The 57671-nt window shown below is 43.6% G+C and carries 40 protein-coding genes and 1 pseudogene (1 of these 41 cut by a window edge); 24 read left to right on the top strand and 17 right to left on the bottom strand.

Annotation, left to right across the window (positions count from 1 at the left end; genetic code table 11):
* A protein-coding gene (locus CDO33_RS02330) for a transposase (protein ID WP_103083335.1) crosses the window boundary here: on the top strand, nucleotides 1-83 show its end. It extends 1156 nt beyond the left edge of the window; 83 of the gene's 1239 nt are visible here — the last part of the coding sequence; its start codon lies off the left edge, out of view; its stop codon occupies nucleotides 81-83.
* A gap of 107 nt (nucleotides 84-190) precedes the next feature.
* Nucleotides 191-613, top strand: a complete 423-nt coding sequence (locus CDO33_RS02335; RefSeq protein WP_103082583.1) for an Hsp20/alpha crystallin family protein — start codon at nucleotides 191-193, stop codon at nucleotides 611-613.
* A 64-nt stretch (nucleotides 614-677) separates the two neighbouring features.
* Here the strand turns inward: CDO33_RS02335 and CDO33_RS02340 are convergent, their stop codons facing one another.
* The 4 genes from CDO33_RS02340 to CDO33_RS02355 all read right to left on the bottom strand — a co-directional run bounded on the left by CDO33_RS02340 (nucleotide 678) and on the right by CDO33_RS02355 (nucleotide 5521).
* A complete protein-coding gene (locus CDO33_RS02340; RefSeq protein ID WP_202849529.1) occupies nucleotides 678-1709 on the bottom strand; it encodes a LacI family DNA-binding transcriptional regulator in 1032 nt (343 codons plus the stop codon).
* A 122-nt stretch (nucleotides 1710-1831) separates the two neighbouring features.
* Entirely contained in the window at nucleotides 1832-3433 is a 1602-nt protein-coding gene (locus CDO33_RS02345; protein ID WP_103082582.1) for an extracellular solute-binding protein, read from the bottom strand.
* A 124-nt stretch (nucleotides 3434-3557) separates the two neighbouring features.
* Entirely contained in the window at nucleotides 3558-4469 is a 912-nt protein-coding gene (locus CDO33_RS02350) for a carbohydrate ABC transporter permease (RefSeq protein ID WP_103082581.1), read from the bottom strand.
* A gap of 116 nt (nucleotides 4470-4585) precedes the next feature.
* Nucleotides 4586-5521, bottom strand: coding sequence for an ABC transporter permease (locus CDO33_RS02355; RefSeq protein WP_242973508.1), 936 nt, complete (start codon nucleotides 5519-5521; stop codon nucleotides 4586-4588).
* Between the two features lie 449 nt (nucleotides 5522-5970).
* On the opposite strand from CDO33_RS02355, the gene CDO33_RS02360 reads away from it, so the two are divergent.
* The 4 genes from CDO33_RS02360 to bglX all read left to right on the top strand — a co-directional run bounded on the left by CDO33_RS02360 (nucleotide 5971) and on the right by bglX (nucleotide 15529).
* The gene (locus tag CDO33_RS02360) at nucleotides 5971-7434 is read left to right on the top strand and encodes a sulfatase family protein (RefSeq protein WP_103082580.1); all 1464 of its coding nucleotides are present in this window, start codon (nucleotides 5971-5973) and stop codon (nucleotides 7432-7434) included.
* Nucleotides 7421-9835 (top strand): beta-galactosidase, encoded by a 2415-nt coding sequence (locus tag CDO33_RS02365; RefSeq protein ID WP_103082579.1) that lies wholly within the window; start codon nucleotides 7421-7423, stop codon nucleotides 9833-9835. The genes CDO33_RS02360 and CDO33_RS02365 overlap by 14 nt, the downstream gene beginning before the upstream one ends.
* A 57-nt stretch (nucleotides 9836-9892) precedes the next feature.
* Nucleotides 9893-13243, top strand: a complete 3351-nt coding sequence (locus CDO33_RS02370) for a GH36-type glycosyl hydrolase domain-containing protein (RefSeq protein WP_103082578.1) — start codon at nucleotides 9893-9895, stop codon at nucleotides 13241-13243.
* Between the two features lie 135 nt (nucleotides 13244-13378).
* Nucleotides 13379-15529, top strand: a complete 2151-nt coding sequence (bglX, locus tag CDO33_RS02375) for a beta-glucosidase BglX (protein ID WP_103082577.1) — start codon at nucleotides 13379-13381, stop codon at nucleotides 15527-15529.
* 219 nt (nucleotides 15530-15748) lie between these two features.
* On the opposite strand, the gene CDO33_RS20690 is transcribed toward bglX, so the two are convergent.
* Entirely contained in the window at nucleotides 15749-15925 is a 177-nt protein-coding gene (locus CDO33_RS20690) for a hypothetical protein (protein WP_161496676.1), read from the bottom strand.
* Nucleotides 15926-16185: 260 nt separating this feature from the next.
* On the opposite strand from CDO33_RS20690, the gene CDO33_RS02380 reads away from it, so the two are divergent.
* From CDO33_RS02380 to CDO33_RS02390, 3 genes are all read left to right on the top strand, one after another.
* Nucleotides 16186-18225 carry a glycoside hydrolase family protein gene (locus tag CDO33_RS02380; protein ID WP_202849528.1) on the top strand — a complete coding sequence of 680 codons (2040 nt, stop codon included), beginning with the start codon at nucleotides 16186-16188 and terminating at the stop codon, nucleotides 18223-18225.
* Nucleotides 18226-18445: 220 nt separating this feature from the next.
* Nucleotides 18446-19129 carry a RadC family protein gene (gene radC / locus CDO33_RS02385; RefSeq protein ID WP_103082575.1) on the top strand — a complete coding sequence of 228 codons (684 nt, stop codon included), beginning with the start codon at nucleotides 18446-18448 and terminating at the stop codon, nucleotides 19127-19129.
* Between the two features lie 272 nt (nucleotides 19130-19401).
* Complete coding sequence (locus CDO33_RS02390) at nucleotides 19402-19584, top strand: DUF6472 family protein (protein WP_103082574.1); 183 nt, start codon at nucleotides 19402-19404, stop codon at nucleotides 19582-19584.
* A gap of 203 nt (nucleotides 19585-19787) precedes the next feature.
* Here the strand turns inward: CDO33_RS02390 and CDO33_RS02395 are convergent, their stop codons facing one another.
* Nucleotides 19788-20735 carry an ArsR/SmtB family transcription factor gene (locus CDO33_RS02395; RefSeq protein WP_242973944.1) on the bottom strand — a complete coding sequence of 316 codons (948 nt, stop codon included), beginning with the start codon at nucleotides 20733-20735 and terminating at the stop codon, nucleotides 19788-19790.
* A gap of 421 nt (nucleotides 20736-21156) precedes the next feature.
* On the opposite strand from CDO33_RS02395, the gene CDO33_RS02400 reads away from it, so the two are divergent.
* The 6 genes from CDO33_RS02400 to CDO33_RS02425 are packed head-to-tail and all read left to right on the top strand — an operon-like array spanning nucleotide 21157 to nucleotide 31276.
* The gene (locus tag CDO33_RS02400) at nucleotides 21157-24090 is read left to right on the top strand and encodes an extracellular solute-binding protein (protein WP_103082572.1); all 2934 of its coding nucleotides are present in this window, start codon (nucleotides 21157-21159) and stop codon (nucleotides 24088-24090) included.
* A gap of 1 nt (nucleotide 24091) precedes the next feature.
* Nucleotides 24092-25036, top strand: coding sequence for a carbohydrate ABC transporter permease (locus CDO33_RS02405; RefSeq protein WP_242973506.1), 945 nt, complete (start codon nucleotides 24092-24094; stop codon nucleotides 25034-25036).
* Nucleotides 25037-25041: 5 nt separating this feature from the next.
* Entirely contained in the window at nucleotides 25042-27087 is a 2046-nt protein-coding gene (locus CDO33_RS02410) for a YIP1 family protein (protein WP_103082571.1), read from the top strand.
* A 19-nt stretch (nucleotides 27088-27106) separates the two neighbouring features.
* A complete protein-coding gene (locus CDO33_RS02415; RefSeq protein ID WP_103082570.1) occupies nucleotides 27107-29329 on the top strand; it encodes a DUF5696 domain-containing protein in 2223 nt (740 codons plus the stop codon).
* 1 nt (nucleotide 29330) lies between these two features.
* Nucleotides 29331-30272 carry a carbohydrate ABC transporter permease gene (locus CDO33_RS02420; protein WP_103082569.1) on the top strand — a complete coding sequence of 314 codons (942 nt, stop codon included), beginning with the start codon at nucleotides 29331-29333 and terminating at the stop codon, nucleotides 30270-30272.
* Nucleotides 30272-31276: a carbohydrate ABC transporter permease gene (locus CDO33_RS02425; protein ID WP_103091222.1), complete on the top strand. Its 1005-nt coding sequence runs from the start codon at nucleotides 30272-30274 to the stop codon at nucleotides 31274-31276. The genes CDO33_RS02420 and CDO33_RS02425 overlap by 1 nt, the downstream gene beginning before the upstream one ends.
* 80 nt (nucleotides 31277-31356) lie before the next feature.
* Here CDO33_RS02425 and CDO33_RS20695 read toward each other — a convergent pair whose 3' ends face one another.
* Nucleotides 31357-31506, bottom strand: coding sequence for a hypothetical protein (locus CDO33_RS20695; RefSeq protein ID WP_161496677.1), 150 nt, complete (start codon nucleotides 31504-31506; stop codon nucleotides 31357-31359).
* Between the two features lie 15 nt (nucleotides 31507-31521).
* Complete coding sequence (locus tag CDO33_RS02430) at nucleotides 31522-32811, bottom strand: IS110 family RNA-guided transposase (protein ID WP_027621409.1); 1290 nt, start codon at nucleotides 32809-32811, stop codon at nucleotides 31522-31524.
* Nucleotides 32812-33227: 416 nt separating this feature from the next.
* On the opposite strand from CDO33_RS02430, the gene CDO33_RS02435 reads away from it, so the two are divergent.
* The 7 genes from CDO33_RS02435 to CDO33_RS02465 all read left to right on the top strand — a co-directional run bounded on the left by CDO33_RS02435 (nucleotide 33228) and on the right by CDO33_RS02465 (nucleotide 45580).
* Nucleotides 33228-34670, top strand: coding sequence for an extracellular solute-binding protein (locus CDO33_RS02435; RefSeq protein WP_103083030.1), 1443 nt, complete (start codon nucleotides 33228-33230; stop codon nucleotides 34668-34670).
* A gap of 75 nt (nucleotides 34671-34745) precedes the next feature.
* Nucleotides 34746-35618: a carbohydrate ABC transporter permease gene (locus CDO33_RS02440; protein WP_103083031.1), complete on the top strand. Its 873-nt coding sequence runs from the start codon at nucleotides 34746-34748 to the stop codon at nucleotides 35616-35618.
* A gap of 129 nt (nucleotides 35619-35747) precedes the next feature.
* Entirely contained in the window at nucleotides 35748-38270 is a 2523-nt protein-coding gene (locus tag CDO33_RS02445) for a family 43 glycosylhydrolase (RefSeq protein ID WP_103083032.1), read from the top strand.
* A 70-nt stretch (nucleotides 38271-38340) separates the two neighbouring features.
* A complete protein-coding gene (locus tag CDO33_RS02450; protein ID WP_103083033.1) occupies nucleotides 38341-40107 on the top strand; it encodes a glycoside hydrolase family 2 protein in 1767 nt (588 codons plus the stop codon).
* 37 nt (nucleotides 40108-40144) lie between these two features.
* Nucleotides 40145-42628, top strand: a complete 2484-nt coding sequence (locus CDO33_RS02455) for a family 43 glycosylhydrolase (RefSeq protein ID WP_103083034.1) — start codon at nucleotides 40145-40147, stop codon at nucleotides 42626-42628.
* A gap of 185 nt (nucleotides 42629-42813) precedes the next feature.
* Complete coding sequence (locus CDO33_RS02460; protein WP_103083035.1) at nucleotides 42814-43515, top strand: response regulator transcription factor; 702 nt, start codon at nucleotides 42814-42816, stop codon at nucleotides 43513-43515.
* Nucleotides 43490-45580: a sensor histidine kinase gene (locus CDO33_RS02465; RefSeq protein ID WP_103083036.1), complete on the top strand. Its 2091-nt coding sequence runs from the start codon at nucleotides 43490-43492 to the stop codon at nucleotides 45578-45580. The genes CDO33_RS02460 and CDO33_RS02465 overlap by 26 nt, the downstream gene beginning before the upstream one ends.
* A 487-nt stretch (nucleotides 45581-46067) precedes the next feature.
* On the opposite strand, the gene CDO33_RS02470 is transcribed toward CDO33_RS02465, so the two are convergent.
* The 6 genes from CDO33_RS02470 to CDO33_RS02495 all read right to left on the bottom strand — a co-directional run bounded on the left by CDO33_RS02470 (nucleotide 46068) and on the right by CDO33_RS02495 (nucleotide 52357).
* Complete coding sequence (locus CDO33_RS02470) at nucleotides 46068-46313, bottom strand: hypothetical protein (RefSeq protein ID WP_103083037.1); 246 nt, start codon at nucleotides 46311-46313, stop codon at nucleotides 46068-46070.
* A 15-nt stretch (nucleotides 46314-46328) separates the two neighbouring features.
* Nucleotides 46329-47396 carry an ABC transporter ATP-binding protein gene (locus tag CDO33_RS02475; protein WP_103089755.1) on the bottom strand — a complete coding sequence of 356 codons (1068 nt, stop codon included), beginning with the start codon at nucleotides 47394-47396 and terminating at the stop codon, nucleotides 46329-46331.
* Complete coding sequence (locus tag CDO33_RS02480; protein ID WP_103083231.1) at nucleotides 47393-48409, bottom strand: ABC transporter ATP-binding protein; 1017 nt, start codon at nucleotides 48407-48409, stop codon at nucleotides 47393-47395. Before CDO33_RS02480 ends, CDO33_RS02475 begins: the two co-directional genes overlap by 4 nt.
* Entirely contained in the window at nucleotides 48396-49337 is a 942-nt protein-coding gene (locus tag CDO33_RS02485) for an ABC transporter permease (protein WP_103083232.1), read from the bottom strand. Before CDO33_RS02485 ends, CDO33_RS02480 begins: the two co-directional genes overlap by 14 nt.
* A gap of 2 nt (nucleotides 49338-49339) precedes the next feature.
* Nucleotides 49340-50338: an ABC transporter permease gene (locus tag CDO33_RS02490; protein WP_103083233.1), complete on the bottom strand. Its 999-nt coding sequence runs from the start codon at nucleotides 50336-50338 to the stop codon at nucleotides 49340-49342.
* Nucleotides 50339-50485: 147 nt separating this feature from the next.
* Nucleotides 50486-52357, bottom strand: coding sequence for an ABC transporter substrate-binding protein (locus CDO33_RS02495; protein WP_161496678.1), 1872 nt, complete (start codon nucleotides 52355-52357; stop codon nucleotides 50486-50488).
* 351 nt (nucleotides 52358-52708) lie between these two features.
* Here CDO33_RS02495 and CDO33_RS02500 point away from each other — a divergent pair, with 351 nt between their 5' ends.
* On the top strand, nucleotides 52709-53974 hold the full coding sequence (locus CDO33_RS02500; protein WP_103083332.1) for an IS110 family RNA-guided transposase: 1266 nt from the start codon (nucleotides 52709-52711) through the stop codon (nucleotides 53972-53974).
* A gap of 745 nt (nucleotides 53975-54719) precedes the next feature.
* Nucleotides 54720-55034 (top strand): helix-turn-helix domain-containing protein, encoded by a 315-nt coding sequence (locus CDO33_RS02505; protein ID WP_103083314.1) that lies wholly within the window; start codon nucleotides 54720-54722, stop codon nucleotides 55032-55034.
* A gap of 214 nt (nucleotides 55035-55248) precedes the next feature.
* On the opposite strand, the gene CDO33_RS21405 is transcribed toward CDO33_RS02505, so the two are convergent.
* From CDO33_RS21405 to CDO33_RS02520, 3 genes and pseudogenes are all read right to left on the bottom strand, one after another.
* Complete coding sequence (locus CDO33_RS21405) at nucleotides 55249-55746, bottom strand: ATP-binding cassette domain-containing protein (RefSeq protein ID WP_103083315.1); 498 nt, start codon at nucleotides 55744-55746, stop codon at nucleotides 55249-55251.
* A 20-nt stretch (nucleotides 55747-55766) separates the two neighbouring features.
* A pseudogene (locus CDO33_RS21655) lies at nucleotides 55767-55979 on the bottom strand (ATP-binding cassette domain-containing protein); the annotation flags it as partial.
* A gap of 43 nt (nucleotides 55980-56022) precedes the next feature.
* Entirely contained in the window at nucleotides 56023-57261 is a 1239-nt protein-coding gene (locus tag CDO33_RS02520; RefSeq protein WP_103083335.1) for a transposase, read from the bottom strand.
* Nucleotides 57262-57671: the final 410 nt, after the last annotated feature.

Consider the following 57671-nt stretch of genomic DNA (forward strand, 5'->3'; position numbering starts at 1 on the left):
CATCCAAAGACCGGACAGGTAAAGAGGTAAATACTGTCTCAAATCCTCTCGCAACAACCATTTGGGACAAATTAAGTGCGTGAAATCTTTATTTTTCAAGGATCATTTTGTTTTGCGTAAGTACTGGTAATTAATAAAAAATAATAAAGTGCAAAAAATATTGCTGAATAATTTTCAAAGGAGGGATAAAATGAGCCTTATACCGTGGAATCCTTTCAGGGAGATGGATAACATCGGTAGGGAAATGAGCAATTTTTTTGATTTCCCATCAAAATTATTCAGCGGATCTCCACCCAGGGTGGATGTGTACCAGACAGAAAAGGATGTTATTGTAAAGGCAGAAATACCCGGTGTTTCGAAAGAGGATTTAAACCTGTATATTGATGATAATTCCATAAGGCTTTCTGGACAGACAAAAAAAGAGAAGGAACTAAAAGATGAAAACGTATACAGGTCGGAACGCTATTATGGAAGCTTTTCCAGGACAATACCACTGCCGGTGGAGGTAAAATCGGAGGAGGCCAAGGCGGAATACAAAGACGGTATTCTGTCAATTATCATTCCAAAGGTTGAGCCTTCCAAAACCAGAGGTAGAAAAATTGATATCCAATAACGAAAGCAGCCGAAGTTTCATTAGGCTGCTTTTAACGGGGACATAATAGTTTACCGTCCCCGTTTTATACTGTATTAATGTTTTTGCATGAACCCCTCTTTAAGAGAACACAGTTGTATGTCATATGCTGGGATTTTCCTCCCTGTATCATGTCAAACAAGGTTTCAATGCAGGAAAGAGCCATTTGCTGGGCTGGTTGATGGATGGTATCAATGGACGGATGGTAGTATTCCGCCATTTCGATGCCGTCAAACCCCACAATGGATATATCGTTGGGAACATCCAGACCAAGCACGAATGCTGCCTTTGCTGCTCCTATGGCAAGAATGTCCGCATGGGCAAAGACTGCCGTCATATCGCGGTTTCTGGCGTGGAGCTGTTTCATGAGCTGAAATCCCACATCAAATCCGGAAGCGTCGGCTGCCGGGTTGGAAGCTACCAGGCTGGGGTCAAAAGCAATGCCGTGCTCTTCCAAAGCTCGCAGGTAACCTTTATAACGCAGCGAACTGGGAGTAGGAATATCGGATGGCGAATGATGGATAAAGCCGATTCTTTTGTGTCCCAAAGATATAAGATATTCGGTGGCGCGGTATCCTTCCTTTTCATCATCAATACATACGCTGGAATAAAGGGAAGGATCCACACTCTTGTCTGCTTTTACCGTAAGCAACACGCAGGGGATGCTGAGCTGCCTGAATCTTTCTTCCGTATAAGTGAAGGAGCCGCCCATCATTATCACGCCGCAGAGGTTTCTGTCCTGAGCCTCCTGTATGGCAACATCCATTTCATTGACACTGTAATCGACGTTCTGTATCAGCAGTGGATATCCTCTTAACGCAACTTCCCGTTCGATTATTCTTATCATCTTATTGAAGAAAGGATTGGTAATTCCTTTGACCATCAGTGCAATATTCTTGGACTGTGAAATCTTCAAATTTCTGGCACTGTTATTGGGAATGAAATTATGCTCGCTGATGGCACTCATAACCTTTTTCCGGGTTTTTTCGCTGACCGGACCCGAGTTGTTTATTACCCTTGAGACTGTTGAAATTCCGACACCGGCTGCCTGAGCAATATCTTTTATTGTTATGCCCACAAAATATCACCACCCTCCTAAAGGATTTTAGTATTCACATATGATCTGGTAAAAGTATATGGGAGTTATCCTGTAGATAACTCCCATAATATATCATTTTCCATTTGGAAAATCAACTAAAATTATTTTACAGGTTTGTGATTAGCCAGCTGAGCCTTAAGCTCATTTATAATGTCATCAACGCCGGCCTTTTTAAGTTGATCTCTGTATTTCTGAACAGCTGTCTTAGGATCATCTGTTGTCTTACCGAGCATCAACTGAATTCCGAGCTGGGAGTCAACGTTAGCAACAGAGGACAGCTGAGTGGAAAGCTTGGTGGAGTCAAAGCTGAATCCCATAAATGGATCGTTTATAGCAGTCTTGTTCCATTTTTCTATCAGCTCGTAACGGCGTGGGTCTTCGGAAGCGTAAGGAATATTGAACTTGTCGTTACGCAGAGCCCAAGCTGAGAAACCGCCTGCATCTACATCAGGATTAAAGTTTGCAGGTTTTTGTGCCACACCGTTGACTATCTCATACTGCCTTCCTTCAATACCATACTGTATCAAACGATAGTATGACTCATCTGTCATGAACTTTTCAATTGCCATTAAAGCTCTTTCAGGATTTTCAGATGTAACACTGATAACAGTTGAGTTTTCAACACCCTGTTTTCTCTTGATTTTTCCAGAAGCTTCTGCGAAAGTCCAGAAATCTGTATCAGCATCAGGAAGCTTTTCTTTGAAAGCACCGTAGTTGCCTGTCCAGTCGGTCATATGAGTGATAAATGCGCCGGAAAGTCCGTTAAGAGCATTATCTTTATCATCAATCTGAGCTGACAGAACATCTTTAGGCCAGTATCCTTTATCAGCCCATTCACGCATCATCACTACCCAGTTTTCGAATTCCTCGGTGAAAGCTGGGTGGATTATGTCGGTGTAGTTATCAGGGCTTGTTGCCACTAAGTACAATTGATTGGACGGAATTCCCGGAGCCTCAATCCACTTGCCTGTCAGGTCGACAAACATGTCATAAAGATCCTGAGCCAGGTTTGCTGTACCGTTGAGAGGAGGGAACTTCTCGTTTTCCAGAACCTTATCCATATAAGCAGTCATGGTTTCGATGGACGTTACAGGTTCCAGACCGTATTTTTTCAGCAGATCTGTACGGTATACAAAACCGGCTGGAGTATATTCGCTGTAAAGGGTAGGTACCCCATAAATTCTACCGTTAAATTTGCTTCCTGCCCATGTGCTTTCAGGAATTTCTGCCTTCAGCTTTGGAGCTGCGCTGTCAAGCATGTCTGTTATGTCAACAAGTGATCCCTCTGCAGCCAATGTATAGTAGGAAACGACAGCATTAGGCGAAGCATGGGACATATCGAATTTTTCTCCCGAAGCAAAGAGCAGGGGATATTTTGTTGCGATATCGCCCCAGTCGATATACTTCACTTCCAAGGTAGCATTGATATCAGCCTTAAGCTTCTTGTTGATTTCGTTTAATATGTCCTTGTTTGCGACTCCTTCACCGCCCCAAAGGTAGTATATGAGCTTAACTTCCTTTGAAGTGTCGGGAGTTTTTGACGTATCGCCTCCGGTAGTGGAAGTGCCTGTAGTAGCATTACCTGTTGTCGCATTATCACCGGAAGGGGACCCAGTTTTGCCACATCCCACAAGCATGCCTATCATGCTGATGCAAAGCACTACAGCAATGATAGTGGAAAAAATCCTTTGACCTTTTTTCATGGTAATTCCTCCTTGAAAAATTTAAGTTTCCTTTTTTATTATCCGAAGAGTACGCATTATTCATACCCTCCAGCTTAAAAAAGTTTTTTATGATAATCGCATTTCGCAATGCGAATACCTTCTGTTATCCTTTAACGGCACCTACAGTAAGACCGCTTATAAAGTAACGCTGAACAAACGGATAAAGCAGAATGATAGGTCCGGTGGCCACCACGGCTGTCGCCATTTTTATGGACTGGCTCGGCAGCTCAGAGGCATCAATAACGATACCCTTGCTTATCAAAAACTGCACATTTGCCTGATTGACCATTTTCTGCAGGAAATACTGCAGAGGGAACTTCTCGGCCGATTCGATATAGAGCATGGCATTGTACCACTGGTTCCAGTAACCGAGGGCTTGAAACAGGCCGACTGTAGCCAGTGCGGGTATCGACAGGGGCATGTATATCTGCCAGTATATCCTGAAGTCCCCTGCTCCGTCGATAGTTGCCGATTCATACATGGAATCCGGAACCGAACGCATGAAATTCCTCATAAGGAATATGGACCATGCACTCATCAAGCTCGGCAAAATCATCGAAAGAATACTGTTTTTCAGGCCAAGGTATCTGACCATGAGAATATAGCTGGGTATAAGGCCGCCGCTGAACAGGGTTGTAAAATAGATGAAGAAAGAGAAAAAGTTGCGGTATTTAAAATCCTTCCTGTTCAACACATATCCTGTCATAGACATAAAGAACAAGCCAAAAAATGTTCCAGCTACGGTTATGATTATTGTGACTTTGTAAGAGTCAATAAGCTTCTTGGGGTTGCTAAGCAAAAATTCATATGCACTGGTAGTGAATTTTTTTGGAAAAAGCTTGAAGCCTTCGCTGATGATCTCCTTCTCCTCCATGAAGGACGAGGTTATCATCAATGCAAAAGGGAACAGGCACAGCAGTGCAAATACAGTGATAATTATATAACACGCCGTCTTAAGGGCAGCATTGTCAAGGCCCTGCTTCACGCGATTTTTATTATATGCTTGTGGAACCATTTTCATCCTCCTCGTACTGCAAACGCTTTTTATGTTCACGGTGGTTTGCTTTGTTTGATTTATACTCTGCAATACCAAGCACAAAGCCTGAAATTGCGCTTTGCCGCATAATACTCTTAGAACAGCGCGTTGTCAGGGTCAACCTTTTTAACAACTAAGTTGACGGCAAGAACCATTACCAGGCCGAACACAGACTGGTAGAAACCGGCTGCGGCGCCCATTGAGAAGTTATACTGCCCAACCAGTGCTCTGAACACATAAGTATCGATGATGTCCGTCTGGGGAAACAGCACTGAGTTGTTGCCTATCAGGTTGTAAAACAAATCAAAGGAGCCTCTCAATATGCCGCCAAGCCCGAACAAAAACAGCAGTATAAAGGTCGGCTTAAGCATCGGAAGAGTAATATATCGGATTTTCTTCCATGAGTTTACACCATCGATATATGCGGCTTCATAAATTTCTTTGTCAAAACCGGTTATAGCAGCAAGATATACAATCATACCGTATCCGGTGCTCTTCCAAATATTAAAGGCAACTATTATATACTTCCATATTCCCTGGTCGGAATAGAATTCATGCCGTTCAAATCCCAATAAAGTAAGGATCGTGTTTGCAAAACCATAATCGTAATTAAACAGATTGTATGCAAAGAAGCCTACCAGCACAAAAGAAATAAAGTGGGGCAGTAATATTATCGACTGGGATAACTTCTTGAAAGGCTTGCTGTTTATTTCGGAAAGCATTATGGCAAAGGCCACCTGTATAGCATTACCCAGCGCTATAAATACCAGGTTATAAAGCAAAGTATTTTTGGTTATATTCCATAAATCTCCGTTTCGTACAAGAAATTCAAAGTTCTTGAACCCGACGAAATTGCTTCCGAAAATGCCCTTATTCATTTTGTAGTCTACAAAGGCTATATAAGCGCCCGGCATAGGTATATAATGAAAGACTATGAAGTAGACTACCGTTGGCAAAATCATCAAAAACAGAACTTTATTTTTCCAAAGCTCATGAGAAAAACCCATAAGACCGGAGCGAATTTTTGACATACCATAATCATTCCTCTCGTTTATAGTTGGGTGATACAAATTATGTGCTAGACTCGGAAGACAAAATACACTAACTTATTTATCAAGCTAAACTATTGCATCAATGTAATTACAATTATGTAATAACTCCGTAATTAAGCTACTGTACTCAGTTGAAATATGTTGTGAAAACGTTTCTATTAATTTCAATCGTTATACCACAAATATAAACAAACCACATCAAAAAGTCAATAGGTAATCTATAAAATTATATGTAAAATTTTTAAGTGAGCCATATATTTTTTGCACAATATTCCTATTATAAAGGTTATAAAGGGGAGCGTTGGCTTGCGGTGTTTTCACAAAAGAACATTCGTATTGACAATGCAATGAACAAGATTTACAATGGCATTAGTATGCTATTTATTATTTAGGTGTAAACGTTTCCATCAAAATTCGGAGGTATCGATATGAGAGTTCTAATGCTTGACCTTGACACCTTACGCCCGGATCATCTTCACTGTTACGGATACAGAAGAAACACTTCGCCGTCCATAGATTCCATTTGCGAAGATGGAATGAGATTTGACAACTATTATTGCTCCGATGCACCCTGCCTGCCATCAAGAGCGGCGCTTACGACAGGCATGTTCGGGATACATAATGGTGCGATTAACCATGGCGACACCACTGCGGATTTGCGCCATTATGGAAACGGCAGAGGTTTCCATGATCCAATCCTCGAAAGCAATCTTTTCTTTTTATTCAGGAGAGCCGGCATGCATACGGCAACCATAAGCAGCTTCGCAGAAAGGCACTCTTCCTATTGGTTTAATGCCGGTTTCCATGAGGTGGTAAACTGCGGCAAACGCGGTGACGAAAGAGCCGATGAGGTTTTGCCGTCAGTGCTGGATTGGGTTTCCCGCAATGCGGATAAAGACAACTGGTTCCTGCATGTGAATTTATGGGACCCGCACACTCCTTACAGAGCGCCGATGGAATTTGGAAACCCGTTTGAAAACGATCCGCTTCCGGAATGGATTACTGAGGATGTATTGAAAATCCATCTGGAGCATGTGGGACCGCACAGCATAAATGAAATAGGAATGTACACCGATAATTCACCGGCCCAGTACCCAAGACAGCTGGGTAAAGCCACGAATTTAAAAGAAGTGAAAGAGGTTATAGACGGATATGACTGCGGAATCCGTTATATGGATGATAAGATAGGAAGGCTTCTGGCGCTTCTGAAAGAAAAAGGCATTTATGATGACATGGTTATCATAGTAACGTCGGATCACGGTGAAAACATGGGTGAGCTGGGAATATATTCGGAGCACGGCACTGCCGACAATATAACTACCCGGATACCTATGATAATTAAGTGGCCGGGGATGAAGAAGGGTGTGGACAAAGGTCTCCATTATAACCTCGATCTTGTTCCGACCATAGCCGAGTTGCTGGGAATTCCGAAATATTCCGGATGGGACGGGCAAAGCTATGCTGAAACGCTGCGTACCGGTGCCGACACAGGACGCCCATATCTTGTGCTGTCTCAGTGTTCCCATGTTTGCCAGCGATCTGTGCGTTTCGACGACTATATATATATCAGAACATACCATGATGGTTATCATCTTTTCCCGACAGAGATGCTGTTTAATGTGAAGGAAGATTTCCACGAACAGCATAATCTTGCAGAGGAGCGGCCGGATCTATGCGGGAAAGCCTGCCGGTATTTGCTGGACTGGCACCAGCAGATGATGATGGCATCCCGAAGCGATGTTGATCCCTTGTGGACGGTTATCAGAGAAGGGGGGCCTTTCCATGCAAAAGGCAATCTTCCGGCATACTGCGAACGTCTGAAAAAAACAGGCAGAGCTAAGGGCGCGGAAGAATTGATGAAGAGGCATCCTCAAGAATTTGGGAGAAGATGAGGTAAAGCTGATGGTCTTATTTAACGATAAAAAAATACTTATTGATTCAAAGCCGGTATTTTTGCTGTCGGGGGAGCTGCATTATTTCCGTCAGCCAAGGGAGAACTGGCAGCACCTCATTGACGAAGCAAAAGCAATGGGGCTGAACTGCATAGCTTCCTATGTTCCATGGATTTTGCATGAGGAGAAGGAGGGGGATTACAGGTTTGACGGAAACCTTGATTTAGGAGCATTCATTGACCTTTGCGGCAAAAACGGCTTGTACTTCTTTGTGAGACCGGGACCATTTATAATGGCTGAAATGAAGAATGAAGGACTTCCCTATTGGGTGGCGAAAAAGCATCCTGATGCGGTGCCGGTGGGATTTGACGGGAAGCAGGTTCCATGCACCACCCTGGATTATCTGAACCCAGGATATCTGGAAGAATGCCGCAAATGGTACAGGAAAGTTATGTCGATTATAGCTCCCAGGCTTCACTGCAACGGAGGCAATATAATCGGAGTTCAGCTTGACAACGAAATCGGAATGCTCAACTGGGTTACCAACCACCCCTTGTTGAATGATAACGTGCTTAACCGCTTTATAAGCTACCTGAAGGAAATATATGATGAAGACAGCTTGAGAAAAAGGTATCCCTTTGCCTGGAATGATACGGAGGGAGTGTTTGAGAAACTCCGTTCTCCGGAAGAGAGCTATTCCGTGGAGTTTCATACTGATTATGGAAGGTTCATGCGCCGATATTATGCCGAATACGTATCTAAACTGAAGAGCTATGCCGAGGAATCCGGAATTCATGATACTCCGTTTTTTATCAATATCCACGGTACGGGACAGGGCCGCATCTTTGACTTCCCGTTAGGGATAAGCCAGCTTTATGAGGCTTACAACCAGGGTGACGGTATGATAAGCGGCACGGATGTGTATCTGGGAGAACCGACGGAGGGTAAATACCAGGATTTGTATGTGATTAATGCATTAACCGATTGCATGAACAAAAAGGGCAATCCCCTGACTTCCATTGAATTTGAGTGCAGTGACGGGCCTTATTGCTCTTTGAGCGGCATGCGTTACCATCCCTCCGCCACATCCCACAAAATGCTGATGTGCCTGTCTCAGAACGCAAGGATGTTGAGCTTTTATGTATTCAGCGGAGGAGAGAATTATTTGCTGGAGTATCCGGAAAAGGACGGCAACGAGAGAATGGCATTTACAGGCCAGCTCCACGGATACAACGCTCCTGTCCAGCCCGACGGAAGCCATAACTATTCCTTCGATCATATAGCTAAAACAGCCCGGTCAATACATGCCTTAAATGGCCTTATAGCTTCTTCAAGGCAGAGGCTGGATGATGTTTCGATGGCATTTATTCCGGATTATTTCCTTACTGAGGCAGCTTATCAAAAGTCCGACAGGGTAAAAAGCGTATTTGAAAATTTGAAGAGATGGCGTTGCGCCCACAGCATAGACAGTGTTGCCCGGGCCCTTCTGGGACATAACATCAGCTTTGACGCGGTTGATATACAAAATGGAGAAATTCCTCAGGAAAAAGCGCTGGTTGTTTTGTCGGCGCGCTATATGCAAAGGGAAATCCAGGAAAAACTCGTGGATTATGTTGAAAAGGGCGGCAGGCTTCTTATTTATGGTGAGCTGCCTGAATTCGACCTGGAAGGCAACCCATGCACACTGCTAATTGATGCTATGAAGCTGTCTTCCCCTTCGTACGTTGAAAACACACCGCCGACATATTTTCTCACATTTGAAGGCTGCAACCAGTTCAAAAATGTGGTTCCCATGCACCGGGGAGAATCGGCGCAGTGCTTTGAAGCCGATGAGGACGCTATTTTATCCCCTTATGGAAGTGGCAAGATGTGTGGGATGATAAAATCCATAGGCAAAGGGGAAATATGCGCGATAACATGTGATTACCCAGCGGATATGGAATTTTACGCCAGGATTTTTGACAGGCTTGCCATCAAGGCTTCACTGAAGGTTAAGCATTACCGGCAGGGGATATATGCTGCGGCTACCGAGTCAGAGGACGGTCAGAGGCTTTTGTATGTTATAAACCTGGATGCTGTAAAGAAAACTGTTGATATAGAAATGGATGGAGAAATTCTGTTTAAGGATTTTACGCTGGGAGAGAAAGCTTCATATATTTTGCCTGTCGGTGTAAAGGCCGCCGGTGGGGTTATTGTCAAATCCACGGCTGAAGTTGTGGGGCTGGCGGAAAATTCCATCGTATTCCGGCCTACACAGGGTAATGACTATATTATAATCAAGACCGACAGAAATGTAATTCCGCCTGAAAACTGTACAGTAAGCCAAAAGGACGGCACAGCTGTAATTGTCAAAAACGGAAGTGATTTTGCGGGTGACACGATGATAGTTGAATTTGCATGATTCCCGCACTGCGTATATATTTTTAAGATGGCAAAAATGAAAGGAGATAGCTAACAAGTGAGACTAACCCAAAATGATGACATTATTACGTTTGGGAAGGGGGAGTATGTTTATTCTTTCCTTTCTACGGGAGATATTTTTGAGTTTACCTGCGGCAATTTTTTGATAAATGAATTTCAGGGAAGTGCCATGGAAGGCTCTGCGAACAATATATACCTTCGCATTTACAAGGAAGGAGCAATCAAATTCTATCCTCTCCTGGGAATATCATCGAAGAGCAGGTTGTCGAGAGGCCAAAATACCCTGGTCTATTCAGGAGAAGTGGAGGGCATAGCCTATACTGTGACCTTTCATCCTGCCGATGATGGCATCTGGTTCTGGAATGTTGAGCTCTGCGGCAGTGGAGTGATAGTGGATGTGGTATACGGGCAGGATATCGGGGTTGCAAGCAAGGGAGGAGTTTTGACAAATGAGCTGTATATGGCTCAGTACCTTGGACACAGGGTATTCGAGACCGAAAACGGATACTGCGTGTGCTCCCGGCAAAATCAACCCCAGGATGGATGCTTTCCTTATATCCAGCAGGGAATGATAAAGGGCAGAGCCGTAGGCTATTCCACCGACGGAATGCAGTTTTTCGGGCTGTCCTACAAGGAGACTCAGAAGCCTGAAGCTTTGACCGGTGATCTGCCCAACAAAAACTATCAGTATGAATTTTCCTATATCGGTCTTCAAAGTGAGAAGATCGTATTAGAAGGAAAGCACTCCCTGACCTTTTATGCAATCTTCCGAAAAAATCATGAGGACGCTATAAGAGAACTGGAGTACACCCACGAGGTAGTGGCTGCTTTTGATGCTTTTTCCAAGCTTATGGAAGAGGTGGAGGATTGTCCTCAAATAAAGGTACGGGATGAATTCGGAGAACCATTTGCCTCCAGGGAGTGGAGCGTGGATGAGATCGACGCCCTTTTCCCGGAGCGTAAGCTGGAAGAACGGGAAGATGGACAGCTGCTTTCATTTTTCACCCCGAAACATTCCCATGTGGTCCTGAAGCAAAAGGAGCTTATGGTGGAACGCCCCCATGGTACGATCATCACCACAAGGATAAACCCCGACAGGGTGGACAACAGGCTGATTTCTTCCACCAACTATATTTACGGGCTCTTCAATGCTCAGATGGTAGTGGGCAATACCTCTTTCCACAAGTTCCTTTCCGCTGCCCGGGGTATGCTCAATGTGCTGAAAAATTCCGGACAGAGGCTGTACGTGAAAATAGACGGCAAATACCGCCTTCTGACCCTCCCGTCGGTGTATGAAATGGGGATGAACTATTCCCGTTGGTTTTATTCCATTGGCGATGATATTTTGAGGGTGACAACCTATGCCGCGGCTGAGAGATGCGATATAATCCTCCAGGTGGAGAGCATGTCCAATAAAGCCTATGACTTCATAGTGACCAACCAGGTGGTGATGGGAGAAAATGAGTTCCAGCACCCGGCGAGAGTTGAAGAGGTAGGAATTAACAGGAAGACCTTGCGTTTCAGGCCCGATCCCGAGCACTGGGCTAATAATCCTTACCCGGGGCTGCATTATGATGTTCATGTTTCCGATCCTTCTTATACATTAAGCGATGACAGAATTTTCTTCGAGGATGGGAAAAGCCGGAACGGGACTCTTGTAACCCTGTCCATCCGGCAGTCATCGGGATTTTCTGTGGTGATGCATGGCGCTCTTGAGGAGGAAGAAGAAGCTGCAACCATTTCATACAATTTTGAGGATGAATGGGAAAAGTATTATAGATTTTACCGGAAGATAAGCGGCGGCCTGCAGCTCAAAAAAGAAGGAGAAGGCAGTGAAAAGATTGAAAAGCTGAATGAGACCATATGGTGGTTCACCCATAATGCCCTGGTGCATTTTGCTGTGCCCCACGGATTGGAGCAGCCGGGTGGAGCGGCGTGGGGTACCCGTGATGTTTGTCAGGGTCCTATGGAATTTTTCCTGACAACTCAGAACTACCTGCTTGCGCGATCTACCCTGCTTACGGTATTTTCTCATCAGACTCTGCAGACAGGTGAGTGGCCTCAATGGTTCATGTTTGACCGGTATCCCTACAATGCCGGGGAATGCCATGGAGATGTGGTATTCTGGCCTTTGAAATGCATCGGCGATTATCTGCATGAATCCGGTGATTATTCGATTCTGGAGGAGAAAATACCATATATCGATGGGGAAAACGGGAGAGCCACCCTTGATGCTGAGACGCTGCTTGAGCATATAAAAAGGGCTTTCGGCTCGATTGAAAAGAGGTTCCTGGACGGCACCCATCTTATTTCCTATGCAGGGGGAGACTGGGATGATACCCTTCAACCGGCCGATGAGTCTATGAAAGAGAAGCTTGTGAGCTCGTGGACTCAAGCTTTGGCATACCAGGTTTTGACAAGGCTGGCAGAAACGCTGTCTACAGTGGATGAAGCCTTTTCAGGTCAGCTTAGGTATACTGCAAGGCAGATAAAAAAGGCCTTTGATGATATACTGGTAAAAGACGGAGTTATAGCAGGTTTTGTGTGCAGGGAAGATGATGGTTCCTTTAAACATATGCTTCATCCTTCGGATGACAGCACATCCATACATTACCGCCTTCTGCCCATGACGAGAAGCATAATAGCGGGCCTTGTGGACAAGGAGCAGGCTTACAGGAACGTGGAAGTTATTGACGAGCATCTCTCTTTCCCCGACGGAGTGCGGCTTATGGATAGACCTGCCCGCTATGACGGCGGTATAAGCCACCTTTTCAGAAGAGCTGAGCAAGCGGCAAATGTCGGCAGGGAAATCAGCCTTCAGTATACCCATGCCCACATAAGGTATATTGAGGCGATGGCAAAGCTTGGAGAAAGTCAGAAAGCATGGGATGCACTGCTTAAGGTTAACCCTATCAAGATAAAGGATGAGGTTTCCAATGCCCTGACACGGCAGAGCAATATGTATTTCAGCAGCTCTGAGGGTGCGTTTTTGGACAGATACGACTACGAGGCCAATTTTGACAAGTTGCGGGATGGAAGCATTTCCGTAAAAGGTGGTTGGCGCTTATATTCGAGCGGACCGGGAATATATTTAAGACAGCTGGTTTCCAATATTTTGGGCATCCGGTTTGAAAAGGACAGTTTGGTGATAGATCCTGTCATGCCTTGTCTTTTGGATGGATTGCAGGTTACCTTAAATTGCTTCGGCAGGGAAACCACATTTATATATAAGATTGCAGATGACCGGAAAGGAACGGTAAGGGTTTTGAGAAACTCCAGGGAGCTGGCCGGAAAGCCTGGCTGCAACGAATACCGGGGAGGTAAAATCGTCATCGACAAGCAGGAATTTTTGCAGGAAAATGGCCATGTTGAAATATATCTGGATTGACCTGCACTGCAAAGATACACATAAAGCAATGATCTTTAGTATAGATTTAGTATAGAGAAAAAGAAATTAAAATGTGCCTATGAGAGCATAAGCACAGCGTTGTTTTGATAATGTTGACATAATGGGGGAAAAGGAATGGCAAAAGAGTTTATTGAAAAACTGGTAAAAGAGATGACAATTGAAGAAAAGCTGGCACAGATGACGCAGCTGTCACCTGACTTTTTCGATACGGATGAATCGGTAGACCTGACCGGCCCGGCTAAGGAAATGAATATCGATACTGACTGCATTAAAAATGTGGGAAGCACCCTAAATGCTTTCGGAGCCGAAAAGCTTATAAAAATGCAGGAAAAGTATTTGAAAGAAAACCCCCACAAGATTCCTCTGATTTTCATGGCAGATGTGATACACGGGTATAAGACCATATTCCCAATTCCCCTGGCAATGGGGTGCAGCTTTAATCCCGATGCCTGTAAGAAGGCTGCGGAGGTAGCCGCAAAGGAAAGCTCCGCTGCCGGAATTCATCTTACCTTTGCACCGATGGCTGACCTCGTAAGAGATCCCCGCTGGGGACGGGTGATGGAATCACCAGGGGAAGACCCCTATTTGAACTCTCTTATGACAGCTGCGGCAGTAAAAGGGTTCCAGGGGGAAGACCTCAAGGAAAACGGCAAGATAGCTGCCTGTGTGAAGCATTTTGCAGGATACGGCGCTCCGGAAGGCGGACGGGATTATAATACAGTGGATATATCCACAGGCATGTTATATGAGTTCTACCTTCCTGCGTATAAAGCCGCAGTTGATGTGGGAGTAAAAATGGTTATGACTTCCTTCAATATCTTGGATCGCATTCCGTCAACCGCAAATAAAAAGCTGGTCAGAGAAATTCTCAGGGAAAAATGGGGCTTCGACGGGGTGGTGATTTCCGACTTCAATTCAGTGGGCGAAACCCTCATCCATGGCGTGTCGGAGAACGGTGAGGAAGCTGCCGCAAAATGTATTGAAGCGGGAGTGGACATTGAAATGATGTCAACCTGTTATATAAACTTCGCCAAAAAGCTGATCGAAGAAGGAAAGCTTCCCATGGAGCTTGTTGATGAAGCTGTCACCAGGATTCTGGAGCTGAAGGATGAGCTGGGGTTGTTTGAAAATCCATACAAGGATGCAAATCCTGAAAAGGAAAAAGAGCTTCTTCTCTGCAAAGAACACAGGGAGGCGGCCCGAGATGTGGCGGCACAGTCGATAGTGCTGCTGAAAAACGATGGGGTTCTTCCGCTCAAGAAGGGATTGAAAGTGGGAATAGCCGGCCCCTTTGCCACATCAAGAAATGTTTTGGGCGGATGGGCAGGAAAGGATATAGAGAATGTTGTAAGCCTGTATGAAGGCATATCTTCAAAAATACCCGGCACCATGATAAAGACGGCTATGACAAGCGAACTTGGTGCCATGCAGGAAGGCATATTTGATGTAGAAGACAGAGTGGATGAAGCCTGTGAGCAATTGGCTGACTGTGATGTTATAATTGCAGCGGTGGGCGAAAGTCCTTCGGATGTGGGAGAGGGTGCCAGCAAGGCGTACTTAAGGCTCTCACCCAATCAGGAAAAGATGATTTTTGAACTTAAGAAACTGGGCAAGCCGGTGATAGTGGTTGTGTTCAGCGGCAGGCCCATGGAAATTAAACCGGTGTTAGGTCACGCCGATGCGCTGGTGCAGGCATGGTTTCTGGGTACCGAGTCGGGCAATGCAATCGCCGATGTGCTGTTCGGGGATTACAACCCATCAGGGCGTCTTTCCATGAGTTTTCCTCAGACTGTCGGACAAATACCCGTTTACTACAATTGCTACGGGACCGGACGTCCGTCTGACGGCACTCTGCAGCGTTATGTATCCCGTTATCTTGACTGCCCAAATGAGCCATTGTTCTGCTTCGGGTATGGCTTGAGCTATTCCAATTTTGTTTACAGCGGCTTCAAGGTTGAGAAAGACGGGGAGAAGATTATCGCTTCCGTTTCAATAGAAAATAATTCCGACATCCCCGGAAAAGAAACCGTACAGCTTTATATTCGTGACGTGGCTTCCAGCGTGGTGCGCCCGCTCAAAGAGCTAAAAGGATTTCAACAGATATGGCTTGAAGGCGGGGAAAGCAAAACGGTTTCCTTCGAGATCACAAAAGACATGCTTAAGTTCTGGAATTATGATCTGGAGTATGTTTTTGAGCCGGGAGAGTTTGATATCATGATAGGGCGCAACAGTGAAGATGTCATGGTTGAGAGGATAAAAATATAAAGAGGGACGTAAAGGGGGACGCTCCTGCACTTACTGCATTTTAAATTCTATATTTGCAGTAGGTGATGGAGCGTTTTTTCTTTTTTCGGAAGATAAGGGGGCGTTTCTCTACTTATTGCTTTTTTAATTCAAAGTTAGTAGTAAGTGAAGAGTGCCTTCTTTTTTTATATAAAACAGGTTTCCAACAAGGAAAGGAACGTTCCCTTCTTCGTAAGGGGACTATGCTGTGCTTATTGTATTTCCAGAATTCAGTATTGCAAAATAAAGGAACGTACCCCTTTTCCACAATATTGTAATAAGTGAAGGAGCGTCCTCTGTTTTCGTATATTTCCATGACTTCATTTCTGCAACAAGTGAAGGAGCGTCCCCTGTTTTTATATATTTCCATGACTTCATTTCTGTAACAAGTGAAGGAGCGTCCCCTGTTTTTTCTGTTTTCGTTTATTTCACGGCTTCATTTCTGCAACAAGTGAAGGAGTGTCCCCTGTTTTCAACCATGAATTTTGTTTTATGCCGTATGTAATAAATGATATAATAAGGTTGTCAAATGTCACAGAGCAAAAGAGGTTTTCAGTTTACAACAAACCATTAGGCCAGCGGTTACGCTGAAAGCTGCGGCGCTCCAAACACATTAATTTACAAAGGGGCTGGTGGAATTGAAGCATGATTTAGTAGTACCCGGTGAGATGATATCCCGCTACATAAGGGAAATCAACTATGATCTTCTCGATAGGGTTGAGCCTGATATATCTTTACAGTATCTATCGGAGAATATGATCAAAGTCAGTTTGGATTTTAACTTGAATGAGGAAATAATTCAAGACGATTGGCAACTGCATGTAATCCCTGCCTTTAAGCCTGATTTTCATTGGGCACCCCATTTAACTCCCACAGATGAGCATATTATTGATCAGCACAGTTTCCGTTCTCCTGCGCTCATAGTCGGGGACAAAAGCAAAGTGCTCATATTGGTGCCTGACATAGACATTTTGCTTCAGGGGACACCTGTAAGATGGTATCTTGACAACAATGCCAGGGAAAATAAGCTCATCCTGGGCATGAGCAATTATTCTGTGAAGGAACATGTGCTGTATGTGCGAGAACCCGGAGCTGTTTATCCTGCGGGAAAGACCAGCATTGGCTTTTATTTGATCATGCTGGAGGACGAGGAAGCTGTTTTTAATCCATGGCGCATAGTGTTGGAATTTTTATGGAACAACTGGGGAAAGAAAATATACACAAACAAGAAAGGACAGAGCATTCCCCTGGAAAGATATGTGGAGCGCACATATGAATGGGCATTTAAAAACTGGGCTGAAAGCGTGTGGCAGGAATTTGAACTGGATGGGAAAAAAGTTGGAGCACCGGTGTTTATAGTTAATGTGACTCAGAGTCCGAATTATGATGGACCTGTGGATGAAAGGGAGTTCCGTTCGGTATGGAATCAGGCGTGGTTCAGCTCCCTAAGGTCGGCATCAGGATTGTATAGATATGCAAGACGTACAGGAAACAGAGAATTACTGGAGAAATCTATTCTAGCAAAAGAACTGGCCCTTTCCGCTCCTCAGAAAGAAGGGCTTTTCCCTTCTGTAATTGCCACAGAAATGGAAAGGGTTGATGTGAGCGGGCGGATGGTAAATCGGAGCAAAGGCTGGGATCACTATTTTTGGGGAAATTCCAACCGAAATCCTTTTGCCTGGGATGCGAAATTGTCACCCTATCACATACTTGACATGAGCTGGACAGCGTTATTGATGCTCAGGTGGTATACGGAGCTGGAAACAGACCCGCGGCTTCTGGATTATGCATTAAGATATTCTGAAGCCCTATTGAAGCTGCAGGATGAAAAGGGATATTTTCCTGCATGGTTGGATACCAGGACTCTGCAGCCTATGGGTATATTGGATCAGTCGCCTGAGACTTCAATGTCGGTGACGTTTCTTCTGAAGATTTACGAGGTAACCGGCAGGGATGTTTATTTAAAATCCGCCCTGAAAGCTATGGATGTCATATGCGATGAAATCATACCTGAAGGAAGATGGGAGGATTTTGAAACCTATTGGTCCTGCTCCCGCTACGGAAGTGATACCCTCGTTGGTAAAAAGGTTGAAAGAAATAATATGTATAAACAGTGCAATCTTTCAATGTTTTGGACTGCTGAAGCATTGTATTACAGTTATAAGGCAACTGGCAACAAGAAATATTTGAAACATGGACAGAGATGTCTGGATGAGTTGCTGATGACTCAGGCATCCTGGCAGCCGCCCTATATGCCTGTGGATGTGTTTGGTGGGTTTGGAGTGATGAACTGTGACGGAGAGTGGAATGATGCACGCCAGAGCTTGTTTGCAGAGCTTATAATGCAATACGGACTGGAGCTTAAAATGGATGAATATGTGGAACGCGGGTTATCTGCATTGCATGCTTCCTTCAAAATGATGTACTGTCCTGAAAATGAGAAAGCAAAGGTCCAATGGGAAAGGAAATGGCAGTTTTTCAATGAAAAGGATTATGGCTTTATGATGGAAAACTATGGTCATGGCGGCGTTGTGGATACAAATGGGGAAGGTATAGGCGAATTTACTATCTATGATTGGGGAAATGGAGCAGCAGCAGAAAGTTTTCTTAGAATATCGGACCACTACGGGCAAGAAATAATGCAAGACAATGGTATGCCTGGCGCAAATCAGGGTTAGCATCCTGTCATCCATATATTTAAATAAGTTTTGCTTCGGCATGCCATGACCCATTTGGCTGCTTTTGCTGCTAAAATAGGTAAAAAGAAAAAATATGCTTAATTCTGCCGGAAGCATAAGAATTTGACAAAACATGTATCAAAATGGTAGAATTTTCTTGCACTACACTTTTATCCATTATTCTACTAAATAGTATATGTTTTCTGTTCAAGGGGAGTTTATGGGAGAAAAGCTGCACAGCGGACACAGGCAAAGGGTAAAAGCCAGATATTTGTCGGAAGGATTGGATGCTTTTGAGGACCATCAGGTATTGGAGATGCTCCTGTTTTACTGTATTCCTATGAAGGACACCAATGAACTGGCGCATAGGATGATAAAGGAGTTTGGCTCCCTGGCAACATTATTTGAAGCTGATCCGAAGGATATCTGCAGGCGGTGCGGCGTTAGTGAAAATACTGCTATTTTGGTATCGCTGATACCATCATTGGCGCGAAGATATTTTAAAGGCAAGTGGGGAGAAAAGCCTGTCCTTAACAGTTCTTCCAAAGCCGGTCAATATTCGGTGTCACTTTTTGCAGGAAGGACCTATGAAGCCTTTTATTTAATCTGTCTTGATGCACAAAACCGGGTGAACTGTGCTGCATTGGTGCACGAAGGTACGATAAATGAAGCGCCGGTGTATCCAAGGGTGATAGTTGAAGCGGCATTGAGGCACCAAGCCAACAGCGTAATATTGGCGCATAACCACCCCGGTGGGAGTCTGCAGCCTTCTCAGGCTGACATTGAAGTTACAAAAAGAATTTCAACAGCTCTGGGGGCTATATCCATAAGCGTGGTGGACCATATTATCGTTGCCGGGGACAAGTATATGAGTTTTGCCGAAAAGGGTTTACTGGGAAAATAGAATAAAGTAATATAAAATAATGCACAGTATTATACATAAAATGCATCCGTGGTTTAGGCTAGGTGATTTAGTTAAGTTATTTACATAAAACTTAACTGAAATCCCATGGCTTTATTCGTAGGGAGTGCCAATTAAAACATCGCCACTTTTTGGCAAAGGGCAACAAGCATGTTAATCATGGAAGTATGCAATTAAAACAAAAGCATGGGGACAATTAAACGTTCTGCTCCATGGATAACTTTGCGCAGTACATCATCAGGAGGGTTTAGCAAATGAAAGGCAAAAGTCATTGCGACTGTTGTGTATATTATGTTTACGATGAGGAGTATAATTGCTATGACTGCCAGGTTGACCTGGATGAGGATGAAATGATGAGGTTCCTGAGCAGATCTTATGACAATTGTCCTTATTTCCGGTTTAATGATGAATATAAGACTGCCAGGAAGCAGATGTGAGCCCTGGGTTACTGCAGGCGCTTTGCCGCTGCTGATAGAATGTAACGGAACACAGGTATCAGACAGGCGATTATAATTTAAAAAAGTTTTCTGATTAAAAGGTGTATTCCGGGATAATTAAATTAAGCGATATAAGCAAAAAAAGTATAAAATAATGTGAGTGATTATTTTTAGCCTGAAGGGTTGGTCCACAACCCCTCAGGCTATCGGTCATTGTTGAACTTTGTTGCGTAATCCAGGCGCATAAGAATATTTTGCTGGTAGTCGCCAAACTTTTCGCCAAAAATAGTAATGCCTCCGACGTTTTCCGCATCTTCGCTTATACCTATCCGCACGCTGATGTAGTTCCCGTTTTTGAGATTCAGCTGATCTATCGTAACGTCCGACGACTGTTTTTCATCGATGAAGGAACCCTGAGAATTAACCTTCCAGGTTTTCAGCAGCCCGTATTGTGTATTTGAATCCGGCCACCAGGGTGGATTGAGCCTTCCTCTGCGGCCCCCCAGATCACCCGGGCTGGTCCATGTTCCAACAGCAATGCCGTTGATCCATACGGTAATATCGGATGGCCAATTATTGCGGTAGTTGGGAGCTTCCGAGCAAATTTCCATGGACAGCTCAATGGATAGAGGGTCGCTATGGTGAAGAATGCTGTTGGAGAACCTATATTCTACATACCCCTTGCTGAACCACAGGATTTGGGCATCGGTGCGACGAGCATTGTAGAATCCGCTGGGATTGTCGTCCGTGTCTATATATGCCCTTTCGCTGGAAATGCCGCAGGTCGGATATATTTCACAATCCACGTAGTTTCCAATAGGCATATTAATGTAAAAGTGATTGTCGAGAGTGCCGTTATCCGGGTGAGCAAGATGCAAATTCAGCACATCGATTTTGCGGCTGCACAGCTTCATTGAGCCTCGAACACCAGGCTGCAATTCCGTCCTTATGAGATCGGCCTCTTCCAGTATCCTTACATTCATGGCAGCGGTGGAAACAGGTAGATCGAGCTTCTCTGCGATTTCATTAATATTGAAGCTGCCATAATTCAATAATTCAATTATATCAATCCTGCTTTTTGACGAAAGTGCTTTTGCGACCGCAAGAAGTTTATTTCCGTCTTCTATACCGATAGTCAATTCTTTAGGCAAATATAATCCCTCCATTTTGTACTTAATTATATTATAATAGAAAATTATGCAATAAATCAATAATATTAACGATAAAATATGTAATATTACAAAGAAATTAGAATATTACAATTATTATCAAGATAAAAGCAAAGTTCCTGCGAATGAGTAAGATACACTGTTTCGGACGATATTTATAAAAAATTATAAATCCGTATTGACAGATTATTGATACATATCATATAATAAAACTGTACTTAATTGGTCTTTATATTATAAATTATATACATAAATTTTGTAATATTCTAGTAGATTTTGTAATGTGTAAACAAAAGGAATAAATCATTCCTCTGTCTGAAATACTGATCGGTTAAACAAAACAGGTTTCTGAAACATTTAATAATAAAAATATTACATTATTATAAACTGGGGATGAGACAAAATGACCGCTAAAAAATCACTCAGGTTTCCTATCAGGCTGTTGGCAAGTTTTGTTGTTTTCGTGTTATGTATACCACTTCTTGCAGGATTGACAAACGCTGCTGAGCTTGATTCAATACGATCTGAGATACCTGATCTTGAAAAACTCTATCTTTCTTTACCAGGCATCCCGGAGAATGACTACTATATTTATAAAAGAAAATATGAAGACAAAAAGTACAAAGGTGAGGTTATTACATATCCCATAGAAAAACTGGTGAGTGGACGCCAACTGGAAAACGGCGGCATACTCATCCCTTATAATGAGACGGTGGAGCTGAAGCTGGATGTCTCGCAAGAGGGTACTTATTTGATCGGTTTTTACTATTGTACCGCGGACGATAATATTCTGCCCTCCGGCATTTCCATGAAAGTCAATGGGGAGTATCCCTTCCCGGAGATGCAGAGGCTGTCGGTCAGCGATACCTGGGTTGTGGAAAGAGAAGGATTCCAGCTTGACCGCTATGGCAATGAAGTGGTACCTATGCCGGTGAAAAGGCACGAATGGAAGCACACCTACTTATATGGGGAAGACCGTCTTTACAGCACACCAATGAGCGTTTATCTGCAAGAAGGTACAAATACCCTCACCATAACATGCACGGAAGGCGATCTGATCATAGGGGATATCACCCTTTCGCCCGAAAAGCAGCTTGATGGCTATACGGCAGCCGGCAAGCCGGACGGGGATAACATAATCGTGATTGAAGCCGAGCATATGGACAGAAGAAACAGTCCCAATATTCGTCCGGACAGCATATTTGACACGAATCTGACGCCCTACAGCTCTACCAAAAAAATATTGAACACCGTGGCCGACTACTCCTTCAAAGCCGGTGGCAACAGGATAGAGTATGATTTTGAGATTGAAGAAGAGGGTTATTATTATATAGGTTTTAATTACCGTCAGAGCACGAAGGCCAACTTTCCGGTATTCAGAAATATCTATATAGATGGAGAAATTCCGTATAAAGAGTTCCAAAGTATGGCGTTCCCGTATTCCACGAAATACACCCGCCTTGTGGCAGCTACGGAGGAAGGCGAAAAGATGGCGGTTTACCTGGACAAAGGCAAGCATACCATCGCTATTGAGGTGTCCTTGGATAATGTCCGGGATGCCATAAAGATACTTACCCGGGTCGTGAATGAAATGAATGACATGGCTCTGGATATCGGAAAAATCACAGGCGGAAATACGGAAAAATTCAGGGATTTCGTATTGGAAGATTTCGATTTTGATATAGAAAGCAAGCTTAACCAATGGACGGAAATAATTCTGGATGTATATGACGCACTGGCTGTTTACAATCCCGGAGTAAAAAACATCGGTGAGTTATCTTCATTGAAAGTTGCCGCCAGAACCTTGCAGCAGCTGGCTAAAGAGCCCAATGACCTGCCCAAGAAGCTGGATGCCTTTTCTCAGGGCCCCAGTTCTGCAAGACAAAGCCTTACGACTATGATTGAGCTGCTTAACCAGAGTCCTTTGGGTTTAGATAAGATATTCATTTTCCAGGATGAACATCAGCTTCCAAAGCCTATAGGCTTTTTTGAGAAGATAGTGGAAAATGTAAAACGCTTTTTCTATTCCTTCAAACAGCAGGAATATGCTCCTACATATGACGCAAACTCAGAAAACCTGCAGGTATGGGTGAGCAGGCCAAGACAGTATCTTGAGATAATCCAGAGGATGGCCGACACCGATTTCAAGGAGAAGTACGGCATAAATGTGGATCTTTCCATAATGCCGGATCAAAACAAACTGATCCTTTCCAACGCCTCGGGAAAATCTCCGGATATAGCCATGTCAATAGCATCAGGAATAACTTATGATCTGGCAGTCCGCGGCGTATTGGCTGATATGAGGCAGTTTGACAATTTTAAGGAAGTAGCCAGAAGGTTTGCTCCGGGCATGCTGATTCCCGGCGTTTCTGAAAATGGGCTGTATGCTATTCCTGAAACCTTCAACTTCTGGGTGCTTTATTACAGGAAGGATATACTGGATTCCATGGGTCTTGAAGTGCCCGATACCATGGAAGAAGTCCGCCAGATGCTGCCTCAGCTGCAGCGAAGAGGGCTGAACTTTAACAGTCATGTCTCCAATTTTATCGGTTCAAAGCCTTTTGCGGCTACAATACCTTTTATATATCAAAATGGAGGCCGGCTATTTGATGAAGATACGATGAAAAGCAGCTTGGATTCCAAAGAGGTTCTCAACGGAATGACAATGCTTACGGAAAATTACACCATATATAATATGCCCTATGAAGTGCAGAGCTTTTATCAAAGCTTCAGGGATGGAAGGATTCCGATTGGTATTTCCGATTATGGCATGTTCAATCTGCTGACCAATGCTGCTCCGGAAATTAAAGGGCTATGGGATGTAGCACCCTACCCGGGTGTGAAGGATGAGAACGGAGAAGTGCAGCGCTGGACTTTGGGGTCGGCGGAGAGCTGCGTGATATTTGAAAGCAGTGACAAAAAGGAAGAAGCATGGAAATTCCTCGACTGGTGGACATCTACCGAAGTTCAGACTGAATTTGCGTATACGCTCCAGTCCACCCTGGGAAATGAGTACTTGTGGAATTCCTCTAATCTGGAAGCGATGAAAAATACACCTTGGATTCGCAAACATGAGGCAATCCTCGAACAGGTTCAATGGACCCGGGAGCCTCCAAGAATCCTGGGGGGATACATGATAGAAAGAGAGCTTAGCAATGTCATCACCTCAGTGGTGATGGAAGGAGAAAATGTCCGTTCGGCTATGGATGAGGCAATAAAACGGATAAACCGGGAGATCAACAGGAAGCTGGAGGAGTTTGGATATATAGTCAACGGTGAAGTTGTAAAACCGTTTGTCGTACCGGATATAGATACTGTAAGGGAGTGGGTGGAGTAAATTGAAAAGCGATTTGACGATTTCTACCAGAAAAGCCGAAAAACCAAATACAGCCCTGCGGAAGCCAGGGTTCCGTATAAATCCGGCGTTAGTGTTTTTACTGCCTTACGGAGTGCTTTTTACGGTGTTTATAGTTATACCAGTCACACTGGCAATGGCTTTGTCCTTTACCAATTTCAATGCCGTGCAGTTTCCCCGGCTGACTTACTTTCTGAATTATATCAACCTGCTTACGCAGGATGCCATTTTTATGCAATACGTGCTTCCCAATACCTTGATATTTGCCTTGGTTGTCGGACCATGCGGATACATACTCTCATTTTTCCTGGCCTGGTCGCTGAGTCAGATAAGCAAGGTACCAAGGACAATACTGGCTCTTATCATCTACTCTCCGTCCATGACATCCGGCGTTACCATGGCGGTTATCTGGAGAATAATTTTCAGCGGCGACAGGATGGGTTACTTGAATAATCTTTTGCTGAGCCTGGGATGGATATCGGAGCCTATACAATTCTTACAGTCTCCTGACTTTCTCATGCCGATTATGATAATCGTCGCGCTATGGGGAAGCATGGGTGTCGGATTCCTGGCAATGCTGGCAGGAGTGCTGAACTATGATGTCAGTATTTATGAAGCAGCCAGTATAGACGGCATACGCAACCGGTTCCAGGAGGTATTCTACATTACCATTCCGATGATGAAGCCCCAGATGCTGTTTGGTGCGGTGATGTCGGTGGTGAATACCTTTCAGGTCGGCAGCATCGGTGTGGCTTTGAGCGGTACCAATCCCACCCCCCAATATGCAGGACAGCTTATAGTCAATCATATTGAGGATTATGGTTTTATCAGGTATGAGATGGGATATGCTTCCGCTGTTTCGGTGGTGCTGCTGTGTATTATCTACGGAACATCCAGGTTTGCGAGAAGACTATTTCGGGAGGGTTAATTCCCATGAATAAAATTAGGGCTAAATCCAGATTTATAACTGCATTGCTCGCCTTTGGAATAGTGTTGTCATGCATCGGTATGGCTGCTCATGCTGCCAGTGCTCCTTATACCACATTGACGGAGGACTACAGAGGGAGGCTCGTAAGCAGCCAGGATGGCTACCTGCCGTTGAATACCATTACAAAGGTCGGAGATTATGAATTCAACAAGGCATTGGATATTTTCATTGATGATGATGACATCCTGTATATCGCTGACACCGGCAACGGGAGGATTATTGTCAGCACTCTGGAAGGGGAATTGATTTCCGTAATCGGTGAAGGCATCCTGACTGCCCCCAGCGGAATTTTTGTGGATCGTGAAGGAAACATTTATGCGGCTGATCCCAGAAAGGAAAAGGTCTTCGTTTTCTCCCCCGATGGAGAATTAATACGCGAATATACAAAACCTGAAGGCTCTCTTTATGGCAAAAACAATCGTTTCGTACCTCAGAAGCTGGTGGTTGATGCTGCGGGAAGCTTATATGTCATATCCGAGGGAAATACAAACGGTATCGCCCAGTTGAGCAAGCAGGGAGAGTTTCTTGGATATTTCGGAGCCAATTATACTCCGCTTTTTATCCATGAAATAATCAGAAGGCTTACCTTTACAAAAGAGCAGAGGGAACAGCTTAAGCTAAATGTGCCTCCGTCCCCTAAAAACCTTACCATAGATGATAGGGGACTGGTGTATACCGTCACCCAGGGAGCTGGCACAAAAGGGTTGAAAAAGTTCAACATGGCCGGCATAAACATGCTGGACGATACCCTGCCGGACGAAAATATTACCGATGTGGCCATAGGGCAGATTGAGAACATTTTTGTAGTTTCCACCGAGGGATATATTTACGAGTACTCCAGGGAGGGAGACCTGTTGTTCCTGTTCGGTGGCAGGGATGACGGTAAAAACCGCAGCGGTTTGTTCGTATCGGCTGCCGCTATTGATGTGGACAAATCCGGACATTTGTATGTACTGGACACGGAAAGCAACAAGATTCAGATATTTGAAAAAACCGAGTATGCCAGCATAGTACATGAAGCTCTGAACCTCTATCAAGAAGGATATTATATTGAAAGCAAGGACCCCTGGGAGGAAGTGCTCCGTCAAAACAGCCTTTTTGACTATGCTTACAGGGGAATAGGGCAGGCTCATTACAAGCTGGAAAATTATGAACAGTCCCTTGCCGCTTTCAGGCTGGGAGGAGATAAGGCAGGATATTCCTCCTCCTTCTGGGAGGTAAGAAACATATTCCTGAAGAATAACATGCTGAAAATTTTCCTTTTCCTGGTGCTGATATGGCTTGTTGTCAAGACTGTCAGGTTGCTTAACAGCATGTTTGGTTTGCTGGTACCGGTACAAAAGGCAATAGCCTCCTTCAGGGAAGTGTCGGTAGTACGTGAGCTGAGGTTTGTGTACTACGTGCCCAAAAACCCGGCAGACGCCTATTACGGTATAAAAAGGGAAGGCAAGGTCTCAATATTGTCGTCCACCATATTGTATATCATCTTCTTTGTCATATACCTTGCTGATAAGTATTTTTCGGGATTCCTTTTCAAAAAGGTGGCGGAAGGGCATTATGAACTGGCGACGGATATAGCCTCCGTATTTGGAGTTATTGGACTTTTTATCATCTGCAACAACCTCATATCCTCCATCAGGGATGGTGAGGGGAAGCTTCGTGATATATACTGCTCCCTGGCTTATTCCATAATGCCGTATATATTTCTGAAGCCTGTGGCGATTGTATTGAGCCATGTGCTGACTTACAACGAAGCCTTTATCATAAATTTGATTAATATTGTGATCTATGCTTCCATAGCTGTACTGATTATTGTGATGATCAAGGAGATCCAAAATTATTCCCTCCGGGAGACTTTCAAGAATATCGCATTAACGTTGTTCACCATGTTGATTTTCGTCATCAGTGCAGTAGTTATTGTGGCTTTGGTCAATCAGGTAGTTGATTTTATTCTGTCCATCGCAAAAGAGGTGAATTATCGTGTCTCGTAAAAGGATAGGGGTTCGTGCAATGAGTATCGTGGTATCTGCAGTTGTTATAGCTCTGGTTGCCGTTTTGGCTGTTTTGGTTTATGTGACCACCAGAAATGCAGTTACCACCGGAAAGAGCGTGTCCGCCAAGGATTTTTCCCTTTTGGATACCAGCCTTCTTTCCCGCAATATTTCGGATAAACCTTACATAGCAGCTGAAAATGACAGGCTGCAGATGATATTGGATCCTGTTTCCCTGGGAATAACCCTCGTGGATAAGGCTTCCGGGGAAAGGCTGGAATCCGTACATGGCACCGAGGAGGATAAGTTGAATGCATCCTGGAAAGGGTTTCTCGGTTCCGGTGTATCGATAGAATTTTTCAATGGGGATTCACCTTCTTTGGAGCGGGCTGATATGTTCAACCACAAGCCTGAGGTTTATATAGAAAACAGGGATGATGGTTTCAAAGCCACTATTGTGTATGAAAAACTCAAGATTGCACTGGACGTCATTGCAGAGCTTACGGAAGACGGGATGAAAGTTACCGTTCCGGCTGACAGCATTTATGAGGGAGAGCAGTACCGGCTTGCCTCCGTGTATTTGTATCCTTTCATGGGAGCAACCCGATTGGGGGAAGAAAAAGGCTATATGCTGCTGCCGGAGGGATCAGGAGCCCTTATCGACCTGGAGGATAATAAAGGACGGTTCCGTGCGCCGTATTCCAAGAAAGTGTACGGGGACAATATAGCTGTCGATCGGGAGATATCGCAGCAGTACAACCGTCCGAACGTCAAAGCGCCGGAGCAGATCATCATGCCGATTTTTGGAATGGCGCATACCGACAGGAAGATCGCTTTGCTGGGTATCGCAGAAGAAGGGAAATATAACTGCCAGTTACTGGCATATCCCAACGGTGTCTCAACAAATTATAACTGGATTACAATTAAATATTTGTACCGTGAGGACTACATTACACAGGTTTCCAGAAGCAGCGGCATACGTGCGGCGCCAAAAGAAGGAGACTTCCGCGATGTAGGGGTAAAATTTACGGTGCTCACAGGTGAAAAAGCAAATTACTCCGGAATGGCTGAAGCATACCGGAATTATCTGGTGGATAACGGGATAATTGAAAAAAAGAATACTGATTACAATATAAGGCTGGACTTTTTAGGGGCTGAGAGCAAAGAGTGGATTGTGATGAAAACCATAGTGCCCATGACTACCATTTCACAGATGGAGACAATGCTAAAAGAGCTCATGGAGTACGGTGTAAAGGATATTTTGCCCACCTACATGGGATGGCAGAAAGGAGGCCTTTCTCTCAGCTATGGTGACAACGGATATAAGGTGGAAGAAAAGCTTGGCAGCTTGAGGCAACTGGACACCCTGGCCAAAGAGCTTAAGGATCAGGGTATAAATTTAATGCTGTACCAGGATTTTCTCCTGGCCAATACTTCCCGGAATTATGACACCCAGTCGGACATTGTAAAGAATTTGAGCAAAAATCTGGCCAAGAAGCTGACCAATAAGCGTTTATACCCTTACTACTATTATCTGACACCTAAACGCTCCCTGTCCGATGCCCGGAAATATATTGAAAAGTTTGAGGGTACGGATTTGAAGGGCATCACTTTTGGGTCTGTCGCCAACACATTGTTTTCATACTTTTCCGGCGGAAACATATACAGCCGTCAGGAAACTAAAAAAGCGGCGGACACCATGATGGAGGGCTTCGGAGAGTTTAGCAAGGCCATGATCCAACCCTTTGACTACATGTGGAAATATGCGGATTACTACTTTGATATACCGCTTTATGCGTCCAACTACAATTATGTGAGCAGAGAAATACCGTTTTTGCCCATGGTACTCAAAGGATATATGCCCTACTATGCCGATTATGCCAACTTTGAACCCAATAAAAACAGCTTCCTGCTGAAAATGGTGGAGTATGGAGCATATCCCTCCTTCATTCTGACATGGGAAGAGTCGTCGGAATTGAAGGATACCAATTCATCGGACATATTTACGTCAAATTATGATGACTTTAAGTCCATGGTGGTGGAGTATTACAACCTGCTTAAGGAGATAAGCGATAAAACCGACGGAACTGCAATAACAAGGCATGATATAATTGCGGACGACGTCGTAAAGGTTCAGTATGAGAACGGAGTGGAGATTTTAATAAATTATTCCAACCGGGAATTTGAATACAAACAAGATATGATTGCTCCGCAGTCATATAAGGTATATGAGGTGAATTAGGATGGGCAAAAAAAGAAGGCTTCGCCTGGGTGTGACAACCCGACGGGAAATGAAAGGATATCTGTTTATTCTGCCATGGTTGGTGGGCTTTGGAATATTCTTTGCATATCCCATGTTTCAGTCGTTTATCTACAGCATCAGCAGCGTGAGGATAACCGCCAAGGCCAGGATAGTGAAACCTGTGGGTTTTGACAACTATGTGTATATATTCACAAAAGATATATATTTTGCAGAACGGTTGAGAGCATTTTTCCTCAATACGATTTTCAGCTTGCCGGTCATCCTTGTTTTTTCACTGATGATTGCCATGCTGATAAACCAGAAGATAAAATTCAAGGGGTTTTTCAGAACATTGTTCTTCTTACCCATAATAGTTGTCAGCGGGCCGGTGCTTGAAAGGCTGATCTCCGATGGAGCGACCACAATACCGATGATAGAGCAGTATGGAGTATATGACATCATAAATGAAGTGGTGCCATATATGCTTGTGGAGCCGATAAGCTACCTCTTCAGCCAGCTGATACTAATCCTCTGGTATTCCGGCATACCTATACTTATATACCTTGCAGGATTGCAAAAGATAGACATTAACCTTTATGAAGCCGCTTTGATCGATGGTGCATCCTCCTGGGTGGTGTTTTGGAAAATAACTTTGCCTTCATTAAAAGGGATAATATTGATCAACGCCATATACACTCTGGTTTTTTTGGGAACATCGGAGATTAATGAGGTGATAATCCTGATCAAAAATAACATGCTGAATCCCAACACCGGCTTCGGCATAGCTTCGGCAATGGCATGGACCTTCACCGTCGGTCTTGGTCTCATAATGGTAATTATATATTTCATAGGCGGCAGGGAAAAACCTGCTGTCGTGCAGAAAAAGCTTCCGGCCAAAAAGCCGGAGAAAAAAGCAAAAAAAATACTGCCAGTCAGGGGGTGATGAGGTTGAATATTTCTGCTCTTATAGATAGGCACAGGATGGATAGGTATATAAATAAAGCCAAGAAGGCGTTGCTCGGTTCCAGAGAAAAAACCGGAATCCTGTTCACAATCTTTGTTTATACCATGCTGATATCCCTGGGGTTTATTTATCTCTATCCCATGCTTCATATGTTTGTTACCAGCTTTATGTCCCTGGATGATCTGCTGGATGAGTCGGTGCGATGGATTCCGACCCATATTTCACTGGAAAACTATATTGAAGCCTTCCGGGTTATGAAGTTCAAAACAACTATAGGTCCGACCATCCTGCTGACGGTCATACCTTCCCTCTGCCAGACTGTGGTGTGCGCAGTGACAGGATACGGGTTTGCCAGATATCGCTTCAAAGGGAAGTCCATCATTCTCGTGCTTGTGCTTTTGACCTTTGTCATACCTCCTCATGTTATGATGGTACCCAGATATCTGATGTATACGGACTACAAGATGATAGGCAGCATAGGTGTCCTGCTTTATCCGGCTATATTGGGCCAGGGATTGAACAGCGCCATATTCATTCTGATATTTACACAATTTTTCAGACAGACACCGGTTTCGCTGGATGAGGCTGCAAGGGTGGATGGCGCCGGTGAGCTGAGAATTTTTCTGACAATTGCCGTACCTCTGGCAGTGCCGGCGTTTATAGTATCCATTCTGTTTTCTTCTGTGTGGTATTGGAATGAGACCTATTTCAGCTCTCTCTACTTAGGCAGCTCCAACATAGGAAACCAGAATACTGTTACTACAATTCTCATGGAGCTGAGCAGGTTTGAGGACAGCTACAAAAAATATGTACAGCAGGTTGCAGGGTACTGGGGAGCAGGCGGGTCTGTAGAATCCATCGCCAATGAGGCTATTCGCATGGCAGGTACCATGATCAGCATACTGCCTCTCCTGATTGTTTACTTCCTGCTGCAGAAGCATTTTGTAGAGAGCATAGAACGTACAGGCATAACGGGAGAATAACCATTTTACTGCTTATGATGGCTTTTAAGCCAATATGATATAACCCGGAAATATCCGGCCATTATTAAAAAAAAGACCAGCTAATTAAAGTCAAGAGCTTTTTTTGAAAAATAAAAGAATTTTTCAAAAAACACATGAGCTAAAAAAGGCATGACAACAAGACCACCCAGGTGAAGTAGACATAAAATAGCTGGTCCAAAATAGTAAGTTGCTCTTTGAAAACTAAACATCAAGTAACAGTACTATTAAGCTGCTGTATGCTTTGCTGCAAGATTCTTCGCATGTTCCTGAGGGCTACGTAGCTGATAAGGCTTTCTATCCCTAAGAACAGCAAAAATATAATTAACAAGCTTACGCATAACAGCTCCTAAGGCCACTTTTTTAGGCTTGTTCTGGCATTTGTTTTTGTAATATTCCATCAGTACAGGGTTGCAAGCTGTTTTGTCACGCTTAGTGCGGATATTAGCAAGAGCAATTGTGAAAAGTACCCTGCGAAGCAGCCTTGACCCCCTTTTTGACATCTTGTTTTGTGTGCCGGTAAACTCTCCGGACTGCATTACAGAGGGGTCAATGCCGAAATAAGCAACTAGCTTGCCTGGCTTTGAAAAAGCTGAAAAGTCGCCAATTTCAGCCAGAATGGTAACAGCAGAGATAAGTCCTATACCTGGAATGCTTTGTAGAAGCTCGAGAGTCAGTGCCAGCATGGGTATGTCCTTTGCCATATCTTCAGCAATCAATGAACGAATGGCTTTGAGGACTTTCTCAAGGTTTTCCTCCAAGGTTTTAATCATAGAGATATACACCCCAAGCATGGCAATATTTGAAGAGTTATTAATGCTCAAAGGTGCAAATTCTCTGGCCTTGGAGACCAAAAGCTCATACTTTGCAGTTGACCACTTAAGGCTTCTGCGGGAATTCTTTTGTATCAGTGCAATCAACTTGTTTCTGTTGGCTTTAAGAATATGCACAGGCGTAGGATATTTTTCTAATACTGCGAGAGCAGCCTTTGAAAAGATGTTAGGGAATACATCCTTGAAGTTTAGCATGAGTTGGTCAACAATACCTGTAAGCCTGTTTTTGTAGGCAGTAAGTTCGTCAGAGAGCTTGTAGTACTGTCGGCAAAGGCTTCGCAGACATTCAATATCTTCATCTGGGATATTAGTAGTTTTAAGCTCCTGAAATCTGTATAGCAGGGCAATTTTCCGGGCATCAACTTTATCATTTTTCACTTTCCTGATTCCAATATTTTTGATAGAATCAGTTTGGATGGGGTTTATGATGGAAACCTCAAATCCAGCTTTACAAAGTGAATGGAAAAGGATTTTGTGATAGTGCCCGGTGGATTCCATGACGACGAAAGGCCTAGAATCAAAGTCCTTTTCCGTTTTTTTCAGTAATTTAACGGCTCTTTCAACGTCAGAACTGGAATCATGGCGGATCTTCATGCGGGCAATTACTTCATTGGATGGAGAAAGAATTGCCATCTCACTAAAGAATTTACCTACATCGATTCCTGCCATAGGTCTGAAATTCATAAAAAATGCCTCCTTTACAAGATGAATGGACTTAAAAGTCTCCATTCCTTCCCATGTAAGCAAACAACCTTGCATGTGACACGAGGAACCAGCTTTAAGCTGGCCTCAACCAGCCAAATCATGTAGACTTACCGGAATGGATAAATACTCTTTTTTACGGGTAATCGGCCCGCTAAGGTCCGTCCCAGGAGGTGAAACACACACCTTCCAAGTCCGGAAAATATTATACATGATTGTCAAAGTTCAGGCCAACAGATGCTGGCATAATGGCTAAGATGTGAAGCCGGATGATGTGCTTGATGTTTGGAAAAGTATGAAGCTTAAAATGTTATGTTAACTATAAAAATTGATGGGTCAAACAGTGGCTTTGGTCACTGATTTAATACAATATTAATTGTACAAGGAGGAGTAAAATTATGACTAAAAAGTTAATTGCGCTACTGCTGGTATTGGTCATGACACTTTCAGTGATGACGGCCTGCAGCAAGGGGGATGATGGTAAATCTTCAACTACACCCTCATCTACTCCTGCAGCTGATGCACCAGCTACATCCGGTGACGAATCTTCAGGGGATGCTGGAGATGCTGGAAAGGATGCCGGAGGATTGCCGCCCATGACTACCGACAACATCACCTTGACTTATGCTTGCTGGGGATTAGCGGAAAAAGGTGAAATCGAGGTAAGGGATAAGCAGTTGGCGGCTTTTATGGAAGCTTACCCGAACATCAAAGTGGAATTCGTTGAAATTGAACAGGGCTCCTGGGACGAGGCTCTGTATAACAGAGCGGCAGCAGGTACTTTGCCCGATGTATTCTGGGTGTTCTCGGTTACCAACGCCGTAAAAAACCAGTGGGCACTGGATGTAACCGATATGTTTGATGCCGACCCGGATACTCAGGAAATATATCCCGGTATCAGGGAGATTTCCAAGATCAATGGCAGAAGATACCATGTTCCTGGCATCATGTTCCCCCATATGATATTCCTGAACAAAACCTTATTTGACAAGTATAATGTGCCGCTTCCAAGTTACGACTGGACTTTCGAGGATTTCAAAAAGATAGCTGAGGAGATCACCCATCCTGAAGAGTATTATTTTGGAACTTCCAACCCAATATATTACGATCTGATGGATGCATGGTACAATGGCACTACCCGTTATGGATGGGACGGACAAAACTACAACCTTGGTCAGACTTGGGTTGATGCCTGGAATTTAAGACTTGACTGGATTGACCGAAAAGTAGTGGAATGGATGAGTGCAGAGGAAAAAGAGCAGGTATTGGGAGATCCTTCTGCATGGCCTCCAGGAAAAGGGCGTGTTGCTATGCATATAGACTGGCCCTGGACTATAGCTCACTTTGAAGATGTCGTATCTCCTGAAACAGGATGTGAGTTCCTCTACTATCCGCTGCCGCAAGGACCTACAGGACGTCAGATGGCTATAGTTGATAACAGCGTTATCTCTGCGACCACCCAGCATCCAAGAGAGGCATGGGAACTGCAGAAATGGACTACATGGGGAGTGGAGGCTTGCAAAAACCGTTTCGAAGGATATAAAGAGGCTGGAGCACCCCTGTCCCGTATGCCTGTAATAACCAACAAGGAAGTTTGGCAGCAGATCATTGATGCCGCTCCTAATGAAGCCCTGAAAGCATTCTATGAGCATTTGACCGATATCGTACCTTCTCCGTGGCCTATTGCTCCGGGTTGGGGCGAATTTGAAGCGTGGATGGCTGAACAGGATATGTGGGGTAAGCTGGAGAGACGTGAAGTGCGTCCTGAAGATGTTGTGAAAGAGCTGAATGACAAACTGAACGAGTTCAAGCAGCAGTATATCGTTTCCATTGATTATTAATTATAATCAGTCATACGGGGATTCTTCCCTGTATGACTGCATCTTGTTATTTTTATCAGGTTTGGGGGTCGCAGTATGAGCGTAAGACAAATAACCAGAATAAATCCGAAGGGGTTTCACAGAAGCCAGTTAAAAATTTATGCCTATTTATTGCCCTTGGCAATATTTATGCTGTTGCCTATTTTATATATATTGAACCACGCTTTTAAGCCAGTTAATGAGTTGTTTGCCTTTCCGCCCAGGTTTTTTGTAGAGCACCCTACGCTGGAAAACTTCAGGAAGCTGTTTCAGGCGACGCAGCAGTCAGGCATCCCCATCGGACGGTATGTTTTCAACAGCATCGTGGTGACGGTTTTGGTGGTGTTTCTCACCGTGCTGATAAGCACCATGGCGGGTTTTGCCCTTTCAAAGCTGAAATTCAAGGGAAAAAACGTCTTGTTTGAAATCAATACCCTGGCTTTGATGTTCGTACCTGTGGCAGTCATGATCCCGAGGTATTTGACCATTGACAAGCTTCATATCATGGATACTTATCTGGCTCACATACTTCCGTTGTTATCCATGCCGGTAGGACTTTTCCTCATAAAACAGTTTATTGACCAGGTTCCGGATGAACTGATAGAAGCAGCGGTGGTGGACGGTGCTTCAATTTATAAAATATATTATAAAATCATCATACCGATGATCCGGCCGGCAATAGCTACAGTGGCTATATTGTCCTTTCAGTCGGTATGGAACAACACTGAAACCTCCACTTTGTTTGTAACTCAGGAGAGCATGAGAACTTTAGCTTTCTTTATGAACTCCCTGTCTTCCAACACAAATGTTGTGGCAGGACAGGGTATTGCGGCAGCTGCGGGCCTTATCATGTTCATACCCAATATTGTCCTCTTCATAATACTTCAGAGCAATGTGATGAACACTATGGCATACTCCGGCATGAAATAATCTGTTGTTTCGGCTGGAATCCGCCGATGGTGCCGTGATGGAAAGTGCTTACATGCCTTATAGGGAAAGGAGATACCCTTCCTTTTCCAATAGAGGCGATATTATAAAAGGATGAGGAGTGGATAGTTTTTGAAATTTATAAGGTGCCTTAGAGCAATAGCTGTAGTGTTATCTATCCAGATGCTGCTTGCCTCCCTCATCGGCTGTGACAGTGGACAATCTGATAACAGAGAGGTTGATGAAAGAATGGCGGAAAAAATACCTTACGAATTCAAGGTTGCCGAAACGTATAAAAACCCAATGGAGATTGCCGGACAGCACGGGGTTTGCCAATATACTGCAGGAAAGGAATACGGCATCGGCGATCCCTTCGTCATGCGCTATAATGGAAAATACTACCTGTATCCTTCCTCCTGCGAGAACAAGGTAAAGGTTTTTGAATCTACCGATCTGGTGAACTGGGAATATAAGGGCTATGTCACCGAAGGCTCGGATGTATATTTTGCTTATGCTCCTGAAGTGGTTTATTATGACGGCATGTTCTATATGACCACATCTCCGGAAGGAAAAGGGCATTACATTTTGAAGAGTGAGAGTCCTCTGGGGCCATTTAAGCGTATCACAGATAATTTCGGGCATGTGATTGACGGGTCTTTTTGGATTGATGATGATGACAGGTTGCTTTTTATCTTTCCCGAGGCATCCATTATAAAGGCTGCGGAAATAGATACAAAAACCATGCTCCCGGTTGCCAAAAGGACCCATTTCAATGCTACACTTAAGGGATGGACCGAAGGACCCGGCATTTTCAGAAGAGGAGAATATCATTATCTGACTTACACCGGCAACCATGTGCTTAGCAGGGGATACAGGGTGGCCTATTCCTATACCAAAGGGAACAATCCCTTAGGACAGTATATAATGCCCGAGGATAATATCCTGTATATACGCTCAGAGCATGACGACGAATATACGGGTCTTGGGCACAGCTCAAATGTCATAGGCCCGGATCTGGACAGCATTTATGCTCCCTATCACAATCTGGTAGGCCTGGCCGGTCCCCAGAGAAGATACTGCCTGGACCGGTTGCTGACCAATGGCAGCGTTGTTTACAGTACGGGACCAACCAGCTTTGATGTTCCTATTCCTGCCATGCCGGAGATATACGGATGGCTGGACGATCCGAAAGATACTGCTGCAGAGAAGCACTTCGTGATAAACGATGATGGTGTCACAAGCAAAAATGAGGTGCAGGATGTATTTACTGCGGAATATAACTTCAGGCTGGATGGATCGGAGAAAAGCCCGGTGGATCTCAAGTTTGGAATAAAAGGTGCATCCTGGTGGGCAGTCAGGGTAGATACCGAAAAAAATACTCTCAGCCTGTTGTCTGTTGAAGATGGGAATGAGAAGACCATAGCCTCCGAAAAGATACACGTGTCCCATGGATATACCAGATTGTGCACGGTTCGAGTGGAGAATACTGCCGCCGTAAGCTATATATATTTCAATTCAGCGCGCAAGCTGACCGTGAAAAATGCAGGTATCACCGGGGGCAAGATAGGTGCTTCCGGCAAGGGCGTCACATTTGGATATATCGGTGCCAACAGCGACGCTTTGGGATCGGGGGATTACGATGCTGTCAAGAACATACCGGGCAAGTTTGCAGCAATGCATTATATAAAAGGAGAAAACAGGGGCTTTAATATATCCAAAGCCGCTTTAAAGCCTGAAGGGATACGATATGGAGAAAAGGAAAACAGCATATTGAACAAGGACGGCTCTTATTCTTTAGTTCTTGACACACCCGGAGATTATGTAGTATACCCGGTAAATGTAAGCAACGACGGCATGTACAGCGTAGGTGCAAAGCTTGCTCCGGAAAGCAGTGGCGCGGTATATGAGTTGATTATGGATGGGGACACGGAACAGACATATCGTTTTACCGTACCGGAAACGGAAGGTGTAAAAACCGACAATGTCAGCGTAAATTTGGGAACACTGCCGCTTAAGGCAGGATTTCATACCATGACTTTGCGGCTTTTAAAAGGTGAAATGAAGATCAATATGTTTGAGTTCTACTCATCCGCGAAAGAGCCATGGGCTTACAAGAGCGTTTTTAAGATCAATGAAGACAGAAAAGACTGGATATTTTACGGACCATGGAGAATGAGCAGCGGAAAACTGACCATAGGAGAAGGAAATAGCGGTTTTGCCTTAATCGGCGAAACAGGCATGAATGATTATGTTATTGAGGCTGATGTGGACATACCGCGAAAAGGAGCAGGGGATTCCGGTCTGATGTTCAGGGTGACCAATCCTTCCATTATGGAACACCAGGTACGGGAATCTTTTATAGGGTATGGCATCAGCATTGGAGATGGCAGCATTACCCTCAGCAAATATAATTACGGGAAGATCGGCAACAGCCAAATCGTAAGCATCAAAGAGATAAAAGGCTCAGATAAGGTTAAACTGAAGGTGGTTGTCAGCAACAACATCTTCCGGATATATATAAATGACCAGGAAAAACCGGTTCTTGAATACATGGATGCACAAGCCTGGCTTCATGGAAAAGTGGGCTTCTATAGCTTTGGAAAGGAACTGACGGTCAACAACCTGTCTGTAGTTTCTATAGATAATGAAAAATAAGGAATAGATAAACGAAAAACTAACACGGGATTTATACGAAAGAACATTTATACGAAAAGGAGAGACAAAGATGCAGGTAAATAATACGGCAATACCTAGGCCAGAACATCCCAGGCCGGATTTTGAGAGGAAACACTGGATGAACCTTAACGGAACATGGAGATTTGATTTTGATGATACCGACAGGGGTGAGAAGGAAAAGTGGCATTTAGATCACGATTTTGAAAGGGAGATAACTGTTCCTTTTTGCTATCAAAGCAAGTTGAGCGGTATAGGCGACGAATCCCATCATGAGGTGCTGTGGTACCAGCGGGAATTCACAGTACCGTCGGATTTTGACGGCAAGCGGATTTTTCTGCACTTTGGAGCGGTGGATTATTTTGCAAAGGTCTGGGTGGATGGTGTTTATCTGGGCAGCCATACAGGCGGATATTTACCCTTCAAATTTGATATAACCGATTATGTAAAGACAGATGCGACAACAACCCATAAGGTCACGGTACGGGTGGAGGACAGCAGATCCTGTATACAACCTAGAGGCAAGCAGAACTGGAAGGATGAGCCTTTCGGCTGCTGGTACACGCCTGTAAGCGGAATATGGCAGACAGTCTGGCTGGAAGCAGCAGGCATGGTTTATGCCGAAAGGGTAAGAATTACCCCGAATGTGGATGAGAGGAGCGTCTTTTTTGAAACTTACTTAAATTCTGTACCTGAAGAGGCTAAATTGCAGATAACCATCAGCTATCAAGGGGAAAAGGTCAATCAAATACTTACCGATGTAAAAGAACGCTGCATCAGGACTACCATAAACCTGCTGGAAACCGACAAGGTGGATGCAATTCATTACTGGTGGCCTTCCAATCCCTGCCTCTATGATGTGGACATTACCGTGTATTCCGGAGAAGCGGCCATAGATCAAGTATCGACTTACTTTGGGATGAGAAAGGTACACTGTGATAATGGCTGGGTATACATCAACAATATACCCTTCTATCAAAAGCTTATACTTGATCAAGGCTATTGGCCCGACAGCCTGCTGACACCTCCCAGCGACGAGGCCATCATCCTTGACATAGAAATGACCAAAAAGTTTGGATATAACGGAGCGCGAAAGCATCAGAAAATAGAAGATCCGCGATATTATTACTGGGCGGATAAAATGGGGCTGCTGGTGTGGGGTGAGTTGCCCAGTTCCTATGACTTTTGCACTGAAGAGATGGAAAACATCTTTGATACCATGAAAGGCTTCATAGACCGGGATTATAACCATCCGTGCATCATTACCTGGGTGCCCCTGAACGAATCCTGGGGTGTTCGCAATATATATGCCGATAAAAAGCAGCAGAAATTTGCCCGAGGCCTTTACCATTTGATCAAGGCTCTGGACGACAGCCGCCTGGTGAGCACCAATGACGGTTGGGAACATGTGGATACGGATATTGTTTCCATACACGATTACACCGCCTGGGGGCATGAGCTGTCTCCGGAATACAGCGATATAGACCAGGCAGTGAAAGGTGCGCCCAACAAATACCGCAACACTTTCGCCAAAGGCTTTAATTATACCGGCCAGCCTGTCCTGTGCACGGAGTATGGTGGAATAGCCTTTGAAAAGGACAGTGGAAACGGTAATTGGGGTTATAACGGTGCGGTAAAGGATGAGGAGGAATTCCTGAAACGCTTTGGAGACATAACCCGGGCTTTCAAAGCCATGCCGTACATGAGAGGCTACTGCTACACCCAGCTTACCGATGTGTTTCATGAGGTAAACGGGTTGATGGATATGAACAGAAAACCAAAGGTAGATCCCGGCAGGGTGGCTGAAATTAACAAGTAGATCAGCCGTTGCCCTGCCTTGCAGGTAGGAGAAGGTTATGAAGCATTTTAAGCGTGCAATTGGCACAGCGTTCATATTGGCTTGCTCTATAATTTATTTGGCAGTAGTCCCGGTAGGATGCACCAGGACTACTGCAGTTTACAAACCAAAAGAAAATGAATGGAAGGTAGATAGCATGATTAAAAACCCTATAATCCTTCCGGAAAAGCCGGGGGATGGTGCTGCAGATCCTTTTATCATGAGGTATAACGGCTGGTATTATCTGTACACAACAGGCGTTGTGAACATCTGGCGCTCAAAGGATCTGGCCAACTGGTCCTATGTCGGAACGGCAAATGATGCTAAACCCCTATCGGCGGCATATGCACCGGAGGTTTATTACTGGAACGGAAAGTTCTACATGTATACTTCCCCGGCAGGCAACGGGCATTATATACTGGAGGCGGATGAGCCTACAGGCCCCTTCATCCGTGTGACGGAAAACCTGGGTTTGTCTATCGATGGCTCCATCTTTATTGATGATGACGGTTCATGGCATTTCACCCGCGCTGATTCCAGGGGAATTATCGGGCATGAGATGTCTTCTCCCACAGAAATCGATCCAAAAGGAGTAAATTTAGGAGCATATATGGGGCACTGGACGGAAGGCCCGATGATTATAAAACGGAATGGACGCTATTTCATGACCTATACCGGAAATCATTTTCAAAGCAGAGGGTACCGGGTGAATTATTGCGTGTCGGAAGAAGGACCCTTCGGACCTTATAACAAGCCATCCGATAGTCCTATCCTGATAAATGACATGGATATTTCCCGTTCCCTGGGACACAGCTCCTTTGTATACGGGCCAGACCTTGATTCCATGTATATAGCATACCATTCCTATACAGTCAACATTTCGCCCAGAGTGCTCAATATTGACAGGCTATCCTTTAATGGCAGCCGCATGTATGTCAACGGGCCAACCTGGTTTGAAATGCCTGTAGCCGACATGCCCAGCTATGCTCTCTGGCCTGAGGACGATCCGGCTTCACAAATGGACAGAACATCTCTGGATAATATGGAGAGCTTGCTGTCAAAGGAGGAAACCGGGAATACCTTTACGGCGGAATGGAACCTGTCGGGAGGAAATGGAGATACCGGAGTTGTGCTGTGTAAAAATGACGATGGTGATTATATAAGGATATTGTGGCTAAAGGACAGCAGCAGTGTAGTTGTTGAAAAGCACGAAAAAGGTGCCTTCAGAACCTTAGGCAGCTTTGAGCTGCCAAATGGATTCCGGCGGGATGCGCTCCACACTGTTAAAGTGCAGTACTGCCCGGAGCTGCTGGATGTGTATTTTGATGGCATGCACAAGCTGGAATATAAAAATCCGGGACCTGGGTCAGGACGCATTGGGTATGTTTATGAAGGATCACAGCCTTCCATAGGTTTCACCGGTTTTTCCGACGCATATAAAGGTTCGGGGGATTATAAAGCTGTTAAACCCATACCCGGCAGATTCGATGCGGTTCATCACCTGCCGGAAAGAAATAAGGGGAATGGAGGCAGCATCGCTAACGGCACCCTGGCTGGGGATATCAATACTTTAATCCTTGAAAAGAAAGGCGCATGGGCATCTTACCGGGTCAACGCCGAAAAGGACGGCACCTATGGCATAGCTCTGCAGGTAAGCAAGAGCACACAGGAGAATATTGAAGTGGAGGTGCTGGAGGACGGACAAAGCCTGGGTGTATTCAGCCTGAAAGAGCTCAGTGAGCTGCGGCGCAGCACTGGGGAATCAAAAGGCATTGACAGGGCAGAGAGGGAAGAAAAGGCGGAATCGGAGATAAAAACCGAAGCAGACTTTGTTAAAATCCCTCTGGGCACGATATCCCTGAAAGCTGGCATGCATCAACTGGCATTGCGGCTGGCCGGCGGTGAAAATCTCGAAATACTGTCGGTGGAAATCTATGGCGAGGATAGCAGCGCTTTGCCAGCAGAATATGATATGACAGGCTGGCACCGGGACATGAAAGTATATGGACATGGCAGCTTCAGTTTTGACGAAAAAGGCATGGGCAATCCTGACAGGGAGGATATGAAAATGACGGTAGGAAGCCGCACCTGGACCGATTACATAATAGACGTAGAAGTAACTCCCGGACGTTTCGGAATGGGAAGGTCGGGGCTTTTATTCAGGGCTTCCAATGAGTCTTATCATCCCCACCAGAATAACAATGCTCTGCAGGGTTACTTTGCAGGGATGGACAGTGACGGCATATTCCTTAAGCGTATGAATTATGAAGATACCAAGGAGATTGCAAAAGTGCCTTTCAAAGCAGCGGAAGGGGTTACATACTCCATGAGGGTAGAGGCACGAGGCAACAGCATAAAGGTCTATGTAAACGACATGGATAACCCGGTGATAGAATACTGCGACCCCAATCCATTCCTGTTTGGAAGGGTTGGAGTATGGTCCTTCAAGGATGTGGCAGTTTATAAAAACTTAAAAATTGCTCTTTTACAGGATAAGGGATAATGGAAATAAAATAATGAGTTTTTGATTAGGAAAACCGCCGTAAGGCGGTTTTTTTCTTTTTGCACTAAATTGTCAGAAATTTTTAAGAAAAAGGCCATCTTTTTCGTAAGTTATATGTTTTAGCATGGTAATGGGCGAAATGGGGTTTATTTTATGCTAAAATAGGAAAGAAGGTGGGGATATGTATGGACAAACCATGTATACTGGTTGTGGATGACGATAGAGAGATTGTAAAGGCAATATCCATCAATCTTGAGAATGAAGGTTACCGTGTTCTGAAAGCATATGACGGGTTGCAGGCTCTTGATATGTTGAGCAGCCAGAGTGTCCAGCTTATTTTGCTTGATGTCATGATGCCCAAACTGGATGGGCTTTCTGCCACAATGAAAATAAGGCAGGATAAGAATATTCCGATAATAATACTGTCGGCAAAGTCGGAGGACACTGACAAGGTGTTGGGACTTTCCATGGGGGCCGATGACTATGTAACAAAGCCGTTTAATCCCATGGAGCTCATGGCCAGGGTCAAATCACAGCTTCGCAGGTATATGACCCTCGGGGACATAAATGTAAAGGGGAAGAGCAATTTACTGAGATCCGGAGGTTTGTGCTTTGATCCCGACACATATACTCTGACGGTGGATGGGGAACCGGTTAAGCTTACGCCGACGGAGACAAAAATTGTTGAGCTTTTGTTGAGAAATGCCGGACGTGTCTTTTCAACAGAAGAGATTTATGAGCGTGTATGGGAAGGCCCGGCTTACGGAGCTGAAAACACGGTAATGGTACATATCAGGCGTATTCGCGAAAAGATAGAAATAAACCCTAAAGAGCCCAAATATTTAAAGGTGGTGTGGGGTATTGGATACAAAATTGAAAAAATCTAAACCGTTTCTCATATGGCTGTGCTTCTTTATCGGAATGAATATAGTTATTTCAGCTATAATGCTGGGAATTATGTCATTGGATGAAATTAATAATAATTTCGATGTAATCCGCGCAGTTTTAAAACAGGACCTAAAGTCTTCACAGAATTTCATAAATTTTATAGCAGACAGATTTGACTTCTTGGCCCGGTATATTAATGATGATGCTGATAGGTACAACGCTTCAGGGGAGTATCTTGATAGGTTGGAAAATGAAGGGGAAAACCTGATTTACTACGCGATAAACCCGAAAACGGAGAAAATACTGACCAATTCAAAAACTGACCATGGGATTTCAGAAAAAGGAAAGCCTTCCTTGCCTAAAGGGTATGACTATTTCTTATATTTCGACGGAGAGAGATTTATAGCAGAGCAGGGAGGGAAAACTATTGATGTTTATCGGAAGGACAGCGGGTATAAAAAAAGCACACTGTGGAGATATATCAATGGAAATCCTTCGTCAAGCACTGTCAATGCTGGTGAACTGACCCTTAAACATCAAGCCGGGCTCATTGATAGCCCTTTTGCAGATATACCTGATATCAAGGGCTGTAGAATTCTTCTTATGGTAAAAAAGAATATTATAGAAAATCCATATGCATACAGTTCTCTTTATAATTTGAAAAGAAGCTTTGAAACTGCCTTGGTCATTATAGCCGCAGCTCTGATTATATTTTTAGCCGGTGTTGCCTTGCTGGTGTTCTCAATAATCAAGCGGAATGTCAAGAGAGAATTTGACAAAGTCCTTGTAAGGAAAAGCGGAGCAGTATGGTTTGAGGTAAAAGCGGTTATATCGTTATTCATCATTAATATACCTTTGCAAGTGCTAATGTATGGCTGGTATTTTAATAAGGAACTGGTACATGTTTTAATATTAATTTGCTTTTGGTGGTTCTACCTCATGTTTAAAGACCTGTATGCCAACAGGCGAAGTTTTTTCTCCAACAATTCGATAAGCGCTTTAATTAAGTTTTACCGATCCTTTGAGAGCAGAAAGCCCTTTCAAAAAGCAATGCTTTTAAGGATATATGCCTTTATTGCGGCGGAAGCAGTATTGGTTATCCTTGTTGCAATATTTTTCTATGGCTTCTTGGCAGAAGGTGGTATATATTTGCTTCCGGCATTGGTTTTTTTTGCGATGGGAGTTTATCTGGCTTACCGCTATCTTAAGAGGTATTCCAACGAAATAGGCGATATAGGCAGAGTTTTGGATCATATAGAGGCCATCAAAAAAGGCGATATGGAAACAAAGCTTGCCTTAGATCCCGGTGCCGATCTATATACTGCTGCAGAAAATTTGAATAAAATACAGGAGGGTATAAGCAAGGCTGTTGAGGAGAAAATAAGGAGTGAGCGCATGAAGGTTGAGCTTATAACCAACGTTTCCCATGACCTGAAGACTCCCCTTACTTCGATTATCAGCTATGCGGACTTGCTGTCAAAGGAAGAAGGGCTGCCGGACCATGTCATGGACTATATAAAAATCCTGGTGCAAAAATCCGACAGGCTGAAGACGCTTATACAGGACATTTTTGAGCTGTCCAAAGCAACCAGCGGAGATTTGAAAGTTGAAAAAGAAAGGATTGATTTAGGAAAGCTTATCAGGCAGACTCTTGCTGATTTGGATGAGCGGATATCCCAATCGGGGCTCCTATTTAAGATTGATATACCGGATGAGCCTGTATATATAATAAGCGATGGCAAAAAACTCTACAGGGTGTTTCTAAATCTCATCGGCAATGCTCTAAAATATTCTCTGGCAGGTTCCAGGGTTTACATCACCCTCGAAGTAAAAGACGGCAAAAAGGCCATGGCTGTGATTAAAAACATTGCCAATTATGAAATGGATTTTAAGGAAGAGGAAGTGCTAGAGCGTTTCGTAAGGGGGGATAAATCCCGCACAACCGAAGGTTCAGGGCTTGGCCTTGCTATAGCCAGGAGCTTTGTGCAAGCTTGCGGTGGAAGCATGAATATAAAGGTGGACGGTGATTTATTCAAAGTTGAGCTGGGGTTCAATATTGAATGAATGCTGTGCAGCGTTTTTGTTGAACAGAGCCGTAAAGAGGAGCTTCCGATCCGTTTAAGCACTTTGGCTGGCTTTACGGAAGGATTATAGGCAAAATAATTTCCCTTACAGAAGAATTAAAAAGTGATTTCTTTAATTTATATAAATACTGCTGTATATGTACCTATATTTCTTGTTTCGGCCGCTAAAACAGTGTTTTGCCTTTGATGGAGATGATAAATAAAAATACTGGGAGCCGTCGCACTAGTATCTAGTGTGAGGCTCCCTTTCAATAGGGTAATACCATCTTTATTTTATATGCTTAGGATAGGCGAGAGTATTACCCTATCTGTACTGATTTATTTATGGAGGGGAAGAGTATCAATCCTTTGAACTATGCTTGCATAAAATTAACTCGTTGTGCTGGCATTTTCGCTAGCGGAGTTCTGAACAACGCTGTCTCAAACCAGCTAGCACAACAAGTAAATTAGCATTTATGTTTTATATATTAATTCCTGCTCCTCACGCGTTTTCCTTTAAGGTAAAGGATAACTAAAAATATGCTGTCTATTGCAAAAGTAATTGTACTCAATGCAAAGGCCACTGATTGAGTATCATTTCTCAAGCTTACAATGCAATATAATGATAAGAGCCAGCATAACAGGACAAATACCATATAAGGGCGGGTCATAAAAAGCAGCGTCTCATCCCAATCCGTAAGCCCGTTATACTCCTGTTTGTTCTTATTCGGCATTTCCGATTGCTCCTCCTAAGCCCCTGCGACATCCTCTGTGAAAAGCTCGAATTTTGGCAGCTCATCTACAAGGTGGCAGGTTACTATTGATGAACCATGTTTTACCGGTTCCGGATGTTTTACCTTACAAATATCTTTGCAGTACATGCATCGGGTGTGGAATCTGCATCCGGAAGGCATATTGGAAATATCGGGCAGTTCTGAAGAAGCATTGAGCTGCAGTTCTTTTCTTTTCCTGGATAGACGTGGATTTGGTATCGGAACCGCAGTAAGCAAAGCACGCAAATAGGGGTGCTGCGGATTGGACAATACTTCCTGCAAATCACCGGTTTCTACAATCTCGCCTAAATACATGACGGCAATGCGGCCATTTTTACCAACATAACGGGCGGTGGCGAGGTCATGCGTTATATACAATATTGCTATGTTACGCTCCTCATTTAACCGGGCGAGCAGATTCAGTATTGACACTCTAAGGGATACATCAATCATAGAAACCGGCTCGTCAGCCAAAATCAGTTCGGGATTCATGGACAGGGCTCGTGCAATCAATGCGCGCTGCCTTTGCCCGCCGGACATCTGGTGAGGATATTTATTAATAAAATGCTCTGTTGGTGTTAAATCCACTGCTTCCAAAACTTCATTGACTTTTTCCAGGAGATTGTCTTTAGTGGCATATTTTTTGAGCAGCATCGGGTCCCCCAGAGACTTTATCATCGTTCTCATGGGGTTTAATGCCGCATAGGAATCCTGCTGAACTACCTGAATGCTGCTGCGGTAGACATTCGCCTCTTCCTTGGTCATGGAGTGTATTTCTTTCCCTTTAAATTTGTAGGTTCCTGAAACTGGAGTCAGCAAACCGGCAATCACATTCGCCAGGGTAGTCTTGCCGGAGCCGCTCTCACCAACGACTACAACGATTTCTCCATTATGGATCTTTAGATTTATATTATGCAGAGCATTTAATTCCTGCGGCTTTCTAAACATACCTTTGCTCTTGTAAAAATTCATTTCCAAGTTATTAAGTTCTACTAACGGCACTTTTGCATCTGTTTTATCATTCACATTTGTCTTATCAGTCATATTGCCTTCCCCCTTATCTCTTTATGACAGGCTACGGTATGTTCCTCGGAAACTACTCTGGTTTCCGGTTCAACTTGTCTGCATATGTCGTCAGCGTACGGACATCGGTCCGCAAAAATACATCCCTTTCTCTCTTGCATTAAATCAGGAGCCGTGCCCGGGATGGCTGCGCGTTCCTTCACATCACCTATCAGAGAGGGAGCAGCCTGGATCAATAATTGGGTATAGGGATGACATGGTTGCTCAAACATATCATATATATTGCCGAATTCTACAATATTTCCACCATACATTACCACCATATAATCGCACAGGGTGGCTACAACAGCTATATCATGGGTAGAAAGCACCATTGTTGTCCCTTTTATTTGATGGACGGTCTTCAAAATTCTAAATATATAATCCTGGGTTATTACATCCAACGCGGTTGTAGGTTCGTCCAAAAAGAGTATTTCTGGTTCAAGCAGCTGGGCAAAGGCAATCATAATCCTCTGCTTCATGCCGCCGGACATTTCATGAGGATAGGATTTCAGCACGCGGTCTGCATCCAGTCTTACAGCTCGTAAGAGTTTTTTTACATGCTCTATAATCTCCTTCTCCGACATATCCTTTTTATGAGCTAGATAGGTTTCTATAAACTGCTCCTGCAGCGTCATGGTGGGATTCAAACAGTTCTGGGCAGCCTGGAAAACCATGGCAACATCACGCCATCTATATTCCCTGAGCTCTTTATCGGATAGGGATACTATATCCTTTTCACCAAACAAAATACTCCCCTTGGTTATTTTACCCGGATTGGATACAGTGCGGAGAATTGCGCTTGTAAGAGTTGTTTTCCCCGAGCCGCTTTCTCCCACCAAGCCGGTTATTTTGCCTGTGGGCACGTCTAAGTTCACATGATTAACCGCCCGCAGTATGCCATTCGGAAGAAAATAATCCACGCATAAATCCCTTATTTTCAGAATAGGTTCAACATCCTGGGTTTGCACTTGTTTCTTTTCAGATGCTTGCATGGTGAGTTCCTCCTTGTTCTGTATTTTTCCTGGCAGGGGTATTCTGCTTTTTCTTTTTGTCTGGCTTATACGAAGATGATGCGCGAAGGCGTGGATTCAACGCTTCATCCAGTCCGTTGGCAAAGAATACTAATGACATTTGAAGCAAAACGAAAGCAGCAGTAGGAACCAACATATTAAAAATTCCTGCTGTATTCGTACCGCTATTTGCCTGTACAGACGCATTGGAAAGCATGATCGACCAATGGGTAGGCTCATAAGGGGCCATGCCCAACATCATAAGTCCAACACTGGTAGCTATGGCCGCATTAGTGTTGAGCACAAATACTGACGCCAGATAGGGAGTAATGTTAGGGAGTATTTCCTTGAATATAATATGTCTTTTAGGAAGTCCCATGATGCGGCATATAAGAACAAACTCCCTCTGCTTTAATGAAAGAATAGTTGCCCGGACATTTCTGGCTAGTAACCCCCAGCTTAAGCATGCCAGCACTACCGCAAGCATTATAACATTACGGATGGGGAAAATTACGGCAATAATCAGCTGAATAGGGAATATGGGCACAGAAAGCAGTATTTGTATCATCAGGGAAATTACCTTGTCTATAATCCCACCTGCAAAGCCGGCCAAAGCGCCTAAAGCAAAGCCTAAAATAACGGTGAAAAGCGATGCCAAAAGTCCAATGTATAAAACAGAGCGCGAGCCGTGAACAATTTGCTGGAACAAATCATTTCCTACATAATCGGTACCTAAAGGATGCGCAAAAGACGGCCATTGATATCTGTTCAGAAAATCCGTGCTCAAGTCCAGAGGAACGACCATCGGACCGAAGGTCGCCATAACCACAAAAAATAACAGGATAATCATTCCAACAAAAGCTTGTTTGTTGTCATACATTGTTTTAAAAAAAGATTTTATTACCTCCATCCCTAGTCCTCCCTCTTTATCCTTGGATCGAGTCTTGGAAGTATCAAGTCAACAAATAAACTGGCAAGCACTGTTGCTGAAGTGGTAATCAGGAGCAAACCCTGAGCCACGGTAAAATCACGATTTCCCAGGGCTTTGCTTAACTGGGAACCGATACCCGGGTAAACAAAGGGTCCCTCCATATAAGGCGCACCACCTAACATGGAACCAAAACTGATAGCCAGTGTAGTGTATAACGGCAATAGTGCATTTTTCTTTACATATTTATTGCGTATGGTCTTATCCGATAGGCCTCTTGCATAAGCCGCGGTCACGTAATCCTCTGCCATGACGGAGATGCAGCTTCCTTTCATATTCATAACCCAGCCATTAATCTGTGTAGTGGTATAAGCGAATATTGGCAGTGCAGCATGCCAAAGCACATCTTTAATAAAAGGCAGATTAAGCCCCGGCTTAACTTTCATGGAATACGCCCCTTGTATAGGAAACCATTTAAGGCCGAACGCGAATATGGAAAGCACCAGGGTTGGAATCAATGCCGGCGGTATTGAATTCACAATGGTGGAATAGGCAGCAATAATCGCGCTGATAATTGATTTTCTCCTCCAGGCCATTATGCTTCCCAGCCAAATACCCAGAAAATAGCTCAAAAGAAGAGCTATGGATACCAGAAACAGCGTCCAGGGCATATAATAAGCGACGATCTGGTTTACTGTTATGGAGCTGTTGGTTATTGATGTTCCCAAGTTCCCGCGGAATAAGGATGAATAATATCTCCACATCTGTTGTAATATTGGTTCATCAGGATCATAGTTGTAGGTCTGGACGACCAGCCTTTTTGCTTCGTTAAAATCTATACCACGTTGCACAGCCATGTCACGGGCTCTGACATCAAATACATCACCCGGCATCAGCCGGAACAATATGAATGTCAATATTGAGCATATAGCTATGGTTAGAAGGGCTATACCGATCTTTTTCAAATAATATCTCGAATTCATGTGCGCCTCCTCCTTTATTTAATTTTTATTGGCTAGAGGTGTTTAAATTCACCTCTAGCCACAGATAACTTTTTGCGCTATCTATTGTCACAATCAGGGAAAAGCTTAAGAGTGATCATAATACATCCCCAATAGGGTATGATGTCATCATTTTTCTGTAGTAGGAGCAAGTCTTGACATTTTACGCACACCACCCGAGAATCCCCAGTTGAGATCATGTACTGCAATTCTTTCTTCCAGTGTTTCAGGGAATGGCATCCAACGATTTTCGGGTATTTTATCCTTCATCGGCAAGTTATCGGTATATTTCAGGTTCTCCCATGCACCCGTTACATTTTCGTAGAAGTTGATGGCAAAGGCATTTTCATTTGTAGCCCAGATGATGCGCTCCCATTGATCCTTTCTTACTTCGTCATCCATTTCGTTCGGCATGTTGGAAATCCACTGCCATACGTCAAAGGTATTGCCGTCCCAATCCTCCAGCTTCAATGTAGTACGATTGGTCTTTTCGTCAAAGGGGAAGTTCATCTTTTTAGCAGGTCCACCACCGCGGCTATAGAAATTATTGAGAGTGAAATATGGATGAGAGAAGGACCAAGCAACATCTATCCACTCCCAGCTCATATCAAATACATGCTCAACCTCGGACTGCTGTCCGTACACTGAACCGTCAACCGCGATTACTTCCGTATCTATTCCGAACTTTGTAAGCTGGTTAGCATAGATAGGGCATACCAAGGTTGCCACATACCAGCCTTTATCCAAGCCAATAGTTAATTTTATCTGCTTTCCGTTCGCGTCATGCCATTTACCGTTGATTTTTTTGCATCCGATGCTTTCCAAAAGCTCCGCAGCTTTTGCTTCGTCATGGCTGTATTTGCGCATTCTATCAATTACGTCCTTATCCACATATGTTTCCAGCATTGATGGAGGTAAGCCCAGGGATGACCAAGAATGTACATCGGACTGATATGATCCTATATCACGCAATGCTTCTTTATCAGCTACATAAATCAAAGCTTGCCGGAATTCTTTTTTATCCATGGGGGCGTTCTTTGATCCTATGTTGAAATACAAGCCATGGGATGCAGGGTCCCTCATGGGGTAATATACAATATTTTTATTGGCTTTCAGAAGCGATTCTGTCAGGTCCTTTGGCATTGTACCGTCCATGTTGTGGATTTCTTCTGCTTCCATCATAGGAGATTTTGTTGCATCAGTAGTGGATCTTATGATGATCTTGTCAAATTTCTGACCGTCCGGATTCCAATAATATGGGTTTTTGCTCATGCTTCCTTCGTTTATTGTATGGCCGGGGTCATTAATATATGGACCTGTACCCACGATTATGTGGTCTTCGTTGGGGGGAGTCTTGATATATTCCTTCCATACCTTGTCTAACTCTTCGGCAATTTTGGGATCGCCTGCCGGATATCTGCCGAAAGGTCCGCGTATTCCCTGGGCCTTTTGCTCCTCAGTCAACAATGGAGCCTTTTGGAGCAGCTCATACCGCTTTTCGGCGAATTCCCCATATATATGGTAGGGGATACGTCCATGGTGGACTTCCTGAGCAATTAACATAATCCTTAAATCATCGAAAGGAGCCGGTTCAGCCCATACGAATTCAACAGTTAAATCATCGGGAGTTTCGATAGAAGTCAAGAAGTTAACCGGAGAGTTGTGGCATATTTGGTAGAAGCACCAGATATCTTTGCTGGTGAAAGGTTCTCCGTCGCTCCATTTTATGTTGGGGCGCAGTTTAAATATTGTCTTGTTACCCACGTGCTCGTAACTTTCTGCTAACTGCAAAGCAATGTCATCGGTACCACGCTGATAGCGGATTAATCCTTCAAAAGCGAAATCACCGAAAGTGCTTGTGCCAACCTCAGAGTTCTGATTTGCGATGAACTGGGCAGGATCAGGAAGACCGCCTTGTCTGATGTACACTTTATCTTTGTTGTATCCTTCAGTGGATGCCGACTTGTCTTTCTGACTACATGCAACTGGTGATATAGCCATGATAATGGCAAGAATGCAAATTAATACCATTCTTACTGACTTTTTCATCATATTAACATCACATTCCTTTCGCTGTGCTCAAGGCACAAAAAAGAATGAAAAATTTTTACTTAAGCCACCCTCTGTAGTAAAATATAAGTGGGTATGCAGGTATACTACAGAGCACGGGGAGGTGAGTGTGACAACCAAACTTTGAGTTGTCCGTATATTAACATGTGCCGTTCGCTCTCTCAAGTACAAATAAGTGTGCCATCGAGCACGAACACTAATCTTTGTTTTAAACAAAGCTCTTGTTTATATTGAGTGGACAGTCAATGCCTGCATCCCTAAATATTTACAAGGGTGAGGTTGATGCTTAAGATTGTCTATCCCATCTGTTGTGGAATTGATGTCCACAAAAAGTTTGTAATTGCCACTATTGCCACCACCAATGATAAAAATGTTACTTCCTATCAAACACGTCGTTTTAATACTTTCAAAAATGATCTAATCGCTCTCAACAACTGGTTAGTAGAAAACAAGTGCAAAGATGTCTGTATGGAATCCACCGGAAAGTACTGGATTCCTGTTTTTAACGTGCTCGAGGATTTCTGCACTATTACCCTTGCAAACCCGAGATACGTTAAAAATATCCCAGGTAAGAAAACCGATAAGCGAGATTCAATTTGGCTTGCTGACTTACACAAGCATGCATTGGTAAAAGGTAGCTTTATCCCATCTAAGCCTATACGGGAGTTGCGGGATTTAATTCGGTACAAGTCTAAACTTACCAACGTCTCTTCCAGTGAGAAAAACCGGGTGCAAAATTCGCTTACAGTTTCAAACATCATGCTTGCCAATGTTGTTTCCGACACCTTCGGCAAGTCTGCTTCCTCAATTATTAAGCACATGATAGAGAATCCTGATATCATCGACTTTGATTATTCTTCAATGCTCCACAAAAGTCTGAAGAAAAAATCGGATGAAATTGAACAAGCCGTTGCTGGTAAATTCTCTAAGGAGCAAGCGGCAAAATTGTCTGTATGCTATGAGCACTATAACAGCGTTGAAAAATGCATCGAAATACTGGAAGCTACAATACTCGAGCTATCTTTACCTTTCAAAGAACAAATTGACATCATCGCTACTTTACCTGGTATTAAGCAGGCATCGGCTACAGCTATTCTTTCAGAAATCGGAACCGATATGTCCGTCTTCACCTCGGACAAGCATCTTTGTTCCTGGGCTGGCCTTACACCCCAGAGTAATGAAAGTGCCGGTAAGAAGAAAAGTGTCCGTATTAGCCGCGCCGGTGTCTACATTAAACCTTTACTTGTCCAGTGTGCTAATGCCGCTGTAAAGGACAAGTCCTGCACTGTTTTCAAAAACCGCTATGAAGCGATTAAAAAACGTCGTGGTCACAAACGTGCTATTATTGCTACCGCAAGAATGATTTTAACCTGCATCTATCACATGCTCTCTAAAAATGAGCCATTCAATCCATTGCTGTATGATGACAATGCGAAATCTAAGAAGCGTAATCAGCAGGATTCTCTAAGTATTGAGCAGGCCATCGCATTTTTGCAAGCCAATGGGTATACTGTGAATATTTCTGATCTAGTGGCAATAACAAACTAATAGTGTAATTCCAGTTTCATCCACAGTCCTAGGTATTCCTTAAGGGCTTGCTTTGTTGCGGCCTTCGCGGGTCTTTTTTATTTTCACACTACCTCCATCTTAAAATAAATAGCCTGTTAACTTTAATAATGAAAATGAAACCTGAGACGCCTCTGGTATAAGGGAATCGTCCTCAACTACCATCTCCCGGAAGGGAGAGTTCGAGTTTCATGACTGTTTTAGCTAACAGAGCAGAGTTTTTGGCAACATATCATCAGCTGATGGCATTTCATATTATAATAGAAAAGGGAAAGGGCGCGAAATTCTAAATTTCTCACAAAGGTGGACTAATTTCATTATATAGAAAAAGAATATGCTATTAAATTCTAAATTTTCATAAAGGTGGATTAATCTTACAATGGGAGCTGCGGCCCAAGATTTCACGGCCAATGCAAGAGGAATTCCCAATCTCAATAAGGCTTTTTGAAGCATGGCTCATGTGACTTATACATTTCTTGCAGCTTTTCCTGGTTTTGAATAAGAAAACCAGGAAGCTGCAGGACTTGAGAGATGCCATGGAGTATTTCTAAAGGAAATACCATATATCTATTGCTAAATTTATATATGCTTGCCAAAAAAGGGTAACTGCTGATTCTTACTTAAATCAAATTAAGGGTAGCTGCAAAATGTATAAAATATACGATATAAAACTAATTGTATTATATGTACACTGATTGTATTATATAATTTGAAAGTAGGTGTGAGAATGGGCGAAATCAGAGAGAATGTTAAGCGAAATCTTGGTTATTACCTGTCGTTAAGAGGTATCAGTCAAAAGGAGTTAGCCGATAAACTTAATGTTTCTCAATCAGCGGTTACCAATTGGATTAAGGGAAAAAACTCCCCTGATATTGAAACTGTCGCTGAAATATGCGATATTTTGTCAATATCCGTAGTTGACCTGTTTGGTACTGAAAATAATGATATGTATACGGAAATGGAAAAAAGAGTCATAGCCGAATATCGAAAAAAACCGGAGCTTCAACACGCAATTCATGTGCTCTTGGGAATTGAAAAGTAATTGAATGTCAATTTAAGCCAATGTTTGCAAACTAAAGAAAAAGCATGCTATTTAAGCTTCCTGTGATAATGTTAAGATTTTGAGTATGGCAATCGGGATTTGATCCTCATACCCCGTTATGTGATTATTACTGCAGTTTTTTCCATACTCCTTAGCATTTCACCATAATAAGGATAGGGAAGAAAGGCTGGCCTATATGGCTTTTCCTATTCATCTATTCTGCTGCCAATAATTTGCTGTGAAAGGATGGCAGCTCAGCACCCGGTTTGCCAATATTTGCATTGTATTGATTATTCCACAGCTTATAATACCATTTATTATTGCGCAGAAGGGACTCATGGGTACCTTGCTCTACTATTTGTCCCTTTTCAAAGACATAAATATATTTCACCAATAGCAGAATCGGAAATTGGTGTGTAATTATGATTGTAGTGCGGTCTTTAGTTACTTCTGACAGTGCGTCTATAATTGCTTTTTGGGATTCTGAGTCAATAGAGCTTGTCGGCTCATCGAGAATAAGTATCTTTGGATTTTTTAAAAGCACTCTTGCCGGAGCAAGTCTTTGCTTTTGTCCCCCTGAGAGCTTTGCACCATTTTCTCCAACGATAGTATCATAGCCATCAGCCAACTCCTTGATGAAGGAATGGGCATTAGCGATTTTTGCGGCCTTAATAATTTCGGCATCGGTGGCTTGTTCGCAGCCAAGGGATATATTTTCTTCACACTGGCATCAAAAATAAACGGGTCCTGCGATAAAATTCCTATACAGTCACGCAACTGTCTTGGTGAAAAATTCTTGATATCCTGCCCGTCAATTTGAATTAACCCTTCATAATTGGAATACAGTCCGGTCAATAACTTGATTATGGTGCTTTTCCCGGAGCCGCTTAAACCTACAATTCCAATGGGATTTTCTCTGGAAGCCGACAAATTTATATTAAGCAACAGTACTTACGCAAAACAAAATGATCCTTGAAAAATAAAGATTTCACGCACTTAATTTGTCCCAAATGGTTGTTGCGAGAGGATTTGAGACAGTATTTACCTCTTTACCTGTCCGGTCTTTGGATGTTACATTAATAATGTACACAATACCGTTGACTTTAACCTGGACAATGTCCTGCAGGAAGCTGATGGTTTCACCCATGGTATTCAAATTATTCTGTATCTGCAAAATCTGCACGAATACAGAAGTTATGAACACCAAGGAGAAGTGACCCTCAAGTTTTCTAATAGACCGGACTTGAACTTTTTCAAAGTTCAGAAACTGCTTGATGTCTCTGAAGAATACTTCAATGTCCCAACGGCAAAGGTATTTCTTGAGGATGTCTTGAGCAGCTACACCGGGCAAGTCAGTAATGATAAATCTGGTGTTTTGGATAGATGCGTTATAGCCGTTTTTGACTATTGCCATCATGGTGTTACCCACACCAGGTAAGATTACCGATAAAGCCTTGATGTAGAAGCCTGTACCGGGGTAGTACCTGTACTGTTTCTTGCTAAACAGCAGGCTTATGGTCTTAACGTTAAAGTTAACCCTGTTGTTGTACAGCACTTTGCGGTTATTCTTTATCATGCAGACATAGTGGTAACCGCACTCTGAGAGCTTTTGCAGGAGCTCTTTACAGGAATACCAGGTGTCGAATGTGACGTATTCGGCAGCCAAACCAAATTTGTGGGCGAAGGATATCATACGTATGGCTAGTTCAACCTTGGTATGATATTCTTCACACTTTTCTTCCGGTTTCCATATCCGAAACGCCACGGGGATTTTAATCCAACCATTAGACCATAGAAGGACTACAATGTGCATTCCCCAGACATACCGATTATTTGTGTGATCGTATACATAAGATGTCGGGAAAATGCTCTTGCCGAAAGGCTTCCTGATAATCACATCATCGATGATCAAATATCCAAGACCAGCCGTTTGTGACTGTATTGCCTGGATGAACAGGATCATGATATTTGTGTTATTAATAGAAAGCAACGGCAGCAGCCTTGTTATGGCATCATGGGATACCCAGTACAGCTTCTGCGCAATATATGTTGCTGTAGGATTATTAAACAGGATTATACCCATACATGCTGCAACGAAGACCAGTGTATACTTCTCAGGGAACAAAAACTTATCCAAATTGAACTTTCTCACCAGTTCAGTAATAATATCGTGAATGCCGTGCTTGGCAACGGTTATGTCGGAAATGCAATTTTTGGTAGACCTCATGGAACCCCTGCCAAAAGAATAGCATAATTCGAAAACTGGTGAATAGCTGTAATATATGGAAACCTCAATGCAACAACCTTTTAAGCTATATTCTGTTTTCAAAGTGCTGATATGACTTGTTTATGTTACTTTTGCGTAAGTACTATTAAGCAAATTAAAATTGGAAAGATTAGAGGGATATTGAAAACTTACATCGGATAATTTTATGGTTCCCTCAATATTCTTTACATCCACCCGGCATATTTGCTCAGGTTCAGCTTTTATCTCCTCTGACAATACTTCTATCGATCTTTCTGTTTTAACTAATGCCGTTTGAAAATTTGTAAGAGAGCTTAGGAAAATGTTAATTCTGCCTTGTAGCATAGTAAAATAGGCAATGATTGCAAATATATCCCCAGGCCCTATTTCCC

It is taken from the genome of Clostridium thermosuccinogenes (assembly GCF_002896855.1).
GTDB classification, from domain to species: Bacteria; Bacillota; Clostridia; order Acetivibrionales; family DSM-5807; genus Pseudoclostridium; species Pseudoclostridium thermosuccinogenes.

Coding starts and splice junctions, on each gene's coding strand:
- CDO33_RS02415 (WP_103082570.1), top strand. CDS start 27,107: ATGAGTATCGTGGTATCTGCAGTTGTTATAGCTCTGGTTGCCGTTTTG.
- bglX (WP_103082577.1), top strand. CDS start 13,379: ATGGCAAAAGAGTTTATTGAAAAACTGGTAAAAGAGATGACAATTGAA.
- CDO33_RS02390 (WP_103082574.1), top strand. CDS start 19,402: ATGAAAGGCAAAAGTCATTGCGACTGTTGTGTATATTATGTTTACGAT.
- CDO33_RS02500 (WP_103083332.1), top strand. CDS start 52,709: ATGCTTAAGATTGTCTATCCCATCTGTTGTGGAATTGATGTCCACAAA.
- radC (WP_103082575.1), top strand. CDS start 18,446: ATGGGAGAAAAGCTGCACAGCGGACACAGGCAAAGGGTAAAAGCCAGA.
- CDO33_RS02350 (WP_103082581.1), bottom strand. CDS start 4,469: ATGGTTCCACAAGCATATAATAAAAATCGCGTGAAGCAGGGCCTTGAC.
- CDO33_RS02435 (WP_103083030.1), top strand. CDS start 33,228: ATGACTAAAAAGTTAATTGCGCTACTGCTGGTATTGGTCATGACACTT.
- CDO33_RS02495 (WP_161496678.1), bottom strand. CDS start 52,357: ATGGCTATATCACCAGTTGCATGTAGTCAGAAAGACAAGTCGGCATCC.
- CDO33_RS02400 (WP_103082572.1), top strand. CDS start 21,157: ATGACCGCTAAAAAATCACTCAGGTTTCCTATCAGGCTGTTGGCAAGT.
- CDO33_RS20695 (WP_161496677.1), bottom strand. CDS start 31,506: ATGTTTAGTTTTCAAAGAGCAACTTACTATTTTGGACCAGCTATTTTA.
- CDO33_RS02470 (WP_103083037.1), bottom strand. CDS start 46,313: ATGCCGAATAAGAACAAACAGGAGTATAACGGGCTTACGGATTGGGAT.
- CDO33_RS02520 (WP_103083335.1), bottom strand. CDS start 57,261: ATGAGGTCTACCAAAAATTGCATTTCCGACATAACCGTTGCCAAGCAC.
- CDO33_RS02420 (WP_103082569.1), top strand. CDS start 29,331: ATGGGCAAAAAAAGAAGGCTTCGCCTGGGTGTGACAACCCGACGGGAA.
- CDO33_RS02460 (WP_103083035.1), top strand. CDS start 42,814: ATGGACAAACCATGTATACTGGTTGTGGATGACGATAGAGAGATTGTA.
- CDO33_RS02475 (WP_103089755.1), bottom strand. CDS start 47,396: ATGACTGATAAGACAAATGTGAATGATAAAACAGATGCAAAAGTGCCG.
- CDO33_RS20690 (WP_161496676.1), bottom strand. CDS start 15,925: ATGAAGTCATGGAAATATATAAAAACAGGGGACGCTCCTTCACTTGTT.
- CDO33_RS02410 (WP_103082571.1), top strand. CDS start 25,042: ATGAATAAAATTAGGGCTAAATCCAGATTTATAACTGCATTGCTCGCC.
- CDO33_RS02425 (WP_103091222.1), top strand. CDS start 30,272: ATGAGGTTGAATATTTCTGCTCTTATAGATAGGCACAGGATGGATAGG.
- CDO33_RS02490 (WP_103083233.1), bottom strand. CDS start 50,338: ATGAATTCGAGATATTATTTGAAAAAGATCGGTATAGCCCTTCTAACC.
- CDO33_RS02360 (WP_103082580.1), top strand. CDS start 5,971: ATGAGAGTTCTAATGCTTGACCTTGACACCTTACGCCCGGATCATCTT.
- CDO33_RS02430 (WP_027621409.1), bottom strand. CDS start 32,811: ATGAATTTCAGACCTATGGCAGGAATCGATGTAGGTAAATTCTTTAGT.
- CDO33_RS02480 (WP_103083231.1), bottom strand. CDS start 48,409: ATGCAAGCATCTGAAAAGAAACAAGTGCAAACCCAGGATGTTGAACCT.
- CDO33_RS02335 (WP_103082583.1), top strand. CDS start 191: ATGAGCCTTATACCGTGGAATCCTTTCAGGGAGATGGATAACATCGGT.
- CDO33_RS02345 (WP_103082582.1), bottom strand. CDS start 3,433: ATGAAAAAAGGTCAAAGGATTTTTTCCACTATCATTGCTGTAGTGCTT.
- CDO33_RS02355 (WP_242973508.1), bottom strand. CDS start 5,521: ATGTCAAAAATTCGCTCCGGTCTTATGGGTTTTTCTCATGAGCTTTGG.
- CDO33_RS02450 (WP_103083033.1), top strand. CDS start 38,341: ATGCAGGTAAATAATACGGCAATACCTAGGCCAGAACATCCCAGGCCG.
- CDO33_RS02485 (WP_103083232.1), bottom strand. CDS start 49,337: ATGGAGGTAATAAAATCTTTTTTTAAAACAATGTATGACAACAAACAA.
- CDO33_RS02440 (WP_103083031.1), top strand. CDS start 34,746: ATGAGCGTAAGACAAATAACCAGAATAAATCCGAAGGGGTTTCACAGA.
- CDO33_RS02455 (WP_103083034.1), top strand. CDS start 40,145: ATGAAGCATTTTAAGCGTGCAATTGGCACAGCGTTCATATTGGCTTGC.
- CDO33_RS02505 (WP_103083314.1), top strand. CDS start 54,720: ATGGGCGAAATCAGAGAGAATGTTAAGCGAAATCTTGGTTATTACCTG.